Source organism: Crossiella sp. SN42 (assembly GCF_023897065.1).
GTDB lineage: Bacteria > Actinomycetota > Actinomycetes > Mycobacteriales > Pseudonocardiaceae > Crossiella.
Window position 1 is genome coordinate 1 of record NZ_JAMHIV010000038.1, and the last position, 54,718, is coordinate 54,718.

A 54,718-nucleotide genomic window follows, 5' to 3' on the forward strand; every position below is an offset into this window, starting at 1 on the left:
GGCTGCCCCGTTCGTCGGTGGGGTGCGGTTGACTGGCCGCACCACCACCTCGGGGAGATGAGATGACCACCATCGAGCTCGGCGGCGCGGCCGACCGGATGTCCGCGCTGCTCGCCGCGATCACCGACGAGCAGCTGACCGGACCGACACCGTGCGCGGAGTACCGGCTGGGCGACCTGGTCGAGCACATCGGCGGGCTCGCGCTCGCCTTCACCCAAGCCGCGCGCAAGGAGCTCGGCCCGGACACCGGCCCGCCGCCGGCCGGTGACGCCGCCCGGCTGCCCGCCGACTGGCGCACCGCCTATCCCGCCCAGCTGGACGAGCTGGCCGAGGCCTGGCGGGACCCGGCCGCGTTGGCCGGGATGACCAGGGTCGGCGGGGTGGACCTGCCCGGTGAGGTGGCCGGGATGGTGGCGATGAACGAGCTGGTCGTGCACGGCTGGGACGTGGCCCGCTCGATCGGCGCGGACTACTCGGTGCGGGCCGCGGAACTGGCCGCCGCGCTGGAGTTCGTGGAGCAGTTCTCCGGGCCGGAGAGCGAGGCCGACCGGGAGGGCCTGTTCGGGCCGGTCGTGGCGGTGGACGCGGGGCGGTCGCCGCTGGAGCGGCTGATCGGCCTCAGCGGGCGGGACCCGGAGTGGACGCCCAGCTCGGTGTAGCCGGCCGGTGCACCCGCCGTCTTCACCGGCCGCATCCGGGCACGGGAAACTCAGCCGAGGGTCGCGTGCATCTCCCACACCAGGACCTCGGCGTCCTCGGTCGCGGTGATGCGCTGCCCGCCGACGGCGGTGAACCGCACCGCGTCGCCCGGTGGCCAGCTCGCCGGAACCCTCCAGCGTGACCGCCCCGCGCGGCACGAACAGGTGCGGGAACGGCGCGTCCGGCAAGGTCACGGACTGCCCCGCGGTCAGCCGGGCGGCGTGCAGCGCGGCGTACTTGTTCTTGATCCGGATGGCCGGCTCGTCCCGGTGCCGGTCCATTCCCGAGGCGACCGGGACGAGGCCGCCGGCGAGCAGCTGGTCCTCGATCTCCAGCTGCTCGTAGCCCGGCGTGATCCCCGACTCGTCCGGCACCACCCACATCTGGGCCAGGCCGGGATAGATGATCCCGGAATGACCGGTGGAGTCCTGGTGCACGAGGGAACCCCGCAGCACCCAGGTGACGATCTCCATGTCCCGGTGCGGGTGGGTGTCGAACCCGGCGCCGGGGCTGACCACGTCGTCGTTGTTGACCAGTAGCAGGCCGTGGTGGGTGTTGGCCGGATCGTAGTGGCCCCCGAAGGAGAAGGAGTGCTTAGAGTCCAGCCAGTCGATCCTGGTCGCGGACCGTCCATTGTAGACAGTCTGAAAGGGAGGATCAGGCGGCGCGGACCGCGGAGACCTCGAACTCCAGCACGATCTTGTCGCTGACCAGCACGCCGCCGGTCTCCAGCGCGGCGTTCCAGGTGATGCCGAAGTCCTTGCGGGAGATGGTGGTGGTGCCCTCGAAGCCGACCCTGGTGTTGCCGAACGGGTCCTTGGCGGTGCCCTCGAAGGTGAAGTCGATGGTCACCGGCCGGGTGACGTCCTTGATGGTCAGGTCGCCGGTGAGCGCGAAGTCCTCGCCGTCCTGGGCCACCGAGGTGGAGACGAACCGGATCTGCGGGAACTTCTCCAGTTCCAGGAAGTCGCTGCCGCGCAGGTGCTCGTCGCGCTGGGCGTTGCGGGTGTCGATGCTGGCCGCGTCGATGGTGACCGCGACCGAGGAGTTGGCCGGGTTGTCACCGTCGACCTTGATCCGGCCGTCGAACTCGTTGAAGGCGCCGCGGACCTTGGTCACCATCGCGTGCCTGGCCACGAAGCCGACCCGGCTGTGCGTGGCGTCGATCGCGTAGTCGCCGGTCAGTTCGCTGAGGGAGAGGGTGCTGGTCATCGGAAGCTCCTTTGGTTGATGTGTCATCTACATCCTGCACAACCCAAGTTGATGTGTCAACTATTCCGGTAGACTCCTGGGTGTGACCGACACCGAGTGGCTTGAGGAGTCCCAGCAGCGGGCCTGGCGCGCGTTCCTGCGCGTGCACGCCGAGCTGACCGTGCGCATCGGGCGTCAGCTGCAGGTGGACTCGGACCTCTCGCTGGCCGAGTTCGAGGTGCTGGTCCAGCTGAGCGAGCTGCCCGAGCCCCGGATCCGGATCCTGGAGCTGGCCAAGCTGCTGAACTGGGAGAAGAGCCGGGTCTCGCACCAGCTCGGCCGGATGCAGAAGCGCGGGCTGGTGGCCAGGGCGGGCTGTCCTGAGGACAAGCGCGGCGCGTTCATCCAGCTCACCGAGGCGGGCAAGGCGGCCATCGAGGGTGCCGCCCCTGGACATGTGGCGGTGGTCCGGCGGCTGGTGTTCGACGCGCTGGACAACGCCCAGGTGGGCGAGCTCACCGCGCTGTGCGAGCGACTCCTGGCCAACATCGAGTCCTCCGGCTGTCCCACGGAGTAGCGCGGGTTGGCCGAAGCGGGCGGGGGGTTGGGCCGTGGTGCGCGGGTCAGGCCAGGTGGCTGGCGGCCAGCGCGATGGCTTCCTCCGCGGCGGCCGGTGGTGGGGCCGGGGTGTTGAGGGTGGCGGCGGCCTGGTGCAGCGCGGGGGAGCCGGTGAGCTCGGCCAGCACGGTCAGGATGGTGGCCAGCGCCGGCAGGTTGCGGCGGGCGACCGCGATCGCGAAAGCTTCCTTGAGCAGCGGTTTTGCTGATTCGGGGTGACCTGTGGCACATTCGATACGGGCCAGGGTGGTCTGGGTCTGGCAGCGCAGTTCCTCGGTGGCGAACACCCCGAGTGGGCTGGCGGCGAGGGCTTGGGTGCAGAGCGCCCGGGCCTGGTCGAGGTCGCCGGTGCGGCGGGCCAGTTCGGCCTGACCCAGCTGTGCGGTGGCCACCCAGTCGGGCGCTCCGGCCTGGCGGCCCAGCAGCGCGACCTGGGCCAGGTCCGCGCGGGCGGCGGAGAGGTCCCCGTGTGCCAGGTGGCCGGCGGCGCGGCGGTTGAGCAGGTCCGCGGCTTCCTCGGTGGCGCCCAGCTCGCGGGCCAGGGTGATGGCTTCGGCGTAGAGGGCGTGCGCGTGCGCGCGGTCGCCGCGGTGGTCGGCCAGTGGCGCGAGGTCGCCGAGGGCCTGGATCATGGCCCAGCGTTCGCCGAGGGCGCGGAACCGGGCCAGCGCGACGGTCAGCAGCGCCTCGCCCGCCACGGGGTCGCCGCGGTAGATGGCGACCACGCCGTTGCTGAGGCCTTGCAGCGCGGCACTCCACGGGTCGGCGTCGAACATCGCGCCGTACTGGCGGGCGGTCGCCGCCAGGTCGGCAGGCGGGCCCTCGACCATCGCCCACAGCACCCAGAGCAGGGGCTGCCGGGGCGCGCTGGTGCGCGCCTCCAGCAGGCGGCGGACCTCGTCCAGCTGGGGGCGCATCGGGGCCGGGTCCGGGGTGCCGAAGGCGGTGGTGAGCACGCAGACCGAGTACTCCTCGGCCAGCTCCGGCGGGGCGGTGGCGCCCAGCCCGCTGGTCAGCGGCGCGGTCAGGCGGGCGCCCTCGGCGCGGCGGCCGCGCAGCCACCAGTAGGGGGCCAGCGCGGCGGCCAGGCGCAGCGCGGTGGGCGGGTCGGTGGCGGTGGTCCAGCGCAGGGCGGCGACGAGGTTGTCGTAGTCGGCGTCCAGGCGGGCCAGCCAGTCGAGCTGTTCGGCGCGCAGCAGCCTGGGCGAGGCCGCCTGCGCCAGGGTCAGGAAGTGCGCGGCGTGCGTGTGCCGGAGGCGGTCGGTGTCCCCGGCGTCGGCGAGGCGTTCGGCGCAGAAGGCGCGGATGGTCTCCGGCATCCGGTACCGCTGGCCGGTCCTGGTCAGTAGGGACTTGTCCACCAGGCCGGTGAGCGCGTCCAGCAGGTCGGGCGCGGCGCACACCTCGGTCAGCGCGGCCAGGGTGGCGCCACCGGCGAAGACGGTCAGTCGGCCGGCCAGCACCCGCTCCGGGCCGTCGAGGAGGTCCCAGCTCCACTCGACCACGCCGCGCAGGCTGCGGTGCCGGACGGCCGCGGTGCGCTCGCCCTTGGCCAGCAACGCGAACCGGTCGTCCAGCCGGGCGGCGATCTCCGGCACGGGCAGGCCGCGGACCCTGGCCGCGGCCAGCTCGATGGCCAGTGGCAGGCCGTCCAGGGCCTGGCAGATGTGCTCGACCTGCCCGGGATGCGCGGCCGGGTCGTGCGCGGGGTCGGCGGCGCGGGCGCGGTGGGTGAACAGCTCGACCGCGGCCGCGCGGTCCAGGCTGGGCACCGGGTGGCGGGCCTCGCCGGTGATGCCGAGCCCTTCCCGGCTGGTGGCCAGCACGCGCAGCTCGGGGAGCGCGCGCAGCAGGTCGGCGGTGAGCTCGGCGACGGGCTGGATGAGGTGTTCGCAGTTGTCCAGCAGGAGCAGCGGCGGCCGGTCGGCCAGCGCGGCGCGCAACCGGTCGAGCGGGTCCCGCGCGCCCTCGCGCGCGCCGAGGGCGGCGAGCAGGGCGCGGGGCAGGTCGGCCTGGTCGGTGAGCGGGGCGAGCGCGACGAAGCAGGCCGGCGTCCCGGCGGCGGCCTCGATGGCCAGCCGGGTCTTGCCCGCGCCGCCGGGTCCGGTGAGGGTGACCAGGCGGTGCCTGCGCAGCAGCTCGCGGACCTGCCGCAGCTCCTCGGCGCGGCCGACGAAGCTGGTCAGCTGGGCCGGTGGCGGGGTGCGCCGCTGGTGGTCGCCGCGCAGGGCGAGCCGGTGCGCCTCGGCGAGCTCGGCCGAGGGGTCGGCGCCGAGTTCCTCTGCCAAGCGGGTTCTGGCCTGCTCGAAGGCGGCCAGGGCTTCGGCGGGGTGGCCGTCGGCGAGCAGGGCGCGGACCAGCAGCGCCCACAGGCGTTCCCGCAGCGGGTGCGCGCCGAGGTGTTCGCGCAGGGCCGGGGCCAGGCCGGTGCGGCCGAGGGCGAGCGCGGCCTCGGCGTGGTCCTCGATCGCAGTCAGCCGCAGCTCGGGCCAGCGGCTGGGGCCGAGCTCGGTCGGCAGGTCGCCGCGCCACAGGGCCAGGGCCTCGGCCAACTGGGCCTCGGCGGTGGCGGGCTCGCCCCGGCGCAGCGCGGCGCGGCCGTCGGCGGCCAGGGCGGCGAACCGGTGTGCGTCCACCTCGGCCGGGTCGACCGCCAGCCGGTACCCGGTCGGGTGAAACTCGACGACTCCGGAACCCAGTGCCCTGCGCAGCCGGGAGACCTGGGACTGCAAGGCGTTGGCCGCGCCCTCCGGCGGGTCGTCGGCATAGAGGCCGTCGAGCAGCGTCTCGGCGGGCACGATCCGCCCGGCCCCGGCGGCCAGCAGCGCGAGCAGGGTGCGGACCTTGGGGCCGCCGAGCTGCACGGGCGTGCCGTCGGGGTGGGTGGCCTGGACCGGGCCGAGGATGCCGAAGCGCATCTCAGCAGTCGGTGGGCAGGTGGTTCGCGGCCCACCTGGCCAGCTCGTCCAGCGCGGGCAGCAGCGCGGCGCCCCGGTCGCTGAGCCGGTAGGAGACCGCCAGCGGCGGGCCGTCCCTGACCTCGCGGAGCACCAGCCCGGCCGAGGTCAGCTCGGTGAGCCGGTCCGAGAGCATGGAGTCGCTGATCCCGCCGATGGCCCTGCGCAGCTCGGCGAACCCGGCAGGGCCGGCGGCCAGGGTTCCGATGATCACTCCGTTCCACCGTTTCCCGAGCAGCGCGAACACCCTGACCAGCGCGCCGTCGCAGCTCCGGTCCCCGGCAGCGTCCTCCGCCATGGCGGACAGGGTAGTGCCCGAGCGGGCCGCCTATCCGGCTTCGCGATAACAGTGATCATGATCGACTGCTTTCCGGCGGCGGCCCCCGGCGGGAGGATGTCCTGTGCAGATGATCCGCCACGGGAGTGCCCGGCACGCCGAACACCTCGCGCGCGCCGTGTCCGGCGCCCGGCGCCTCCCGCCATCCCGGAGATCGTCCGGCCGACGGCCCCCAGCCGCCGGAGGACGCGCGTTCCGGCGCACCGGCCTGCCACGCTCCGCCCGTCGTGGTAGGCCGGTGCGGTGCGAGAGTTGACGGGACGGACCCGTGCTTGACCCGGTGTGGCTGCGCAGCTTCCTCGCCGTCGCCGAGACCGGCGGCTTCACCGAGGCGGCCAGGCGGCTGTGCCTCGGCCAGTCCACGGTCAGCCAGCACGTGCGCAGGCTGGAGCAGGCCACCGGCAGGCAGCTGTTCGTGCGGGACACCCATTCGGTCAAGCTGACCGGCGACGGCGAGGCGCTGACCGGGTTCGCGCACAACATCCTGGAGCAGGAACGCCTGGCCATGGCCTACTTCGCCCGGCCGGAGCTGCGCGGCAAGGTGCGCCTGGGGGTGTGCGAGGACCTGGTGCTGGGCCACCTCCCGGCGACCCTGCGCCGGTTCCGGGCCACCCACCCGCTGGTCGACCTGGAGCTGACCGTCGAACTGAGCAGCCTGCTGCACGACCGGCTCGCCGCGGGCGGCCTGGACCTGGTGCTGGCCAAGCGCCGCACCGAGGCCGACGGGCACCTGCTGTGGCGGGAGCCGCTGGTCTGGGTCGGCAGGCCGGGGCTGCGGGTGACCAAGGGTGAGCCGGTGCCGCTGGTGGTCTACCCGGAGCCGAGCCTGACCAGGGCGCGGGCGCTGGAGGCGTTGCGGGCCTGCGGGATGCAGTGGCGGATCGGCTGCTGGAGCGACCGGCTCAACGGGTTGCGCGCGGCGGCGCTGGCCGGGCTCGGGGTGGCGGTGTTCGCCCGGTCGGTGGTGCCGGAGGGGCTGGTGCCGGTGGAGGGGGAGCTGCCGCCGCTGGCGGAGGTGGACTTCGCGGTGCTGGGCGGCAGGCGGGCCGGGCACGGGCCTGCGGCGGCCTTGGCGGAGCTGATCATCGCGGCGCGGTGGCCGTAGCCGGGGCACGGCGGCGTGGGCGCGGCGGGGCGCGGTGGGGCGGTGGGCTGGGCTGGGCGCGGCGGCGCAGGGCGGCGGGGCTTGGTGGGCGTGGGCCGGGGCTGGCTCGCGCGCGCCCCGGCCGGGGTGGCTCAGGCGTCCAGCACCTGGTTGGCGCGGCGGACCACCGGTGGCTGCACCGACCACGGGAAGTTGATCCACCGGTCGGTGTGCCGCCACACGTACTCGCACTTGACCAGCGAGTGCGGCTTCTCGTAGATCACCGCGCAGCGCACCTCGGCCACCGTGTCGGCGCAGAAGTCGTGCACCAGCTTCAGGGTCTTGCCGGTGTCCGCGACGTCGTCGGTGACCAGCACCTTCGCCCCGGACAGGTCGATGACGTTGGGCACCGGCGGCAGCATGACGGGCATGTCCAGGGTGGTGCCGACGCCGGTGTAGAACTCCACGTTCATCACGTGCAGGTTCTTCACGTCCAGCGCGTAGCCCAGGCCACCGGCCACGAACAGGCCGCCACGGGCGATGGACAGGATGATGTCCGGGGCGTAGCCGTCATCGGCGATGGCCTGCGCGAGGTCGCGGACCGCCTCCCCGAACAGGCTGTAGGTCAGGTTCTCCCGGTCTTCCGGTGCAGCCGTCATGGGTGCAGTCTCGCTTATCTCAGGCCGGGCGGCCGAGCGCGGGGCGGGCGCAGTGCACCCGGTCCCGGCCGGCGTGCTTGGCCGCCAGCAGCGCGGCGTCCGCGGCCAGCACCAGGTCGGCCAGGCGGGTGCGGGCGCCGGGGCAGTGGGTGGCCAGGCCCACCGACACGGTCAGGTCGGTGACGGTGCGCGGGCCGCACACGGTGCGGGCCGGGACCTGGAGCGCGCCGACCTCCGCGCGCAGTGTGGCGGCCAGCGCGGTGGCGGCGCCCAGGTCGGCTCCCGGCAGGAAGGCCAGGAACTCGTCGCCGCCGTGCCCGCCGTAGCGGCCCAGCACCGCGTGCTCGCACACCTGGCGCAGCACCGAGGCGACCGCGCGCAGCACCCGGTCACCGGCCGGGTGGCCCAGGGTGTCGTTGATCCGCTTGAAGTGGTCGAGGTCCAGCAGCACCAGCGCGGCGGGCTCGTCCCGGCGGCGGGCGGCGGCCAGCGCGCGCCCGGCCTCGGCGTCCCAGCCCCAGCGGTCCAGCAGGCCGGTGAGCTTGTCGGTGGCCCAGGCCCGTGGCTCGTGGCCGCAGGAGCGGCAGCGGGCCGAGGGCGGTGGTTGTCGATGGTTCATCCCGGTGGCACCCATGTTCGGTTCGGTCAGTGTCGCGGCGGACGGCGGGGGACCTCGCGGGTCGGTGGGATTCACGGTCCCCCGCCGCCTGCCGTGGACAGGCGTCGGTCTGGGGGTCCGGCCGCCTATCCGGTCTTCGGGACCGCGGTCAGCGCGCACACGCCGTCCACGGTGTGGCAGAGCAGCTGGCTGAGCTCGTCCAGCAGCTGCGCCCGGCCCGGCCGCCGGTGCTCCAGCCACCAGTGGCACACCGCCTGCACCATCCCGGCCAGCGCGTAGCGCACCGGGTCCGGCGGCGGGGACGGGTTCAGGCCGGGGATCTCGCCGAGCAGGTCGGCCAGCGCGGTGACGATCGGGTCGGCCGCCTGGCCACCCCGAGGACCTGCCGGGTTGCTCAGGCTGAACCGGTAGAGCCATTGGTGCTCCATGATCACCACCAGGTAGGCCTCCACCGCGCCGCGGATCCACTGCCGCCGGGTGCCCGCCTCGCGCAGGCCGGTCAGCGCGGGCCGCAGCCGGGCCAGCATCAGCTCGGCCGCCCGGTCGCCCGCGGCCTTGAGCAGTCCGGCCTTGTCGTAGAAGTAGTGGTACAGCAGGGGTTTGCTCACCCCGGCCGCGGCGGCCAGCTGGTCCATGCTGATCCCGGCGCCGTGCGTGGTGATCACCTTGATCGCGGTCTCCACCAGCTCCGCCCGCCGCGCGGCCGGGGCCATCCGCCTGCGCCGCCCCTCGCACGGGCGGCGGAGCGCGCTCTGCTCCAGGGGAGTGTCCATGTGTCCTCCGCTCGGCTGCCTGTCTGCCTTGACAGAGCAGGCCCGCGGCCCGCTGGATACCGGGTGGCGGCAACTTTCTCGCGCTCCGCGATCAGGTGTATCCGCTGCGCCACCTCGTGGTCTCTGTGTCGGTGAGACGAAGGGGCGTGATGGCGGTGACTCCGAGAACAACGTCCACAGTGGACGTCGCGGTGGTCGGCGGCCGGGTCGCGGGCGCCGCGCTGGCGGCCAGGCTGGCCAGGGCCGGGCTGCGGGTGGCGGTGTACGAGCGGGCGGTGGAGCTCGGGCCGACGCTGTCCACGCACATCTTCCACGGCACCCAGGACCTGCGCGCCGAAGGCGTCTACGCGGACCTGGTGGCCGCCGGGGTGCCGCCGCTGCCGGAGGTCCAGGTGCGCCTGGACGAGCTGCGGCTGACCTTCCGGCACCCCGACGACCCCGGGCTGTGCCCGCCGCGTGAGCTGCTGGACAACCTGCTGCTGGACCGGGCCCGCGCGGCCGGGGCGCAGGTGCATCTGGGCCGCCCGGTGGTCGGGCTGCTGCGCGAGCGCGACCGGGTGACCGGGGTGGAGGTGGCCGACCAGGACGGGCGGGTGCGGCCGGTGCGGGCCCGGCTGGTGGTCGGCGCGGACGGGCGCAGCTCGCCGGTGGCCCGCTGGGTGCGCGCCACCCAGTACCTGACCTTCCGCAGCGGCCGCGGCCAGGTGTGGCGGTACTTCCGCGGCAAGCGGCTGCCCAGGGTGCTGCTGTGGCACCGGGCCGGCGCGCGGCTGGCGCACATCCTGCCCACCGGGGAGGAGGAGTACTACCTGTGCGCGCAGCCGCCGGTGGGCGATCCGGAGGACTTCCGGCGCACCGGGCCGGATGCGCTGCTGCCGTGGGTGGAGCGGGTCAGTCCGGAGATCGCCGAGCTCGCCAGCGGCGGCGAGCCGGTGGGCGGGCTGCGCCGGATGAGCGGCTACCCGTGCTTCTTCCGGCAGCCCTTCGGTCCGGGCTGGGCGCTGGCCGGGGACGCCGGGCACGCCAAGGACGCCACCATCGGCCACGGCATCACCGACGCGCTGCGCAACTCCGCCACCCTGGCCACCGCGCTGCTGTCCACTTGGGACGATCAGTCCGCGCTGCCGGAACGGTTGGGGGAGTGGGCGCGGCGGCGGGACGAGGCCGAGCTGGCCAACTTCTGGTACAGCCAGGAGCTGGGCGACGCGGCTCCGGTCGGCGCGCTGCGCAAGGCCTTCTTCCGCGGGCTCGACGCCACCGGCGTCCGCAGGCTGGACGAGGTCATGGCGGACAAGCGGGACGCCGACACCCTGCTCACCGCGACCCGGCTGGCCCGCACCGCGCTGAACCAGGTCCTCTCCGGTGTGCCCGCGCCGGAGGTGCTCCGCGAGGCCGGTGTGCTGGTGCGGCTGAACCTGCTGCGCCGCAAGGCTTTCCGGGAACGCGCCGGGCAGGCGCCGAGCTTGGCGGTGTCCCGATGACCCTCGCGCACACCTCGCCCTGGGGCGACGCTCTGGCCGCCGAGCCGCTGCTGCCGCCGCTGACCGGCAGGCACCGCGCGGATGTCGTGGTGGTGGGCGGCGGGATCGCCGGGTTGTCGCTGGCGCACCGGCTGCGCGAAGAGCTGCCCTCGGCGCGGATCCTGCTGCTGGAGGCCGTGGTGGTCGGCGGCGGCGCGACCGGGCACAGCACCGGGCTGGCCAGGCCGGGTGTGTGGGGCTCGATGCGGTTGCTACACAAGCGGGTCGGGGCCGCGGCCGCGGAAAGTCTGACCAGGGCCTCCCTGGCGGGAATGGCCGCGTTGCACGACCTGGTCACGTCCGAGGGCATCGACTGCGACCTGGTGCGTGGCCGGATGTACCAGCTGCCGGTCACCGCCGAGCACGTCCGGCGCTACACCGGCGACCTGCCGGAGCTGAACCGCCTGGGTATGGAGGCGGACTGGCTCTCGTCCCGGGAGACCGCGGAAACCCTTGGGCTGCAAGGCGGATTCGGCGCGCTGCGGGTGGCTCCGCTCTACCAGCTGGACCCGCTTCGGCTGTGCCGCGGCCTGCGGGACCTGCTGGTGGCGCGCGGGGTGGAGGTGTTCGAGGGCACGCCGGTGCGCTCGGTCGAACCCGGCGCGCGGGTGCGGGTGCGTACCGATCTCGGCGAGGTGGACGCGGCTGAGGTGGTGCTCGCGATCGACGGCTACACCAGGGTTTCCGGGCTGGTGGAGCTGCCGGTGGTGCCGTTCCGCTCGCAGGCCCTGTGCACCGAACCCCTCTCCACCGACCAGCTCGCCGCGCTCCCGCTGCGGCCGGGTGACCTGGTGCTGGACTCGCGGGCCTACTTCAACTACGCGCGGCTGAGCCCGGACGGCAGGCTCATCCTCGGCGGCGGCCGCGCGGCCAACCCCAGCACCCGGCCCGGCACCCAGCCCAGGGTCTCCGGCGGCACCTGGCGACGTCTGGAACGCGAGTTGCGCCAACTGTTCCCGGCCCTGGACGGGGTGCGCATAGCCCGGTCCTGGGCCGGGGTCAGCGGGGCCACCCCGGACTGGATGCCGATCGTCGGCCAGGTCCAGCCCGGCGTGTGGTTCGCCGGCGGCTGGAACGGCCGGGGCATCGCGCCCGCCCTGCACACGGCGGGCTGGCTCAGCGGCCAGCTCGCCGCCGCCCTGCACGGACAAGCCCTGCCGCCGCCCACCGTGCCCTGGCACCGCGGCGGGGCCAGGCCCGCGCCGGTGCTGGACCGGCTGCGCTACCCGCTGCGCCAGGGCTTCCTCGAACTCAACGACCGCCGTTCCCTGCACACCGGACGTCGCGCGCCGCTCCGCTTCGGCCGCGACGGGAAATGAGTGTCCACAATGGATAAATGCCCGGTCCGTCCCGACCCGGCCGACGCCGCGCTGTTCGACGAGGACTACCAGCGCGACCCCTACCCCTCCTACGCCCGGCTGCGCGCGGTGTCCCCGGTGCGCTATGTGACCCTGCCGACCGGACTGACCGCCTGGCTGGTCACCGGCTACGAGGAGGTCCGGCAGGCGCTGACCGATCCGTTGCTGAGCAAGGAAAGCCGCTACGACGCCGAGTCCGTCCAGGGCCTGTCGCCGAGCATGGGCGCGAGCATGCTCAACCTGGACCCGCCCGACCACGACCGGCTGCGCCGCCTGGTCGGCAGCGCGTTCACCCGCCGCCGGATCGAGGCCCTGCACGACACGCTGCACGACGCCGCCGACCGGCTGATCGACGAGTTCGCCCCGCGCGGGCAGGCCGACCTGATGCGGGAGTTCGCGCTGCGGCTGCCGGTCGGCATGATCGGCGAGCTGCTCGGCGTGCCGGAGCAGGACCGGGACGCCTTCTTCGAGCTGGCCCACGACTACGTCGGCTTCACCCCGGAGACCAGGGAGCAGGCCGCGGCCGCGCTGGCCGGGCTGAACCAGTACATGGCCGGGCTGATCGCGGCCAAGAAGCACGCGCCCGGCGAGGACCTGATCAGCGCGATGATCGCGGCCAGGGACGAGCAGCGGCGGCTCACCGACGAGGAGCTGCTGGCCAACGCGCTGCTGCTGTTCCTGGCCGGGCACGTCACCACCGCCGGCCTGATCGCCAACGCCACCCTGGCCCTGCTGCGCCACCCCGACCAGCTCGCCGCCTTCCGCGCCGACCCGGACCTGGTGACCAACCTGGTGGAGGAGGCGCTGCGGTACGAGGGACCGGCCGAGCTGTCCACCATGCGCTGGGCCAAGCAGGAGACCGTGATCGGCGGGGTGACGATCGGCAAGGGCGAGCGGGTGCTGGTCTCCCTCGGCGCGGCCAACCGGGACCCGCGCCGCTTCGCCGACCCGGACGTCTTCGACCTGGCCCGCGCCGACGCCAACGCGCATCTCGGCCTTGGCCACGGCATCCACTACTGCCTCGGCGCGCAGCTGGCCAGGGCCGAGGTGCGCACCGCGCTGGCCCGCCTGTTCGCCCGGCTGCCCGACCTGCGGCTGAACGCGCGCTTCGAGGACCTGGAGTGGATGCCGGGGATCGGCCGCGCCCCGCTGTCCCTGCCCATCGTGTTCACCCCGGGAGGCTGAGGCGTGGATCCGCGCAACCTGTTCGAGACCCGCACCACCTACCGCCTGCTCCGCCTGGAATACCTGGCCGCGCTGGGCGTGTGCGGCTGGCTCCTCTTGGTGCACTGGGACGAGGTGCGGCTGCTGCCCGCGCTGCTGCTGTTCGCCTACATCGACGTCATCGGCTACCTGCCCGGCCTGATCGCCTTCCGCCGCAGCGAAACCGGCAAGATCCACCGCGGTTTTTACGTGGCCTACAACCTGGCGCACAGCTTCGTCACCGCTGGGCTGGTCGCGCTGCTGTGGTGCTGGCTGGTGCGACCGGAGTGGGCGCTGCTGGCCATCCCGATCCACCTGTGCGGCGACCGGGGGCTGCTCGGCAACTTCCTCAAACCGTTCGCGGTGTCCTTCGAGCCCAAGCCGCACCCGGCCTACCTCCGGCTGGCCGCCGCGGTGGCATCGCGGTGACCGCCGTGGACCTGCTGCGCGCGCACGCCCGCAGCTCCAGCGCGTTCCTGGCCTACAACCAGGACACCGAGCACTTCCAGACCCCGGGGATCGACGGCCTCATCGCCTACCGGCCGGCCGGTAGACGGCACCTGGTGCAGCTGACCGGGCCGTGCGCGGCCGAGGCCGACCAGGCAGCGCTGACAGCGGCCTTCCGCGCCTTCGCCGCCGGACAGGGCCGCCGGATCACCGCCGTGCAACTGGGCAAGGAGGAGGCCGCGGCCTGCGCCGAACTGGGCTACGCGGTCAACCAGCTCGGCGCCTCCTTCAGCATCGACTTGGGCCAGTTCACCTTGCGTGGCGGCAAGCTCGCCGAGACCCGCAACCGGCTCTCCCAGGCCCGCCGCGCCGGGGTCCAGGTCACCGAGGAGTCCACAATGGACAGTGAGCTGGCGCTGACCCTGACCGCGATCGACCAGGAGTGGCTGTGCGCCAAGGGCCGCGCGGTCAAGCAGCTCGGCTTCATGGTCGGTGAGCGCGGCGGCCGGGGCGCGGCGCACCGCAGGCTGTTCGTGGCCAGGGCGGCGGAGCGGATCGTCGCCTACATCTCCTTCTCCCCGGTCTACGGGCCACGGCCGGGCTGGCTCTACGACCTGACCCGCCGCCACCCCGCCGCCCCGACCGGCGCGATCGAGTCGGTCATCGCCCACGCCGCGGAGGTCTTCCGCGGCGAGGGCGCTGAGTGGCTGCACCTGGGCTTCACGCCGTTCGTCCAGCTCCACCCGGAACACCGGATTCCCGGCGCGCACAACAAGATTCTCGACGGGGTCATGCGCCGGATCGCCGGGCGGGAGCGCTGGCTGTACTCCGCGCGCACCCAGGAGCGGTTCAAGACCAAGTGGGCCCCGCACCTGGTCGAGCCCGAGTACCTGGCCTTCGAGCACGGCCTCAGCCTCGGCGCGGGCTACCGGTTGCTACGGTTGATCGGGGCGCTGTGACTCAGACTCCCGCGATACTCCGGATCCAGTCCCGGTAGGCGCCGACGTGGGTGTACTGGCAGCTGGTGTCGTTGCCGGTGGAGAGCACGCCGACCTGGTTGCCGTTGGGCGCGAACATCGGTCCGCCGGAGTCGCCGGTGCCGCACACGCCGTTGATCCGCTCGCCGTTGATCGCCCGGCCGCCCTTGTAGTCCTCGGCGGACACGTTGGTGACCTTCAGCTTCGCGTTCTTCAGCTTCGGTGACTGCTGACCCTGCTCGGTCTGGCCCCAGCCGTGGATGGTGACCGTGTTCCCCACCGCGACATCGGCCAGGGCGCCCAGCTTCACCGCGGGCGCGCGCACCGGCTTGGCCAGCTTCAGCAGCGCCAGGTCGGCGTTGGTGTGCACGGTCAGGCCGCCGGGGGCCACGTCCACGTACTGGCCCTTGGCGTGCTCCACATTCCCGATCCGGAAGCCCCACTGGTGGTTGCCGCCCACGCAGTGCTCGGCGGTGAGGATCCACTGCGCGGCGATGACGGTGGCGGTGCAGTAGCCGTCCTTGCCGTCCTGGTAGAGCCGGGCGCTCCACGGCGCTGACGCGGTGAACTCGCCGTTGACGATGGTCACGCCCGCCTGGGCCGGGGCCGCCAGGCCGAGCAGCACGGCCGAGCCGGCCAGCAGACCGGCGATGAAGTTCCTCGCGCGCACAACGCCTCCAGTGCCACCGGCTCCGCAGGCCGGATGCCCGGACGCTAAGCGCCGGTCAGCGCCGCGGAACACCGACTAAAGCACTGCGCAATTCAGTTCAGTCGGCTCGCGGTATCCAGCCGGGCACCCAGCGCCACTGTGCCAGTGACGAAGCCAGCCGAGAGGGAGACCGATGAGCCCAGGGGTTCCGGTGCCGACCTACCTGTCCTACGTGGCGGGGAAGGAGATCGACTCCGACCGTTACGTCTACACCGTGGGCGCGCGGCCGATCCTCACCGACCTGTTCGGCAGCCTGACCCTGAAACGGCGGCTGGAACAGGGCCAGCTCGACCCGGCCACCGTGGCCGACCGGGTGGTCGGGCGGTGCGCACTGGCCGATGAGGACACCATGGCCGCCGCGGTGGCCGCCGCCGCCGAGGCCGCACCCGCCTGGGGCGCCACCCCACTGGCTGTCCGGGTCGAGCTGGCCCTGGCGCTGCGGCAGCGGATCCTGGCCGGGCACAAGGACCTCGTGGACGTGCTCATCGCCGAGGGCAACCCGCGGCCGTTGGCCGAGTGGCAGGTGGCCGGGATGCTGTCGGTGGCCAGCGAGGAGACCGTGGGCTGGCTGGCCGGGCAGCTGGAACAGGAGTTCCGGCACGGCGACCGGCGACTGCTGCTGCGACGGCGGCCGGACGGGGTGGTCTGCGTCAACCCGCCGCAGAACGCGCCGGCCACCAGCGCCCTGTTCGGCGCCACCGCGCTGATGGCGGGCAACACCGTGGTGGTGCGCGCCCCGCGCAGCGCGCCGTTTGGTGTGATGCACGTGCTGCGCGAGTACGTGGTGCCCGCGCTCGCCGAGATCGGCGCGCCGCCCGGGGTGCTCAACATGTTCTGCGGCAGGCCGGGACCGGCGCTGCGCGGCTGGCTGGCCGACCCGCTGGTGGACGACATCTTCTACACCGGCGGCGTCGAACGCGGACTTGAGCTGGAACGGGACTGCGTGGCCGCCGGGAAGAAACCGATCCTGGAGCTGGCGGGCAACGACTGCGTGGTGATCTGGCGGGACGCCGACCTGGACCTCGCGGTGGAGGCGCTCACCGAGTGCTTCTACGGCTCCGGCCAGATCTGCATGGTGCCCAACCAGGCCGTGGTGCACCCTGCCATCGCCGAGGAGCTGATCGCCAAGCTGCACACCGCGGTCACCGCGCTGCGCCCCGGCTACCCGGACGAGCCGGACGTGCTGCTGTCCCCGGTGCTGCGCGCCGAGCGTTTCGGCACCGTGGTCGAGGACGCCCTGGCCCGCGGCGCCACGCTCATCTGCGGCGGCGGGCGGCTGGAGGTCGACGGCGAACCCTCCGAGACCGGGCCGTTCCTGGCGCCCACCGTACTGCGGGTGGACGGCCTGGACACCTGCCGGGAGCTGACCGCGGTCCGCGAGGAGACCTTCTTCCCGCTGCTGCCCGTGGTCGTGCCCGGCGAAGCCCCCGACGAGGAGCTGCTGGCCGCGATCTTGTCCTTTGTGGACAGCAACCGCTACGGCCTGCGCAACTCGTTGTGGGCCAAGGACAAGCAGGTCATCGAGGAGTTCCTGGCCAAGGTCGGCAACGGCGGCCTGCTCAAGGTCAACGACTCGCACATCGGCTTCCTCCCTTACCTGCCCACGCACGGCGGCACCGGGCTCACCGGCGGCGCCTTCGGCGAGGCCAACTACCTGGTGCTGCGCACCACCCACCTGCAGGGCGTGTCGGTAGCGGAGAACGTGCGGCCCAGCGCCGCGGTCTTCGAGGCCTACACCCGCATCACCGAACCAGGAGCGTGAATGGATCTACAGTTCATGGCCGCCGACCGGGACGTCTGCGAGGAGCTGGCCCCCGGCCTGCGCGCGGAGCTCGCCGGGATGAGCCTGGCCGAACGGGAGGCCGACGACGGCAAGGCCATCCAGCTCTTCCGCGCCTGCGGGGCCTCGAACCTGCTGGTGCCCAAGGCTTACGGCGGCACTGGCGGCACCGCCGTGCAGGCGATGGGCGTCATGCGGGCACTCGGCGCGCTGGCCCCGTCGATGGCGGTGGCCACCATGATGCACCACTTCTCCGTCGGCACCCTGTACTCGATGCTCGACGCCATCGGCACCCAGGTGAACCTGGATCCCGTGCTGCCGAGACGGATCGCCAGTGACCGGCTGCTGCTGGCCTCCGGGTTCGCCGAGGGCAACACCGACCAGGACATCCTGCGCCCCACCCTGCGCGCCGAGCAGGTCGAGGGCGGCTACCTGGTCAACGGGGTGAAGAAGCCGTGCAGCCTGTCCCGCTCGATGGACCTGCTCTCGGCCAGCGTGGCGGTGCCCACCGGCGACGGCGAGGCCGACTTCGGGCTGATCCTGCTGCCCGCCATGACCCCCGGGCTCTCCGTGCACCCGTTCTGGTCCACCTTCGCCCTGGCCGGGGCGGAGAGCCACGAGGTCCGGCTCACCGACGTCTTCCTCACCGAGGACCAGCTGGTGCGCACCACCCCGGAACTGGCCGTGCGCATGCTCGAGCTCCAGATCCTCGGCCTCACCTGGTTCCAGCTCAGCGTCTGCTCTGTCTACAGTGGACTCGCCGGGGCACTGGTCGAGCGGGTGCTGCACCGGGGCCGGGGCAGTGCGGCCGACCGGGCCGCGCTGGTCATCCGGCACCAGAGCGCCGCACTGCTCACCGAGGGCCTGGCCCGCCGGATCGACGCCGGGGACACCGGGGCGGACACCCTGACCGCGGCCCTGGTCACCCGGCACACCGTGCAGGAACTGGTCACCAGCACCGCCTCCGCGGCCGCGGAACTGCTGGGCGGCATGGCCTTCATCGCCGCCGGCGAGATCGGCTACCTGCTGGCCGCCGCGCACGCGGTCGCCTTCCACCCACCCGGCCGGACCGGCACTACGCAGACCGTGCTCGGCCACCTCAGCTCGGCCAGGGACGCGACATGACCGTGGACCTCGCGGCGGCCGAGGCGGAGTTCGAGCGCACCGCCACCGCCTACCGCACCCACCTCAGCCGCGGCCGGGCCGCGCTGGGCGAGCTGTTCGGCCGCGAGCTGGAACAGTCGGCCACCGGGGCCTGGGTGCGCACCAGCCGCGGCCGGGAACTGCTCAACTGCGGTGGCTACGGCGTGCTGCTGATGGGCGCCCGCCACCCCAGGGTGGTCGCCGCAGTGCGCGCCCAGCTGCACACCCTGCCGGTGTCGGCCAAGCTGCTGCTCGAACCGGTCGCGGCCAAGGCCGCCGCCGCGCTCACCGCGATAGCACCGTCCACAATGGACAAAGTGCACTTCGCCTGCTCCGGCGCGGAGGCGGTGGAGACCGCGATCAAGCTCGCCCGCACGCACGGCCGCACCCACCTGATCTCGGCCAAGAACGGCTACCACGGCAAGACCCTCGGCGCGCTCAGCGTCACCGCGCGCAGTGTGTTCCAGGAACCGTTCCGGCCGCTGCTGCCCGGCGTCTGCCACGTGCCCTACGGCGACCCGGACGCGCTGCGCCGGGAGCTGGCCGCGCACGAGGGCAGGGCTGCGCTGATCCTGGAACCCGTGCAGGGCGAGGCCGGCGTGATCTTGCCACCGGCGGGCTACCTGGCCGAGGCGCAGCGGCTGTGCCGGGAGTACGGGGCCTTCTTCATCCTGGACGAGGTGCAGACCGGCCTGGGCCGCCTCGGCCACTGGTGGGGCGCGGACCGCGAGCGGATCACCCCGGACGTGCTGGTGGCAGGCAAGGCGCTCGGCGGCGGGGTGCTGCCGGTGTCCGCGGTGCTGGCCACCGAGTCCGCCTTCCGCGCCTTCGACCGCGACCCCTACCTGCACACCTCCACCTTCTCCGCCAGCCCGCTGGCCATGGCCGCGGTGTGCGGGGCGATCGAGGCGATCCAGGAAGGCGGCCTGGTCGAGGCCGCGGGCAGGCTCGGCGAACACATCCGGAACAAGCTTTCCGCGCTGTGCCAGGACATCCTCGGCTCCCGGGTGCGGGAGGTGCGCGGCGCCGGCCTGCTCATCGGCATCGAGTTCAGCAGGCCGGGTATGGCCGCGGACCTGCTGGCCGAGCTGATGGCCGCCGGGGTCATCGCCAACCACTCGCTCAACTCCGCCCAGGTGCTGCGGCTCACCCCGCCGGCCACCCTGGACGAGGCCGAGCTGGACTTCCTCGTCCAGGCCTTCGCCACCGCGGCCAAGGCGGTGGCCGGATGAGGCGGATCCACCTGCTGGCCGAGGTTCCCGGCGCCAGCCCCGCGCAAGCCTTCACCCTGCTCACCGACTTCACCCGCTTCCCGGCCATCGCCGAGGAGGTGCGCTCCGTCGAGGTCTTCCCCGGCCGGCCACGGCATTCCGCCTGGGAGGTCGCCTTCCGCCGCGGCCGGTTGCGCTGGCGGGAGTGGGAACACCTCGACCCGGCGACCACCAGCGTCGAGTTCGGCCAGGTCGACGGCGACTTCGAGCACTTCCGCGGCGCCTGGCGGATCACCGGGGCCGAAGCCGGCTGCACGGTGGACTTCCAGGTGGACTTCGACTTCGGCATCGACAGCCTCGCCGAGGCCATGGACCCGGTGGCCGAACGGCTGCTGCGCGGGGTCATGGGCTCCGTCCTGAGTGGACTCTTCGGCGCGGACACCCAACTGCACGACCTGCCCCCCATCCCTGTGGAAAGGACCAACCCATGAGCACCCTGCTCGACCAGCTGACCTCGCTGCTGACCACCCGCTTCGGCGTGCCGCCCGAGGAGGTCCGGCCCGAGGCCACCTTCGCCGAGCTCGACCTGGACTCCCTCGCCCTGGTGGAACTGGGCCTGGTGACCGAGAAGGAGTTCGGGGTCAGGGTCAAGGACAACGAAGTGTCCACTTCGGACACCCTGGCCACCATCGCCTCGCTGATCGAGTCCAAGCGCGAGGCCGCCTGATGAACGGCCTCGCGATCACCGGGCTCGGCCTGGTCACCGCCGCGGGCATCGGCGTGGAAGCCAGCTGGGCGGGGATCCTGCGCGGCGAGTCCACCGCCAGTGCCGACCCCGCGCTCTCCGGCATGGTCACCGACTTCAGCTGCCGGGTGCCCGGCTTCGACGCCGACGCCCAGCTCGGCCGCCGCACCGCCTGGCGGCAGGAACGCTGCGCGCACCTGGCCAGGGTCGCCGCCCGCGAGGCCGTCGCGGACAGCGGCCTGGACCCCACCACCTGGAACGGCGCACGGGTCGGCGTGGTGGTGGGCAACTCCCTCGGCGGCACCATGACCTTCGAGCAGCAGTACGAGATCCTGCGCGCCGAGGGCGAGTCCCAGGTGACCCCGCTGCTGATCCCGATGGCAGGCACCGGCTCGCCCACCGCCTGGCTCAGCCTCGACCTCGGCGCCCGCGGCCCCAGCCTGGCCCCGGCCACCGCCTGCGCCTCCGGGGCCACCGCGCTCGGGGTGGCCTGGGACTGGCTGCGCTCCGGGATCTGCGACGTGGTGGTCACCGGCGGCGCGGAGTCCGCGCTGTCCCCGCTGATCATGGCCGGGTTCGGGCAGCTCGGCGCGCTGTCCACCCGCAGCGCGGATCCGGCGACCGCCTCCCGGCCCTTCGACGCCGACCGGGACGGCTTCGTCGCCGCCGAGGGCGCTGGAATCCTTGTCCTGGAAAGGATCGAGGACGCCAAGGCGCGCGGCGCGCGGGTGCACGCCCGGCTGGCCGGGTACGGCGGGGCCTCCGACGCCTTCCACATCACCGCCCCGCACCCACAGGGCGACGGTGTGGAACGGGCCAGCCGGATCGCCTTGGAAGCCGCCGGGCTCCACCCCTCCGACATCGGGCACGTCAACGCGCACGGCACCTCCACCCCGATGAACGACGTGATCGAGGGCAGCCTGATCAAGCGGCTCTACCCCGAGGGCACCCCGGTCACCTCGGTCAAGGGCGCCATCGGGCACGCCCTCGGCGCGGCAGGCGGGATCGAGGCGGTGTGCACGGTGCTGTCCGTGCGCGACGGCATCGTGCCGCCGACGGCCAACCTGGACCGCCTGGACCCACGGATCGACCTGGACATCGTGCACAAGATCCCGCGGCAGCTTGACCTCCAGGCCGCGGTCAGCAACTCCTTCGGCTTCGGCGGGGCCAACGGCGTGGTGGTGCTGACCCGTGACTGAGCCGAAGCTGTTGTCCGGCAAGAAGATCCTCATCACCGGCGTGCTCACCGAGAGCTCCATCGCCTACGGGGTGGCCAGGATGGCCCAGGAGCACGGCGCGGAGATCGTGCTCACCGGCTTCGGCCGCGGCCTGCGCATCACCGAGGCCATCGCGGAAACCCTGCCCCAGCCCTGCGACGTGCTGGAGCTCGACGTCACCAAACCCGAGCACCTGGACGCGGTCTCCGACGCGCTCTACGCCCGCTGGGGTCACCTGGACGGGGTGCTGCACTCGGTGGCTTTCGCCCCGCCCAGCGCGCTCGGCGGCGGCTTCCTCACCGCGGAGTGGGCGGAGGTGGCCACCGCGCTGCACATCTCCACCTACTCCTTCGCCGCCTTCGGCCGGGTCTTCGGCCCGCTGCTGGCCAAGTCCGCGCACGGCTCCCTGGTCGGCCTGGACTTCGACGCCAGCCTGGCCTGGCCCGGCTACGACTGGATGGGCGTGGCCAAGGCGGGCCTGGAAAGCTGCTGCCGCTACCTCGCACAAGCGCTGGGGCCACAGGGCACCAGGGTCAACCTGGTCGCCTGCGGTCCACTTAGGACGCTCGCCGCGCGCGGCATCGGCGGCTTCGACCAGCTGGACCGGGTGTGGGCGGACCGGGCCCCGCTGGGCTGGGACCAGACCGACACCGAACCGGTGGCCAGGGTGGTGTGCGCGCTGCTCTCGCCGTGGCTGCCCTCGGTCACCGGGGAGATCCTGCACGTCGACGGCGGGGCGCACGCGGTCGGCGCGGGCCAGGAGAGGGGATAGCCGGATGCGGATCTTCAGCAGTATCGCCGAGCTGCGCGCCTCGGCAGGCCAGCGGCTGGGCGAGAGCGGCTGGCACACCGTCAGCCAGCGCCGGATCGCCGAGTTCGCCGAGGTCACCGAGGACCGGCAGTGGATCCACCTGCACGCCGAACGGGCCAGGGAGGGCATGTTCGGCGGGCCCATCGCGCACGGCTTCCTCACCGTCTCGCTGATCCCGGCGCAGCTGCGCGAGACCATGCACGTGGACGGGGTCGACCTGGTGATCAACAAGGGCATGGACCGGCTGCGCTTCCACCAGCCGGTGCCGGTCGGCGCCCGGGTGCGCGCGGTGTTCGAGCTGCTCACCGCCACCGAGCGGGCCCTCGGCTTCACCGACCTCCAGCTGGGCGTCACCGGCGAGGTCGAGGGCAAGGCCGAGGCCGCCTACACCGCCCGGATGCGGATGCTGCTGCACGCCCCCGAACTGGCGCCGACGGGCTGACCGGCCAGGACACCGCCGGGGCCGGACGCGGTCCCGGTGGTGCGCGTCATGTCTGGGGTAATTCGGTATTTCGCACATTTGGAGTAACCATTCACCGAGCCTCCGCGACAGGGAGGACATAGTCGCTGGTGAAGTGTGTGGGGTCAGTCAGTGGAGTTTCGGGTACTGGGACCGCTGGAAGCCGTGCTCGACGGGCGGTCGCTGCCGCTGGGCACACCCAGGGCGCGCACCGTGCTCGGCATCCTGCTCGCCAACGCCGGCGCCATCGTCAGCATCGACCGGATCGCCGAGGAGCTGTGGCCGCAGGGCACCGCGGTGGACACCAAGGCCGAGATCTACGCCTACGTCTCCCGGCTGCGCTGTGCGCTGGGCCAGCGCAAAGGCGGACCGGCCTGGCTACTACGCCGCTCACCGGGCTACCTGCTCAGCCTGCGGCCCGGTGAGCTGGACCTGCACCGCTTCGAGGCGCTGGTCGAGCAGGCGAGGATGGCCAGGAGCGCGGGCAGGCTCGAGGCCTGCCTGGCCCGGTACCGGGAGGCCCTGGGCCTGTGGCGGGGCGAGCCCTTCGCCGGGGTGACCGCCACCCCGATGCTGGCCGCGGAGAGCGCCCGGCTGGCCGAGTACCGGCTGCTCACCCAGGAGGAGCTGGCCGACTGCGTGCTCGAGCACGGTGGCGGGCGCGGCGACCTGGTCGCCGAGCTGAGCGCGCTGGCCGCGGCCAACCCGCTGCGCGAACGCCTGCACGCCCTGCTCATGCGCGCGCTCTGCCGGGCGGGCAGGCCGGCCGAGGCGCTGCGGGTGCACCAGGAGCTGCGCACCGCGCTGGCCGAGGAGCTCGGCGTGGACCCCGGGCCGGAGATCGGCGAGCTGCACGAGCGGATCCTGCACGGGGAGTGCGAACCCCCGCCCCAGCGTCCCGCGGCGCGAGTCAGCGCCCGGCGCAACGACCTGCAGGCCGACATCGTCGACTTCACCGGCCGCCAGGAGGAGATGCGCCGCCTGGTGGCCACCCTGCCGGAGACCGACCGGCCCGGCGGCACCGCGCTGGTGATCACCGCCATCGACGGCATGGCCGGGGTCGGCAAGACCACCCTGGCCGTGCACGCCGCGCATCAGCTGGCCACGCACTTCCCGGACGGCTCGCTGTTCATCGACCTGCACGCGCACACCGCGGGCCACGAGCCCACCGACCCGGCCGCCGCGCTGGACACCCTGCTGCGCGCGATCGGCGTGGCGGGGGAGAAGATCCCGGAACGCCTGGACGCCCGCGCCGCGCTGTGGCGGGCCGAGCTCGCCGACAAACGGCTGCTGCTGGTGCTGGACAACGCGGCCAGCGCCGCCCAGGTCCGCCCGCTGCTGCCCGGCACCGCGGGCTGCCTGACCCTGGTCACCAGCAGGCGCAGGCTCACCGACCTGGACACCGCGCAGACCCTGTCCCTGGACGTGCTGCCGCGCGAGGCCGCCGCCGACCTGTTCACCCGCACCGTGGACCACCCGCCCGCCACCGCCGAGGCCGCCGCGGTGGCCGAGGTGGTCGAGCTCTGCGGCCGCCAGCCCCTCGCGCTGCGCATCGCCGCCGCCCGGCTGCGCGCCCGGCCCGCCTGGACCGCCGCGCACCTGGCCACCCGGCTGCGCGACGAACGCAGGCGGCTCACCGAGCTGGCCGCCGGGGACCGCTGTGTCGGCACCGCGTTCAGCCTGTCCTACCGGCAGCTCGCGCACACCAAGGCCCGGTTGTTCCGGTTCCTCGGCCTGGTGCCCGGCCCCGACTTCGACGTCCGGGTGGCCGCCGCGCTGGCCGACCTGCCGGTGCCCGAGACCGAGGACCTCCTCGAGGAGCTCGTCGACGTGCACCTGGTGCAGCAGCCCACCCCCGGCCGTTACCAGTTCCACGACCTGCTCCGGCACTACGCCCGCCGCGCTGCCCAGGAGGAGGAGTCCGAGCCGGCCCGCGCGGCCGCGCTGGAGCGGATGTACGAGCACTACGTGCGCACCAGCGGCGCGGCCGCGATCATGTTGGACCCCAACCTGGTCTGGCTGCCCAGCGCGCCCGAACCGCGCCCGTGGCTGCGCACCCCGGAGCAGGCGCTGAACTGGCAGGACGCCGAGTACCCCAACCTGGCCGCGGCCATCACCCAGGCCCAGGAGGAGGGCAGGCACCAGGTCGGCTGGCAGCTGCCGCACACCCTGGAGACCTACTTCGACACCAGGGGCCGGGCGCCGCTGCGCGCCCTGCACGGCGCGGTGGAGGCCAGCCGCGAGCTCGGCGACCGGCACGCGCAGGCCTGCAGCAGGCTCGGGCTGGCCTCCGCCTGCGCCCGCCTCGGCCGCTACCGGGAAGCCGTGGACAACCTCAAACAAGCCCTGGAACTGTTCCGGGCGGCCGGTTTCCGCCGCGGCGAGGCCACCGCGCTGCGCCGCTTCGGCGGCATCTACGAACCCACCGGCCGCTACCCCGAAGCCGTCGCCAGTCTCACCCAGGCCCTGGACATCTACCGCGAGATCGGCGACCTGATCGGCCAGGGCGAGGCGGAGAACGACCTGGCCAATGTCTTCCTGCACACCAGCCGCTACGCCGACGCCCAGCGGCGGCTGGAGTCCGCGCTGCGCCTGTACCGGCGCGGCGGGTTCCGCGCGGGCGAGGGCATCTCGCTGATCAACCTGGGCTACCTCTACCTGCGCACCAGCCGCTACCCCGAGGCCATCGAGCACTTCTGCTCCGCCCTGGAGGTCAACCGCGCCACCGGGTCCCGGCTGGGCATCGGCGGCGCGCTGAACAACCTCGGCCACACCTACCTGCGGATCGGCCGCTACGCCGAAGCCCTTGAGCACCTGCGCGGCGCGCTGGCCGTGCACCGGGAAAGCGGCTACCGGCGGCACCAGGCCAACGCGCTGAGCAACCTGGGCCAGGCCCTGCTGCGGGTGGGCAGGCCCGGCGAGGCCACCGAGCTGCTGGAGCAGGCGCTGAGCGTGTACCGGGAGATCGGCTGCCCGTCCGGGGAAGGCGCCGCGCTGGGCTACCTCGGCGAAGTGCTGATGTGGACCGGGCAACTACCCGAAGCCGCGCAGAACCTGTTGCAGGGCTTGGAGTTGCAGCGCGAGACCGGGAACCTGTTCAGCGAGTGCATGACCCTCAACCACCTCGGCGACCTGCACCGGCTGCTGGAGGACGCGCCCAACGCGCGGATCTGGTTCGAGCAGGCCCTGCACCGCAGCGACCTCGCGCACAACCGGCACGAGCAGGCGCACGCCCACCACGGCCTCGGCGCGGTGCACGAGGTGCCGGACACCGCGGCCGAGCACCGGCGGCGGGCCGAGCAGGCCTACCGCGAACTGGGCCTGCCCGAGCCCGAGCTCATGACCGCCAGCCGTCGAGGGCGAACTGGAGCTGCCTGAGCAGCCGGGCCCTGGTCGGGCCGATCGAGCCGCGCGGGATGCCCAGCCGCGCGCTGATCTCGTCGTAGCTGACCGACTGCGCGCCGAAGAGCAGCACCAGCAGCCGCCGCTGCGCCTCCGGCAGCCTGGCCACCACCGCCAGCGCCGCGTCCAGCTCCGCCTCCAGCACCACGTGCTCCGCCGGGCAGGCCTGTTCGTCGGGCATGTCGAAGTAGTCCTGGTCGCCGATCGGCAGCTCGCCGGAGGCCCGCCGGTTCAGGTGCCGCAACGCCTCCCGCCTGGCCACGGTGACGATCCAGGCCCGCACCCGCTCCGGCTCGCGGACCGAGCGGATGCCCTCGTAGACCCGGATCCAGGTCTGCTGGGCGACATCTTCCACATCGGCCCGGCGCAGGCCGAGTGAGGCGGCGATCGCGCGCACCAGCCGGCCGTAGCGGTGCACCAGCTCGGTCCAGGCGTCCTCCTCCCGGTTCTGACAGCGGTTGACCAGTGAGCCGGACTCGGCGTGCAGGGTGTGCGACATGTTCCGCCCGATCGGTTCGCTCGGCGTGGGGAGCAGCCCGGTGATCGTGCGCGCCCGGGATTGGCGAAAACTGGATGGAAACCTGACGCCGATTGAAGTTCACCATTCAACTTGCTCTGACTTTTCGGTCAATAGGGACGCGATTTGCCCAGCCCTTTTCTTTCGCGGTTCGGTGGTTTAGGTTCAGCGTCCGTCAAGTCAGCGCGGAACGTGTGCGAGGGCGGACGTTCCCTTATTGATCAGGGGCTGATTCATGAAACGTGTGCTGGTGCTCGTCATGGCTCTCGCCGGTCTCGCCGGTCTGGGCTCCGGACTCGCCGCGGCCTTCAGTGCGCAGGTCAGCACGAGTGTGGACAGTGGCAAGCCGGGCGGTGGCTGCGTCGGCGGCTGCGGCACCGTGCTCGCCGAGTGCGGTCATTGCTGAATTGGCCGACCGTGGGTAAACAACTGGTTCACGTTGTGGAGTGATTACATGAAGCGCGTGCTTCTCGTTTCGCTGGCGTTGTCCGGTGTCCTGGCGGCTGGTGTGCTGACCACCGCCCAGGCCGCGCCGGTCCCGCCGGTGACCGTGCTGGCCGGCACCTGCGGCCACTGCGGTTGGTGACAATGATCCGGACCGCCGGACGGCGCCCTGCGGGCCGTCCGGCGGTTCGCCCGCGGCGGAACTCGGGTGTGCGGATCCGGCCACCCGGCTAGGTTCGGCGCATGTCTGCCAGCCCGGTCCACCATCGACTCCGGCGCGCGCTCGCGCCGCTGACCGCAGCGGCCCTGCTGCTGCCCCTCTTCCCGGCGCTCGCCACGGCCGCCCCCTCCTCCACCGCGGCCGAGTGCGCGCCGCCCACTGCTCCTGTTGTGCCCGGCGCCCGCGTGCTGTCGGTGACCGCCGAGGCCAAGCCCGCCGGGGTGATCGAGGAACCCTGGTTCCCGCCGCTGGCCTACCCGGCGGCCTGCGAGATCAAGGTGACGCTCACCCACCCTGGCGTGAACGACAAGGTCCTGGTGCAGGCCTGGCTGCCGAAGGCGGGCTGGAACGGCCGCTTCCAGGGTGTCGGCGGTGGCGGCTTCGCCATGGGCAACTTCACCTTCGGCCTGGCCTCCGCGCTGGCCCAGGGCTATGCCGCGGCGACCACTGACGGCGGGGTCGGCGATGACGGCCTCAACCCGGCCTCCTGGGCGCTGGGGCCGGACGGCCGGGTGAACAAGGAGCTGCTGACCAACTTCGCCTCCCGCTCGCTGCACGACCTCGCGGTGGCAGGCAAGGCGGTCACCGCCGCGCACTTCGGCCGTCCCGCTGACTTCAGCTACTGGAACGGCTGCTCGACCGGCGGTCGCCAGGGCCTGATGAACGCCCAGCGCTATCCGGCCGACTACGACGGCATCCTGGCCGCCGCGCCCGCGATCAGCATGCCGCGGTTCCTGGTCGCCGACCTGTGGGGCCAGGTGGTGATGAACCAGGAGAAGACCCGGCCCAGCCTCTGCGAGTTCGAGGCGTTCCAGCGGGCCGCGGTGCAGGCCTGCGACACCAAGGACGGCGTGGCCGACGGAGTCCTGGAGCAGCCGCTGCGCTGTGGGTTCGACCCGGCGAAGCTGGTCGGGACGAAGATCCAGTGTGACGGCAAGGAGATCACCATCAGCCGGGCCACCGCCGAGGTGGTGCGCAAGATCTGGACCGGGCACCCCGCCTGGTTCGGCCTGCCCAAGGGCGCGCCGTTCACCGTGGTCGGCGACGCCGAGCCGAACCCGATCGCGGACAACTGGGTGCGTTACTTCGTCGAGCAGGACCCGAAGTTCGACCTGAAGTCGGTGGACTACCGCGAGTTCAACCGGATCGCGGCCAAGTCGCCTGCGCTGATGGACCGGTTCATCGCCACCGACAACCCGGACCTGTCCGGCTTCCGCCGCGCGGGTGGCAAGATGATCACCTGGCACGGCTGGTCGGACGCGATCATCTTCGCCCAGGGCACCACCGACTACCGCGACCGGGTGGAGCGCCGGATGGGCGGCGCGGCGCGCGTGGACGAGTTCTACCGCGTGTTCATGGCCCCCGGCGTGGACCACTGCGGCGGCGGCACGGGCCCGGCTCCGGTGGACCCGCTGGGCGCGCTGGTGAGCTGGGTGGAACAGGGCAAGGCCCCGGACACCCTGCCCGCCGCGATCAACGACACCACCCGGAACCTGTGCCGGTATCCGCTGGTGTCGCAGTACGACGGGAAGGGTGACCCGAAGCAGGCGAGCAGCTACCGCTGCGCCCGTGCCTGATCGACGCCCAACCGCCACAGGGTGACCACCTCGGCGGCCCGCGCCGCGTGCAGCGGCCCGGCCGCCGAGGTGGCCCTGGGGTGCCGGGGCCGGACCGAGCTGGTGCCCAGCACCCGGAGCCCGCTGGCCGTGATCGCGGCGGCCAGCGCGCCGGGTTCGCGCAGGCCCAGTAGCTCGGCCAGGTCGGAGAGCACCAGCCAGCCCTCACCGCCGGGCCGCAGGTGCCGGGGCAGGCGGTCCAGGAACGCGGTCAGCATCCGGCCGCCGGGGTCGAACACGCCGCGGTCCAGGCCGCCACGCACCCGGCCCGGCAGCCAGGGTGGGTTGCACACCACCAGGTCCGCGCGTTCCGGCGGGAACAGATCGGTCTGGCGCACCTCGGCCCGCAGTCCCAGGCGGTGCAGGTTGTCCCTGGCGCAGTCGACGGCTCGGGGATCTAGATCCGTTGCCACCACGTGGAATCCGCGCTGGGCGAGCACCGCGGCGAGGACTCCGGTGCCGGTGCCGATGTCGAAGGCCAGCGTGCCTGCCGGTGGTTCGGCCCGTGCCACCAGGTCGACGTACTCGTGGCGGGTCGGCGGGAAGACGCCGTAGTGCGGGTGGATCCGCGCGCCCAGCCCCGGCACGAACACCCCCTGCCGCCGCCATTCGTACGCGCCGAGCACCCCGAGCAGCTCCCGGGCCGACACCACCGCGGGTCGGTCGATCTCGCCGTAGACCTGCGCGCAGGCCGCCGGTGTCATCGGCGGCACGCCGGGGATGTCCAGTGGCACCAGCACCCGCCCGAGCACCGCCGCCCGCGACGCCCGGTGCTGCCGCCAGCGCCCGAAGTCCCCGCCGCGCCATGGCATTCGGCGGTCCATCGCCCGCAGCAACCGCCGCGCGCCGGTCCAGTCTCCTTGCCAGAGCAGGAAAACCCCGCCCCGGCACAGCCGCAGCGCCTCGGCCGCGGCGATCCGGTCGTCTGTCTCAACAATGTTCTCTGGGCGCGGTGCGTTCCGCGCGGACAGCCAGCTCCGGCCGTCGTCGAAGAAACCCGTGTTCATGGTCCTGTTCCGCTGGTTCGACTGAGGGGCTCCGGAAACGGAGCGGGCTCAGCGAACGACCGCGGCGAACACAGGACAGGTCATGCCGCCAGCCTAACCCCTCGCGCCCGTCCCGATGGACCGGAACGGGCGCGAGGGGTTCAGCCGCGCAACAGGGTGGCCGCCGCCAGCGCCAGCGGGTTCAGCGCCCCGGGGTTGTCGGCGAGCTGGCGGTTGAGGTCCGCGCGCATGCGCGGGTCCCAGAAGGCGCGGACGTGCTCGGCGATGACCGCCGAGGCCCGCTCCACCGGCTGGCCCTCGAACTGGGCCGCGATCTCGTTGATCAGCCGCACCTGCGGTGACTGGGACGTGGTCGACATGCGTTACTCCACCAGTGCTTCGGCCGCTTCGGCCTGGGACGGGGCAACCGGGCTGCGCAGTCCGACCTGGACCGCGGTGACCTTGTACTCGGGGCAGTTGGTGGCCCAGTCGGAGTTCTCCGTGGTGACCACGTTCGCCCCGGTGACCGGGTGGTGGAAGGTGGTGTAGACGACGCCGACCGGCATCCGGTCCGAGAGCACCGCGCGCAGCGTGGTCTCGCCGACCCTGCTGGCCAGTGAGACCTCGTCGCCGTCGTTGATGCCGCGCACCTCCGCGTCGTGCGGGTGGATCTCCAGGAGGTCCTCCGGGTGCCAGGCCACGTTCTTGGTGCGCCGGGTCTGCGCGCCCACGTTGTACTGGCTGAGGATCCGGCCGGTGGTCAGGATCAGCGGGAACTTGCGGGTGCTGCGTTCCTTGGTCGGCACGTAGGTGGTCGGCACGAAGTGGCCCTTGCCGCGGACGAAGCCGTCCACGTGCATGATCGGCGTGCCCTCCGGCGCGTTGGCGTTGCAGGGCCACTGGATGCTGCCCAGCTTGTCCAGCCGCTCGAAGCTGACCCCGGCGAAGGTGGGCGTGGTCGCGGCGATCTCGTCCATGATCTCGCTGGTGTTGTTCCACGACATCGGGTAGCCCATGGCCTGGGCGATCTCGGCCACGATCTGCCACTCGTGCTTGCCGGTCTTGGGCGCCATCACCGGGCGGACCCGGTTGATCCGGCGCTCGGCGTTGGTGAAGGTGCCGTCCTTCTCCAGGAACGAGGTGCCCGGCAGGAAGACGTGCGCGAACTTCGCGGTCTCGTTGAGGAACAGGTCCTGCACCACCACCAGGTCCATCGCCCGCAGCGCGCTGAAGACGTGGTTGGTGTTGGGGTCGGACTGGGCGATGTCCTCACCGTGCACGAACAGCGCCCGGAAGCTGCCGTCGATGGCCGCGTCGAACATGTTGGGGATGCGCAGGCCCGGCTCGGCCATGATCGGCCGCTGCCACAGGGTCTCGAAGACCTCCCGGACCGCCTCGTCGGAGACGTGCCGGTAGCCGGGCAGCTCGTGCGGGAAGGAGCCCATGTCGCAGGAGCCCTGCACGTTGTTCTGCCCGCGCAACGGGTTCACGCCCACGCCGTCGCGGCCGATGTTGCCGGTGGCCATGGCCAGGTTCGCCATGCCCATCACCATGGTGGAGCCCTGGCTGTGCTCGGTGACGCCGAGGCCGTAGTAGATGGCCGCGTTGCCGCCGGTGGCGTAGAGCCGGGCCGCCGCGCGCAGCTCGGCCGCCGGGACCCCGCTGAGCTCCTCGGTGGCCTCCGGGCTGTTCTCCGGCCGGGCGATGAACTCCGCCCACTCCTCGAAGCCCTCGCAGCGTTCGTCCACAAAGGACTGATCGACCAGGCCCTCGGTGACGATCACGTGCGCCAGCGCGTTCACCACGGCCACGTTCGCGCCCGGCTTGAGCTGGAGGTGGTGCTGGGCCTCGATGTGCGGGGAGCGGACCAGGTCGATCCGGCGCGGGTCGATCACCACCAGCTTGGCGCCCTCGCGCAGCCGCTTCTTCATCCTGGAGGCGAACACCGGGTGGCCGTCGGTCGGGTTGGCCCCGATCACCACGATCACATCGGCCCGCGCCACCGACTTGAAGTCCTGGGTGCCCGCGCTGGTGCCGAAGGTCTGCTTGAGCCCGTAACCGGTGGGGGAGTGGCACACCCGCGCGCAGGTGTCCACGTTGTTGTTGCCGAAGGCCGCGCGGACCATCTTCTGCACCGCGTAGACCTCCTCGTTGGTGCACCGGGAGGAGGTGATGCCACCAATCGAGGCCGGACCGTGGCGGGCCTGGATCTCGCGCATCTTGGTGGCCACGGTGGTGATCGCGGTCTCCCAGTCCACCACCCGCCACGGCTCGTCGATGCTGTCCCGCACCATCGGTTCGAGCTGCCGGTCCGGGTGGGTGGCGTAGCCGAAGGCGAAGCGGCCCTTGACGCAGGAGTGGCCCTCGTTCGCGCCACCGTCCTTGTACGGCACCATCCGCACCAGCTCGGTGCCGCGCAGCTCGGCCTTGAACGAGCAGCCGACCCCGCAGTACGCGCAGGTGGTGATCACGCTACGGGTGGGCATGCCCAGCTCGATGACCGACTTCTCCTGCAACGTCGCGGTCGGGCAGGCCTGCACGCAGGCGCCGCAGGAGACGCACTCGGAGTCCATGAACAGCTCGCCCGCGCCCGCGGCGACCTTGGAGTCGAAGCCCCGGCCCTCGATGGTCAGCGCGAAGGTGCCCTGCACCTCGCCGCAGGCCCGCACACAGCGGGAGCAGGCGATGCACTTGGACGGGGTGAAGTCGAAGTAGGGGTTGCTGCTGTCGGTCTCCAGGTCGAGGTGGTTCTCGCCCTCGTAGCCGTAGCGCACCTGCCGCAGCCCGACCACGCCGGACATGTCCTGCAGCTCGCAGTCCCCGTTGGCCGAACAGGTCAGGCAGTCCAGCGGGTGGTCGGAGATGTAGAGCTCCATCACGCCCTGCCGCAGCTTCTCCAGCTTCGGCGACTGCGTGCTGACCCGCATGCCCTCGGCCACCGGCGTGGTACAGGAGGCCGGGGTGCCGCGGCGGCCGTCGATCTCGACCAGGCACAGCCGGCAGGAACCGAAGGCCTCCAACGAGTCGGTGGCGCACAGCTTGGGGATGTCGATGCCGGTCTCGGCCGCGGCGCGCATCACCGAGGTGCCCTCGGGCACCCGCACCGGCATGCCGTCGACCTCGATGCTGACGGTGGCCTCGCCGGGTTTGGCCGGGGTGCCGAGGTCGTGTTCCTTGAACAGAGTCATGATGCCGTCCCCTCGTGCCGGGCGGTGAAGTCATCCGGGAAGTGCCGCAGCGCGGACAGGACCGGGTTCGGCGTCAACCCGCCCATCGCGCACAGCGAACCTTCGGTCATCAGCTCGCACAGATCGCCCAGCAGCGCGAGGTTGGCGTCCGGGTCGACGCCGGCGACGATCCGGTCGATCGTCTCCACCCCGCGCACCGAGCCCACCCGGCACGGGGTGCACTTGCCGCAGGACTCCTCGGCGCAGAACTCCATGGCGAAGCGGGCCATGGCCGCCATGTCCACGGTGTCGTCGAAGACCACGATGCCGCCGTGCCCGAGCATCGCCTGTGCCGCGGCGAACGCCTCGTAGTCCAAAGGAATGTCCATTGTGGACGCGGGAATGTACGCGCCGAGTGGTCCGCCGACCTGCACCGCGCGCAGAGGCCGCCCGGACCGGGTGCCGCCGCCGTAGTCGTTGACCAGCTCGGCCAGCGACATGCCGAAGGCGGTCTCGAACACCCCGCCGTGCTTGATGTTGCCTGCCAGCTGGAAGACCTGGGTGCCCAGCGAGCGGCCCACCCCCAGCGCGGCGTAGGCCGCCGCGCCGTGGGCCAGGATGCTGGGCACCGAGGCCAGGGTGAGCACGTTGTTCACCACGGTCGGCTTGCCGAACAGGCCGGTGATCGCCGGGATGGGCGGTTTCGCCCGCACCATCCCGCGTTTGCCCTCCAGGCTCTCCAGCATCGAGGTCTCTTCCCCGCAGATGTAGGCGCCCGCGCCGACCCGCACGAACAGGTCGAAGCGCTGCCCAGAACCGAGGTAGTCCTGGCCGAGCCAGCCGCGCGCGTAGGCCACCTCGACGGCCTGGCGCAGGGTGGCCACCGCGTCCGGGTACTCCGAGCGCAGGTACACGTACCCCTCGGTGGCCCCGGTGGCATACGCCGCGATGGCCATGCCCTCGATCAGGCAGAACGGGTCGCCCTCGATCAGCATCCGGTCGGCGAAGGTGCCCGAGTCGCCCTCGTCGGCGTTGCAGCAGACGAACTTCAGCTCGCCGTCGGCCTTGAGCACGGTGTTCCACTTGATCCCGGCCGGGAAGCCCGCGCCGCCGCGGCCGCGCAGCCCGGAGTCGGTGACCTCCTTGACCACCTCGGCCGGGTCCATGGCCAGCGCCCGCCGCAGGCCGGCCATGCCGCCGTGGGCCAGGTAGTCCTCGGCGGAGACCGGGTCGGTGACGCCGACCCTGGCGAAGCACAGCCGCTGCTGCGCGACCATCCAGGGCAGTTGCTCGACCAGGCCGAGGCGTTTCTCGTGCGCGCCGCCGGTGAACAGCCCGGCCTTGACCAGCTCGGGCACCTCGCCCGCGGAGACCGGCCCGTAGCCGATCCGGCCCGCGCCGGTGGCCACCTCCACCAGCGGTTCCAGCCACAGCATGCCGCGGGATCCGTTGCGCACCAAGCGCACCTCGATCCCGGCGGCCGCGGCCTCCCGGCTGATCGCGCTCGCCACCGCGTCCGCGCCCACCGAACAGGCGGCGGAGTCGCGGGGCACAAAAACCGTGATCCACTGGGACACTGATTCGTCCCTGCTAGCAGGACTCATGCGCGTTCCGCCTCCGCGTCGAGGATGCCATCGAGTCTCGCCGGGTCCAGTCGTCCGTACAAGCGCCCGTTCACCTGACCCGCGGGCCCCAGCGCGCAGTTGCCCAGGCAGAACACCTGCTCCAGGGTCACCCGGCCGTCCGGGGTGGTCGAGCCGAGCTTGCTGCCCAGCCTGTTTTCGGCGTGCGCGACCAGGTCCTCCGCGCCCACGGACTGGCAGGCCTCGGCGCGGCACAGCTTGACCACGGTCTGACCGGCGGGTTCGGCGCGGAAGTCGTGGTAGAAGGTCACCACGCCGTGCACCTCGGCCCTGGACAGGTTCAGCTCGGCGGCCAGCACCGGGACCATCGCCTGATCGATGTAGCCGAACTCGGCCTGCAGGCTGTGCAGGATCGGCAGCAGCGCGCCCCGATCACCGCGATGCCGGTCGACCACCGAGCGCACCCGGTCCATCAGCGAAGGCTCGCCCGTGTTTGTCGGCATGCCCGTGTCTCCCATCGTGCATACGGTATACACAACGTTAGTCCGATCCCGCGCCGAAAAAAAGAGCGACTTGTGCCGGGGACGTGTCGAGATCGGCGGACCGGCTCCGATCAGGGTGTGTACGGTGCCCAACGGGGGCGTCGTGGACACGAGGAGCACGTCGTGAAGTTCTTGCTGATCATGCAGGTCAACCCGGCCATCCTGGACGCGCTGACCGAAGAGGAGCGGGCCGCGATCGGGGAGGGCCACGGCGAGTTCATCCGCACCATCCAGGCCTCCGGCGAGCTGATCCTGACCCAGGCCCTGGCCGACCCGGCCGCCAGCGCGGTGGTGCGCGGGGCCGAGGGCCAGCCGGTGGTCACCGACGGCCCTTTCCTGGAGGCCAAGGAGTTCATGGGCGGCTTCTACCTGGTGGAATGCGAGAGCAAGGAACGGGCGCTGGAGCTGGCCAAGCTGATCCCCGACACCAAGTTCCCCGGGCTCGCGGTTGAGGTCCGGCCGGTGATGTTCTCGGGCGGTATGGAGTTGGAGATGTGAGCAGGAACGACGTCGAGGACCTGATCCGCGAGCTCGCGCCCCAGGTCCTCGGCGTCCTCGTCCGGCGGCACGGCCAGTTCGACGCCTGCGAGGACGCCGTGCAGGAAGCCCTCCTGGACGCCAGCACCCAGTGGCGGGCCGGGCCGCCGGAGAACCCGCGTGGCTGGCTGCTGACCGTGGCCACCCGGCGGCTCACCGACGCCTGGCGCAGCGACTCGGCCCGCCGCCGCCGGGAACAGGCCTTCGCGCTCGACCCGGAGGCCCCGGCCCCGGACGGACCGCCGGCCGAGGACGACTCGCTCACCCTGCTGTTCCTGTGCTGCCACCCCGAGCTGAGCGTCCCGTCCCAGCTCGCGCTGACCCTGCGCGCGGTCGGTGGCCTGAGCACCGCGCAGATCGCCAGCGCCTTCCTGGTGCCCGAGGCGACCATGGCGCAGCGGATCAGCCGGGCCAAGGCGCGGATCAAGGCCACCGGGTCCGCCTTCGGCCCGCCGCCGGCGCGGGAGCGGGACGAGCGGCTGCGGGTGGTGCTGCACGTGCTGTACCTGATCTTCAACGAGGGCTACACCGCCTCCAGCGGCGAGCAGCTGCAACGCGTGGAGCTGGCCGCGGAGGCGATCCGGCTGGCCCGCCTGGTGCACCGGCTGGCCCCGGCCGACAGCGAGACCGGCGCGCTGCTGGCGCTGATGCTGCTCACCCACGCCCGCCGCGCCGCCCGCACCGGCCCCGGCGGTGCGCTCATCCCGCTCAACGAACAGGACCGCACCCGCTGGGACCAGGCCGCCATCACCGAGGGCCTGACCCTGCTCCGGCACACCCTGTCCACCGGCGCGCTCGGCCCCTACCTGGTGCAGGCCGCGATCGCCGGCACGCACGCCGAGGCCGCCCGCCCCGAGGACACCGACTGGCCGCAGATCCTGGTGCTCTACGGCATTTTGGAGCGGATCGCGCCCAACCCGGTGGTCACCCTCAACCGGGCCATCGCCCTGGCCATGGTCAACGGCGCCAAGGCGGGCCTGGACCTGCTCGACGAGCTCGCCGACGACGACCGCCTGCGCGCCAGCCACCGCCTGGACGCCGTCCGCGCCCACCTCCTGGAGCTCGACGACCAGCCCGGGGCCGCCGCCGAGGCCTACCACCGCGCCGCCCGCCGCACCGCCAGCCAGCCGGAACAGCGCTACCTGCTGGCCAAGGCGGCGAAGCTGGGCTGACCCGGGGTCAGAGGGTGTGCTGGGCGATGAGCTGGCCGATGGCGCGCACGTCGGAGTCGCCGCGGAACTCCAGCCGGACCTTGCCCAGGCCGCTGAACCACAGCTCCAGCTCGGCGTCCAGGTCGAAGGTGCCCGCGGTCTCGATGGAGAACGCCTGCACCTTGTTGTAGGGCAGCGAGGTGAAGTCCTTCTTCTTGCCGAGCATGCCCTGCACGTTCACCGCGATCAGCCGCTTGTTGGTGAACACCACGTAGTCCCGCACGGTCTTGAACGCGGCGATCAGCTGTTCCCCGGGGATGATGATCGGCGCGATGGATCCGGCGATGTCCTCGGGACGGCACGGCGAGAGCTTGAATACGGAAGCCTTCTCGAAGTCGATCACGTTTTCCACTGTACCGACGCGACGACGTCCGTGCCGTCAGCTTCCAGGACCCCGTGCAGGTCAGCCGTGGGTATGACAACCCTGATTTGTCAAGGACGGATTTCCGGGGATACACGGATTCGGATTTGTCAAATGTCGGATTCATTAGCGCGAGCGCAATCCGCGAGGTAGTCTCGATTGCCCATCGAGATTCCGTCCCGGCCACCGCCATGCCCCGAAAGGGAGGTCATGCCGACCTCGCACGTCCAGCTCCAGGCCACGTTCCTGCCAGCCGAGGGCGCGTTCGCCTGGTGGGGCCCGCCCGACCCGGCCGCCGCGCTGGCCGCGGCCGGGCTGCCGGTGGGCCGGGCCGCCGAATGCCGGCTGGCCCGCCCGGTGGACGGCCGGATCACCGTGCTGCCCACCCCGGTGCGCCTGGTGGACCTGGACCTCGCGCTGCCCGCGCTGCTGAGCACCACCACCGAGCTCAGCCCCGCCGCCCGCGCCTGGCGGCAGGCGGCCCAGCACCCGGACGCCGACCCGCCGCTGCCCCCGGCCGCGCACGCGGTGCCCAACGCCGAGGGCACCGCGATCAGCTCGCCCGCCGCGCTGCTGCGCCAGTTCCGGCAGGCCGCCGGCACCAGGGCCGAGCTGCGCGCGGCCGAGGTGCGCGCGGAACTGCGGCCGTACCAGGTCACCGGGGTGGCCTGGCTGCGCTCGGTGCCCGGCGGCGGCATCCTGGCCGACGAGATGGGCCTGGGCAAGACGCTCCAGGCGATCAGCCTGCTGGCCACCCGCCCCGGGCCGCACCTGGTGGTCTGCCCGACCTCGCTGGTCGGCAACTGGCGGCGCGAGCTGGACCGCTTCGCCCCCGCCCTGCCGGTGCGCGCCCACCACGGCCCCCGGCGCTCCCTCGACAACCTGGCCGCCGAGGTCGTGGTGACCAGCTACGGCGCGCTGCGCGCCGACGCCGAGGAGCTGGCCGGGACCAGCTGGGACACGGTGATCTTCGACGAGGCGCAGCAGATCAAGAACCCGGACTCGCTGGCCGCCAAGGCCGCCACCCGGCTCAACGCGCGGCTGCGGATCGCGCTCACCGGCACCCCGGTGGAGAACCGCCTCGACGACCTGTGGGCCATCCTCAACGTCACCCGGCCCGGCCTGCTCGGCACCAGGGGCCGGTTCCGGCAGCGGTTCGCCACGCCCATCCAGCAGCGCCGCTCGGCCACCGCGGCCCAGCGGCTGCACGCGCTGATCGACCCACACCTGTTGCGCCGCACCAAGTCCGAGGTGGCCACCGACCTGCCGCCCAAGCTGTACACCACCGTGGCCTGCACGCTCACCGACGAGCAGATCCGGCTGTACCGGGACGCGGTGGACCGCGCCTTCACCGACGGACTCGGCTCCGGCATCGAGCGCCGCGGCCGGGTGCTGGCCCTGCTGACCGCGCTGAAACAGGTCTGCAACCACCCGGCCCAGCTGCTCGGCCAGGACGGCCCGCTGCCCGGCCGCTCCGGCAAGTTCGACCGGGCCGGCGAGATGCTCGCCGAGATCGTCGAGGACGGCGACCGCGCGCTGGTGTTCACCCAGTACCGGGCCATGGGCGAGCTGCTCTCCCGCCACCTCACCGAAACCCTGGGCGGGCCGGAGATCCCGTTCCTGCACGGCGGGCTGACCGCCGACCGCAGGGACAAGCTGGTGCAGGCCTTCCAGCACGACGAGGACGCGCCGCCGATCCTGTTGCTGAGCCTGCGCGCCGCCGGGTTCGGCCTCAACCTGACCAGGGCCGGTCACGTGCTGCACTACGACCGCTGGTGGAACCCGGCGGTGGAGGAGCAGGCCACCGACCGCGCGCACCGCATCGGCCAGCACCGGGTGCTCACCGTGCACACGCTGGTCACCGGCGGCACCGTGGAGGAGCACATCGCCCGGATGCACGAGACCAAACGCGCGCTGGCCGACCTGGTCTCCGGCGACAGCGAGACCGCGCTGGCCAACCTGCCCGACGAGGACCTGCACCGGGTGCTCGACCTGAACCTGGAGGGGATCGGCCGATGATCGCCGAGCACGGTGTCACCGCCTGGGGGCACGCCTGGCTGCGCACAGTGGAGCCCACCCGGGTCACCCGCCCCAACCCGTCGCTGCCCAGGGCCCGCAACCTGGCCCGCGGCGACGGCATCACCGACCTGACCATGGCCCCCGGCCTGCTCACCGCCGGCTCCGGCCAGTACCGGGTGCGCATCGAGATCCCGCTCTGGCCCGCCGAGCCGGCCGCGCTGGCCGCCAAGCTGCTCGCGGACCTGCCGCCCAGCCTGGTCCTCGGTGACCTGCCCGACTCCCTCGCGGCCGAGTTGCGCGCGCACGACATCGACATCGCCCCGCCCCCGGAGGAGCTCACCCCGCACTGCGACTGCCGCGACCGCCGGCCGCTCTGCGTGCACGTGCTGGCCGCCCTCTACGCCCTGGTCCAGGCCGTGGACGAACGCCCGGCGCTGGCGGTGGAGCTGCGCGGCGTCACCGCCACCACCACCGACCCGGACTGGATCCCGGTGAGCGAGCTCAGCGTGGCCGGGTTCTACGGCTGACTACGCCGATCCACGTAGGCCGGATACGGTGGCGCGGGGACGCCCCGGCAGTCCCCGCGCTGCCACCGTCTCCGCCATGCGCAAAGCGATACTCACCACCCTGACTCTCGCCCTGCTGGGCTTACCGGGCGTCGCCGCCGCCGACCACGGCGAGCTCGCCCCCACCGGCTCGGGCTGGGTGCGCGGCCGGGTCACCGCCGAACACCGTGTGTACCAAGGCATTCCGTACGCCGAAGCGGCCCGCTGGCAACCCCCGCACCCACCCCGGCCCTGGACCGGCGTCCGCGAGGCCACCCAGCCCGGCCCGGCCTGCGCCCAGGCCGGCAAACCCGGCGAGGTGCGCGGCAGCGAGGACTGCCTGTCGCTGAACATCCACCGTCCACAAGGGACAGACCGCTTGCCGGTGCTGGTGTTCGTGCCCGGCGGCGGTTTCACCACCGGCGCGAGCAGCGACTACGACCCCAGCAGGCTGGCCGCCCGCGGCAAGGTCCTGGTGGTCACCCTCAACTACCGTTTGGGCGCACTGGGTTTCCTGGCCCACCCCGAGCTGGGACCGGACGCCGGGAACCTGGGCATCCAGGACCAGCAGGCCGCGCTGCGCTGGGTCAGGGCCAACATCGCCGCGTTTGGCGGTGACCCGGCCAAGGTCACGCTGTGGGGCCAGTCCGCCGGTGGCTACAGCGTCTGCGCGCACCTGGCGAGCCCGGCCTCCCGCGGCCTGTTCCAGCGGGCCATCGTGCACAGCGCCCCGTGCGCCAACCCGATGGTCGAGCGCGCCGAGGCCGAGCGCCGCGCCCGCGCCACCGCCGCCACCCTCGGCTGCCCGGACACGGCCTGCCTGCGCGGTCTCCCGCTGACCTCCCTGGTCGGCCTGCACCAGGACCAGGTTTCCGTGCTGCGCCGCGACTTCAACGGCCGCCCCTGGCTGCCGGTGGCCGGAACCCCAACCCTGCCAATCCAACCGCTGAGCACGCAGGTCCCGCTGCTGCTGGGCGGCACCGCCGACGAGATGCGCCCGTTCGTCGCCCCGCACCGCGCCCTCACCGCCGAGGACTACCCCAACCTGGTCACCAGCCTGTTCGGCACCGACGCCCCGGCGGTCCTCGCCCAGTACCCCGCCACCGCCGAGCCCACGCCCGCGCTCACCCTGGCCCGCCTGCTCACCGACCACGGCGGCGCGCTCGGCGCCTGCACCCAGCTCCCGGTCGTCGCGGCGAGCCGGAAACCCGTGCACACCTTCGAGTTCGCCGAACCCACCGGCCACGTGCTGGGCGAGTTCCCCTACGGCGCGGCGCACGGCGCGGAGCTTCGCTACCTGCTCGACCTCAGCTGGCCGCAGCCGCCGCTGACCCCGGCCCAGCAGGCCCTGGCCGACCGCATGATCGAGCACTGGGCGGCCTACGCGCACACCGGCGACCCGGGCTGGTCCCGGCACGGCACCCGCCGGTTCACCGCCGAGCGCACCACCCGGATCGACCTGGCCGCCGAGCACAACTGCGGGTTCTGGTCCCAGCTCAGGTGACAACCCGGGATGGCACCTGCTAACTTTCGTTTGCAGGTGACTGACTGGGGAGAACTTGATGACACTGACCGATCGGATCGCGGCCTGGGCCACCCGGCACCGCCGGGCCGCGATCCTGGGCTGGCTGGGCCTGGTCCTGCTCGCGTTCCTGGCCAGCGTGCTGGTCACCGGACCCAACGCGCGCAACCTGGACCCCGGCGACACCGGCCGCGCGCAGTCCACATTGGACAAACAGGACGGCTACCTGCCGGTGGAGGAGAAGGTCCTCATCCAGGCGCGCACGCCGGGCGGGCACTTCGGCAACAGCCCGGAGCTGCGCAGGGCCACGGAGGACCTGGTCGCCGAGCTGGCCCGACGGCCCGACGCGGTCACCGACGTCCGCTCACCGCTGGAAAGCCGTTGGCAGGACCACGTTTCCGCTGACGGTCGCTCGGGCCTGGTCACCTTCAAGCTGGCCTGGCCGGTGGCGAAGCTGAGCGAGCACTTCAGCTTCGCCACCGGCGCGGTCCAGGCGGTCGCCGCCCGCCATCCCGCGGTTCTGTTCGCGCAGGCGGGGGACCGCAGCCTGTCCAGCGCGGTCGACGAGGCCATCAAAGCCGACCTGGCGCGCTCGCACCTGCTGTCCCTGCCGCTGGTGCTGATCATCCTGCTCATCGTGTTCGGCTCGCTGGTCGCCGCGGGCATCCCGGTGCTGCTCACCGTCAGCGGACTGGCGGCCACCTTCGCCCTGCTGTCGGTGATCGGCAAGGTGGTCGCCGTCAACAGCGCGGTCTCGGCGCTGATCCTGCTGGTCGGCGTGGCCGTGGGCATCGACTACTCGCTGTTCTACCTGCGCCGCTACCGCGAGGAACGACAGTCCGGAGTGGACGATCAGACCGCGTTGCGCACCACCGCCCGCACCTCCGGGCACGTGGTGCTGGTCTCCGGCCTCACCGTGATCCTGTGCCTGAGCGGCCTGGCGCTGACCGGGCTCGGCGTGCTCACCGGCGGCGCGATCGGCATGGCCGTGGTGGTCGGACTGGCCATGGTCGCCTCGGTGACCGTGCTGCCCGCCATCCTGGCCGCGCTGCGGCACCGGGTGGACGGCGGCCGCATTCCCTGGCTGGGCAAGGGCCGGACCGCGGCGCGGGAGTCCCGGATCTGGTCCGGCGTGGCCACCAGGGTGGCCCGGCGGCCGGTGCTGTGGGGCGGGGCCGCGGTGCTCGCGCTGCTGGCCATGACCGTGCCCGCGCTGGACATGAAGCTCCAGGACGCCGCCCCGGTGAACAGCCTGCCGCGCAGCGTGCCCCAGGTGGACGCGGCCCTGCGCATGCAGGAAGCCTTCCCCGGCGCGCCGACCCCGGCCAGGGTGGTGATCTGGCAGCGCGATGAGTCCACAGTGGACGGAATGCTGGCCACGGCGTTGGCGGACCGGCTGCGCGCGCAGGTCAAGGACAGCGGTGGCCTGCTGGCCGGTCCGCTGACCGTGGACCGGGTGGACAAGGCGCTGGTGGTCCGGATGCCGCTGGCCGGCTCCGGCACCGACGACACCTCGGTCCGCGCGCTGGAACACCTGCGGCACAAGGTGATCCCCGAAACCCTCGGCGCGTTCGGGCAGCTGGACGTCGCCGTGTCCGGGCGGACCGCGCAGACCACCGACTTCACCGCCCAGCTGCGCGAGCGCACCCCGCTGGTGTTCGGGTTCGTGCTGCTGCTGTCGTTCCTGCTGCTGGTGCTGGTCTTCCGCTCGCTCACCGTGCCGCTGGTCTCCATCGCGCTGAACCTGCTCTCCATCGGCGCGGCCTACGGCGTGATCACCTGGATCTTCCAGTACGGCAACCTCAGCGACCTGCTCGGCTTCACCCCCTACGGCGGGGTGATGGGCTGGCTGCCGCTGTTCATGTTCGTCGTCCTTTTTGGACTGAGCATGGACTACCACATCTTCATCCTCAGCCGGATCCGCGAACGCTGGCGCGCGGGCCTGTCCGCCAAGGAGGCGGTGGTCAGCGGACTCGGCGCCAGCGCGGGCGTGGTCACCAGCGCCGCGGTGATCATGACCGTGGTGTTCGCCGTGTTCGTCACGCTCACCTCGATCGAGAACAAGATGCTCGGCGTCGGCCTCGCGGTCGCCGTGCTGCTGGACGCCACCCTGGTCCGCGGCGTGCTGGTGCCGGCCGCGCTGGCCCTGCTCGGCGAGCGAGCCTGGCGCTTCCCAGGACGGCGGGCGCACTAACCTTGCTGCTCATGTGCTGGGTGCCGCGATGACCGGGAAGCCGCCGACGGGGGACGACCTCCTGCGGGTGCTGGCCACCCTGGCCAACCCGCACCGGCTCCGGGTGGTCGCGGCCCTGGCCGCCGAGCGCCAGTACGTCAGCGCGCTGGCCCGCGAGCTGGGCATCAGCCGGGCGCTGCTCCAGGTGCACCTGCGCAAGCTGGAGGCGGCCGGGCTGGTGAGCGCTCAGCTGGAGCTGTCCGCGGACGGCAAGGCGATGAAGTTCTACGAGGTGACCCCGTTCGCGATCGAGCTGACCCCGGCCAGCGTCGCGACCGCCGCCCGCACCCTCAGCACACCGGAAGAACAGGAAGACTGACCCATGAGCGCCCGTGCCTGGCAGGAACTCGTCGGCGTGTTCGGCGTCTTCACGCTGATCACCGTGGTACTGACCGTGATCATCTGGCAGAGCTTCATCTCGGTGCGCGCCAAGGCCAGCGCCGCCCGCGAACAGGCCTACCAGGAGCTGGCCGCCCGCGCGGTGGCCGCCCAGGAGCAGACCGCCCGGGAGCTGACCGAGGCCAGGGCACAGCTCACCGAGGTGCAGACCCGGCTGGCCTCGGTGGAACGGATCCTGCGCGAGGTCGAGTGAGCACCGCACGCTGAGCCCGGCCGGTCCGGACCGATTGCCGGGGCCGACCCGCGGGTGTAGTGCTATGCACATGCATCCATGGGTCGGCCGGGCGCGTGGGGCCCTCGCCGGGCTCGCGCTGGGCGACGCCCTGGGCATGCCGACCCAGTCGATGCCGCCCGCCGCCATCGCCAGGTGCTACGGCCGGATCACCGGACTGGTGGATGCCGTTGCCGCCCAACCGATCGCGCCGTCCAGGCCGGCCGGTTCGGTCACCGACGACACCGAACAGGCGCTGCTGCTCGCCCGGCTGCTGATTCAGGGCCAGGGGCGGGTCGAACCGAGGGAGTTCGGCGAGGCGCTGCTGGCCTGGGAAGAGGTGATGATCCGCCGCGGCTCGGCGGATCTGCTTGGCCCATCGACAAAACTGGCCCTGGCGCGGCTCGCCCGGGGTGAGCCGCCCACGGAGACCGGGCGGAACGGCACGACCAACGGCGCGGCCATGCGGGTCACCCCGGTCGGCATCGCGGTCCCGCCCGACGACCTCGATCGGCTGGCCGACGCGGTCGCGGTGGCCGCCACGGTGTCCGCCGGATCCAGCCGGTCCGAAGCCCTTGACCTGGGCGAACAGGGCGCGGAACGCGGTGCCCGGCGCGGGCGCTGGGTCGCCGGTGGGGAGATCGCGGCCTGGATCCGCTGGGCGCGGGGCTGGGTGCGCGGGATCGCGCGGGCGGACCTGGCCGCCGCCATCGGCACGGTGATCGGCACCTCGGTGGCCGCGCAGGAGTCCGTGGTGGCCGCCTTCGCGCTGGCCGAGGCCCTGCCCGCCGACCTGCTCGCGCTCCGGGGCCGGGCGTGAGCGGGCAGCTCGTGTTCACCGGCCAGGTGGTGGTCGACCTGGTGCTCACCGTCTCCGGCCTGCCACCGTTGGGCGGTGACGTGCTGGCCTCGGCGGTGAAACTGACCCCCGGCGGCGGCTTCAACGTGATGTCCGCGGCCACCCGCTCCGGCGCGGAGGTGCTCTACGCGGGCAGCCACGGCAGCGGCAGCTTCGGCGACCTGGCCAGGGCCGCGATGCTGGCCGAGGGCATCACCGTGGTCAACCCGCCCACCCCCGGCGCGGACACCGGCATCGTGGTGGTGCTGGTGGACGAGGAGACCGGCGAGCGCACCTTCGTCACCGGCGTGGGCGCGGAGGGCGTGCTGGACCCCGGCCGGCTGGACCTGGTGCACCCCAGCGCGGCGGACATGGTCTACGTCAGCGGCTACAGCCTGCTGCACGCGGCCAACCGGGACGCGCTGCTGGACTGGCTGGGCAGGCTGCCCAGTCCGACCGTGCTGTTCGACCCCGGCCCGCTGGTGGAGCAGGTCGTCTGGTCCGACCTGACCGCGGTGCTGTCCAGAGTGGACATACTGAGCTGCAACGCCCGTGAGGCCAAACAGCTTTCCCGCACCAACACCACCCGCGCCGCCGCGGCCGCGCTGGCCACCCTGGTGCCCAGCTTCGCCACCGTGATCGTCCGGGACGGCCCGGCGGGCTGCCTGCTGCAGCGGGACGGGCGGATCACCACGGTCGCCGGGTTCAACGTGGACGCGGTGGACACCAACGGAGCCGGGGACGCGCACTGCGGGGCGCTGCTGGCGGAGTTGTTGCGCGGCAACGGGATGTTCGAGGCGACCAGGTACGCCAACGCCGCGGCCGCGATCGCGGTCACCCGGCAGGGACCGGCCACCGCGCCGGTGCGGGCGGAGATCGAGCGGCTGATCGGAACGGGGTTCTGGGCATGAGCGAACCGCTGAAGGTGGAGACCCACGGCATCAACGTGATCGGCGACGCCGACCGGCACGGCAGGCCCCGGCAGCTGTTCTGGCCCTGGTTCGGTGCGAACGTCTCCGTGCTCGGCCTCAGCTACGGCTCCTTCGTGCTCGGCTTCGGCCTGTCCTTCTGGCAGGCCGTCTCCGTCGCCGTGCTGGGCATCGTGTTCTCCTTCCTGCTCTGCGGATTCGTCGCGGTGGCAGGAAAACGCGGTTCCGCGCCCACCATGTTGCTCAGCCGCGCGGCCTTCGGTGTGCGCGGCAACCGCCTGCCCTCGGCCATCTCCTGGCTGCTCACCGTCGGCTGGGAAACTGTGCTGGCCACCCTGGCGACCCTGGCCACCGCGACGGTGTTCGAGCGCCTCGGCTGGGGCGGCGGCGTGACCACCAAAGTGTTGGCGCTGCTGGTGGTCACCGTGCTGGTGGTCGGGGCGGGGGTGCTCGGCTTCGCCACCATCATGCGGCTGCAAACGGTGATCACCGTGGTCACCGGCGCGCTCACCCTGGTCTACCTCGGCCTGGTCGCCGACCACATCGACTGGGCCGCGGTCACCGCGCTGCCGGCCGGGAGTGCGAGCCAGTTCCTCGGCGCGCTGGTGTTCCTGATGACCGGCTTCGGCCTCGGCTGGGTCAACGCCGCCGCCGACTACTCCCGTTACCTGCCAAGGCAAACCGCCGGTCGCGCGGTGGTCGGCTGGACCACCTTCGGCGCCAGCCTGGCCCCCGTGGTGCTGCTGCTGTCGGGCCTGCTGCTCGCCGGATCCGCGCCCCAGCTCAACGCCGCCATCGCCACCGACCCCATCGGCGCGCTGACCACCCTGCTCCCGGTGTGGTTCCTGGTGCCCTTCGCCCTGGTCGCGGTGCTGGGTCTGGTCGGCGGCGCGGTGCTGGACATCTACTCCTCCGGCCTGGCCCTGCTCGCCGCCGGCGCCAAGATCTCCCGGCCGACGGCCGCGTTCCTCGACGGCGTGCTGATGGTGCTGGGCACGGTCTACCTGGTCTTCCTCGGCGGCGCGTTCCTCGGCCAGTTCCAGGGTTTCCTCACCACTCTCGGCGTCCCGGTGGCCGCCTGGTGCGGCATCATGCTCGCCGACCTGGCCCGCCGCCGCCGTGACTACACCGAACCCGACCTGCACGACCCGGCGGGCCGCTACGGCGACGTGCGCTGGGGCCCGGTCCTGCTGATCGTGGCCGCCACCGCCCTGGGCTGGGGCCTGGTCACCAACACCGCCGCGGGCTGGCTCGGCTGGCAGGGCTACCTGCTCGCCCCACTGGGCCTGGCCCAGGACTTCGCCGGAGCCAACCTCGGCGTCCTACTCGCCCTGGCCCTGGGCTTCCTGGTCACCCTGCTGACCAACCGCCGCGCGGTCGCCGCTCAGGAGGCGGCGTGACCGTTCACTCGGAGAAGACGACCGTCCGCCGGTGATAGGGCTGGGAGACCGCGGCCAGCCGCTCCGGTGGCCAGATGTCGGTGCGCTCGCTCAGGCTCAGCTCGCCGTCCCGGCGCAGGAGCCAGACCTGGTCGAGGTCCCGGTGCAGCACGGCGTCCCCGCCGACCCGCGCCAGCAGCCCGGAGACCAGGCGCACCATCTCGTGCTGCGCGGCCGCGATGTCCCGTTCCTTGTCCGGCTGGAAGATCACCGACACGGTCGGGTTGATGCCAAGGTCGGTGACGAGCACGTGCCAGGACGGCTTGCTGGTGCCGAAGACCCGCAGCCAGCTGCCGGAGACGCTCACCGCTCCCTCGGCCAGCCGCTCCGGGCTGACCGACTCGTCGAACAGGCCCTCGGCGCGGCCGAGGGCGTGCAGCTCGCGCGCCACCTCGGCCGGCGACGACGGGGTCACGAGCTCCAGCAGGTAGGAAATGGCCATTCGCCTCGTCCTCGCTCGGTCAGGGGTAGAAGGGGATCACGGTGCCGTCGCGGTCGATGACGATGATCTCCTCCAGCTTGTCGATCGGATAGTTCTGGAACTGTCCGCGCAGCTCGTCCAGGTTGACCGTGCTGTCGGCCAGGTTGATCACGTGCCGGTAGGCCTGCTCGTCCTCGATCTTGTCCGAGATCACGCTGGCCACGCCGCGGGGCGTCTTGGTCGGCCCCGGCGCGTAGGCGTCCCAGTACTCGCCCTGGATGAAGTAGTCGGGATTCTTGCCGTTGGGCTTGGCCGGCGGGTTCTGCATGATGTCGTAGCCCGCCTTGGCCAGCGTCCGCGCCCCCTCGTTCTCCCGCAGGTGCCCGCGCTTGGTCTCCTCGTCGTCCCCGGGCCTGCTTACCGTCGGATTGCCGGAGGGCTCGCGGTCGGGGCTGGGCTCGTGCTCCGGCTCGGTGTGCGGGCTGAGCGCGTCCCGGATCTCGTCGCCGATCTCGGCCGCGAGCTCGCCGATCGCAGCGCCGATGTCGTTGCCGTTGTCGACCACGTCTTCCAGCAGTTCCTCGAACCAGTTGCCCTCCTCCTCCGGCCCCTGGCTCAGCCGCTGCTCGGCCGCGAGCATCCCGGCGGAGAGGTCCCTGGCCAGCGAGGCGGCGATGAACTCCTGGTACGGCTCGGCCCACCGCGGCGGCAGCAGGAAGGTGGCCGCGTAGGGCACCGAGTGCGAGGCCACCCCATCGTGGATCATGTTCTTGACCCCGGTCACCTCCTCAGCGAACTGTGCGGAGCGCGCGGCCAGTCCGCTCATCCGCCGCGCCACCCCCTCGGCCCGGCCGTCCAGCTCGCCGGTGCGCACGGTGAAAGCGGTGCCGCCCTGGTCGGCCCAGCCGCGGGGCAGGTCGCTGAGATCAGTGCCGCGCAAGCGGTTCAGGTTCGCCGCGGCCTGCCGCCAGCCCTCGGCCAGTCGCCCGGCCCTGGTCTCGTCGCTGTCCGGCCAGCCGCCGATCGCCGGGCTGACCCTGGCCCACAGGCCGAGCGGGTCGGCGGGTTCGGCGATGGTCATGCCGGGTCGAACCTGGCCGCGCTACGGGCGTCGGCGGCCTCGTAGTCGGCGGCGCAGGCGTGCCCGGTGCGGCTCATGCCCTCGTACAGGCCGGGCATCCGGCCGGCCATGGTGCGCGCCGGGGCGGCCCGGTGCGCGTAGCCGGCAGCGAAGGCCCGGCCCAGCCGGTCGCCGCCGATGCCGGACTCGCCGTCGGTGATCTCGCCGCGGTCGCGCGCCCACGCGCCGTCGAACTCCGCCGCGGCCGCGGACATCCGGTGCAGCGCGGCCCGCGCCGGTGCGAACCGCATGTTCAGGTCATCGCCCATGGTGCCTCCCTCGCTCCGCACGCAGTGTCGGGCCGTGGCGGTCGCGCGGGGCCGCACTGGCCCCTTCCTGCCAGCATCGCGCAGTGACGCAGGCCACGAACTGACCAAATGACGAATCTGGTCAGTTGGGTCTAACCTGGGATCATGGAAACCACGGACAACAGCGGCCGCCGCGCACTGGTGGTCGGACTGGGCGTCAGCGGAATCGCCACCGCGCTGCGGCTCCGGCGCGCGGGCTGGCAGCCGGTGTTGATCGAGAAGGCCCCCTCGCGGCGCTCCGGCGGCTACTTCGTCGGCCTGTTCGGCGCGGGCCGCGCGGCGGCCGGACGGCTGGGCATCCTGGACGGGATGGCCGACCGGGCCGCCCAGGACGGGGTCAACTTCGACATCGACCGCGAGGGCAACCGGCGGCGTGGCCTCGGTTTCAAGGACCTGCCCGGACTGCCCCGGCTGATGGTGCGCGGCGACGTGGAACAGGCCGCCTTCGCCGCGCTGCCGGCCGAGGTGGAGATCCGCTACTCGACCGTGCCCACCGCCATCACCCAGGACGCCGGCGGCGTGGACGTGACCCTGCGCAACACCGCCGACGGCACCGTGGTCACCGAGCGGTTCGACCTGGTGGTCGGCGCGGACGGGCTGCGCTCCACGGTGCGCTCGCTGGCCTTCGGCCCGCACGAGCGCTACCTCAGGCGGCTCAACTTCATGGTCGCGGCCTTCTCGCTGCCCGGCTCGCTCACCGACCTGGCCTCAGAGGACGGCGTGACCCTGCTCGAACCGGGCCGGTCCATGTGGATCTTCCCGTTCCGCGACCACGCGCCGACCGTGCTGATCTCCTACCGCACCGAGGACGTGGACGCCGAGTTCAGCCAGCCGCCCGCGCAGCGGGTGCGCGCCGCCTTCGGCCCCGGCCCCACCGGCCGCGCGCTCGGTGAGGTGCTGCGGGCCATGGAGAACGCCGAGGAGCTGCTGTTCGACTCGGTCGAACAGGTCAAGATGGACCGCTGGCACCAGGGCCGGGTGGTGCTCCTCGGCGACTCGGCCTGGTGCGTGACGCTGTACGCGGGCATGGGCGTCTCCGCCGGACTGGCCGGGGCCGACCTGCTCGGCACCATGCTGGAGCGGCACCCGCGCGACCTGCCGCGCGCGCTGGCCGCCTGGGAGGCCAAGCTGCGGCCCAGCATCGAGTACTACCAGCAGATCGGGCTGGAGCAGCAGGCGTTCTTCACCCCGACCAGCCGGTTCCAGATCGGGCTGCGCAAGATGCTGGCGCGCTGGCAGAAGTGGCCGCTGGTCGGGCGCTGGCTGCGCGCGATGTGGGAGGGCGGCAAAGCCAGCCGCATGAAGGACATGGACATCGCGCGGGCATGATGGAGACGTGCCGCCGGCACCCGGCGCGCGGAACGGGAGATCGGCGATGGCCCAGCTGCTGGAGCAGGACTCGGGGAAGGCCGCGCGCATCCTCGCCGCCGCCAGGGAGCTGTTGCTGCGCCGCGGCGTCAAGGGCGTGACCATCGCCGAGATCGCCGAGCGGGCGCACGTCGGCAAGGGCACCGTCTACCTGTACTGGGGCACCAAGGAAGACCTGTTCGTCGGGCTGTTCGCCAGGGAGTTCCTGGCCGCGGTGGACGAGATGATCGAGCTGTTCAGCACCGACCCGGACGCCGCGCGCCCGCACCGGTTCTGCCCGGTGCTGGTGCGCACCGCGCTGGAGCGCCCGTTCATGCGCGCGCTGCAGACCGGCGACGCGGACAGCCTCGGCATCCTGCTGGAACACCCGCGCAGCAAGGAGCTCATGGGCTCACTGGGCCCCAGCGAGCTGATGCACGCGGTGCTGCCGGTGTGGCGCGCGCACCAGCTGGCCCGCACCGACTGGCCGGTCGACGAACAGGCCTATGCGTTGCGCGCCTTGCTCGCCGGCTTCTTCCAGCTGGCCAGCAGCTCGCACGCGCTCAACGAGGTCACCGTGGCCGAACCGGATCGAGTCATCTCCGCCGCGGTCACCGCGCTGCTGGGGGAGCCGACCGCAGGCGCGGCCGAGATCAGGGCCACCGCCGAGGAAGGGCTGCGCCTGCTGCACGCGCGGCGCGCGGACGTGCTGGCCACCATCACCACCACCAAGGAATGAGGCGAACAGCGTTGCCACAGCACCGCGAGGTCTCCGTCAACGGCATCACCATGCACATCGCCGAACAGGGCGAGGGCCCACTTGTCCTGCTGCTGCACGGTTTCCCGGAGAGCTGGTACTCCTGGCGGCACCAGTTCCAGCCGCTGGCCGAGGCCGGCTACCACGTGGTCGCGCCGGACCAGCGCGGCTACGGCGGCACCGACCAGCCGTCCGATGTGGACGACTACTCGATCTTCCACCTGGTCGGCGACGTGGTCGGGCTGATCCACGCGCTGGGGGAGCGGCAGGCCGTGGTCATCGGCCACGACTGGGGCGCCCCGGTGGCCTGGAACACCGCGATGATGCGGCCCGACCTGGTCCGCGGCGTGGGCGGGCTCAGCGTGGCGCCCGCCCCGCGTGGCCCGGTCCCGCCGCTGGTGGCCGCCCGGCAGCGCTTCGGCGACGGCTTCTACCAGATCTACTTCCAGGAACCCGGTGTCGCCGACGCCGAGCTCAACCGGGACATCCGCAGCACCTTCCGCAAGACCCTGGCCGCCACCTCCGGTGAGAGCGACAGCTCGGCGGCCACCCCGACCGCCCCGGCCGGCGGCGGCTTCCTCTCCGCGATGCCCGAGCCGGAGAAGCTGCCCAGCTGGCTCACCGAGGCCGACATCGACGCCTACACCGAGCAGTACCAGCGCAACGGCTTCACCGGCGGCCTGAACTGGTACCGCAACATCGACCGCAACTGGGCGCTGACCGCCCCGTGGCAGGGCGCGCCGATCACCGCGCCCGCGCTGCACATCACCGGTGAACGGGACCTGGTCCGCGGCTTCTACCCGCCGGACTACCTGGAGCGGCTGCCCGAGCAGCTGCCCGGCCTGCGCACCGTGCTGGACCTGCCCGGCTGCGGGCACTGGACCCAGCAGGAACGCCCGGACGAGGTCAACAAGGCGCTGCTGGAGTTCCTGGCCGGCCTGTAGCTCAAGGTCTGATTCCCGCCAGCCACGCGCTGGCCCCGGCGGGTTGACTCCCTCCCGGACACCCGGTGTCAGCCGGCGGTCCGGGAGGGAACGTCGTGCCGGGAACCCGCGTCAGCACCCCGATCCAGTTCAGCCTGCTCGCGCTCACCTGGGGCGCCAGCTTCCTGTTCGTCAAGATCGCGCTCACCGGCCTGACCCCGCCGCAGATCGTCTGGGGCCGCCTGGTCCTGGGCGCGCTCACCCTCGCGGCGATCATGCTGCTCACCCGGCGCTCGCTGCCCCGCGAACCGGCGCTGTGGGGCCACCTGACCGTGGTCTCGGTGCTGCTCTGCGTGCTCCCGTTCCTGCTGTTCGCCTGGGCGCAGAGCCACATCTCGGCCAGCCTGGCCAGCATCTACAACGCCACCACCCCGCTGTTCGCCACCGCCTTCGCCGCCGCCCTGCTCCGCACCGAAGGCCTCACCCCGCACCGCCGCACCGGCCTGCTGCTCGGCTTCGCCGGCGTCCTGGTCATCATCAACCCGTTCGCCGCCACCCTCACCGGCAGCCTGCCCGCCCAACTGGCCTGCCTGGGCGCCACCACCAGCTACGGCCTGGCCTTCGCCTACCTGCGCCGCTTCCTCAGCCACCGGGACATTCCCGCCATCACCCTGGCCTTCATCCAGGTGGCGACGGGCGCGACCCTCATGCTGCTCAGCACGCCATTCCTAGGCGCGCCAACGGATCTGTCCCCGTCCGTGCTGCTGAGCATGCTCGCCCTGGGCGCGCTGAGCACCGGCCTAGCCTACGTCTGGAACACCGTGGTGGTCCGCGACTGGGGCGCGGCCAACGCCGCCGCGGTCACCTACGTGACCCCCGTGGTCGGCGTCCTGCTCGGCGTGCTCGTCCTCGGCGAACCCCTTGCCTGGCACCAGCCCCTCGGCGCGGCCCTGGTGCTGCTGGGCATCCTGGCCGCGCACGGCAGGCTGCGCCGGATCAGTAGGCGACGTGCGCCAGCCAGTCAGCCAGCAACGCCCGGTCCCCGGTGACGCTGACCCGGTCATCACCCGGATCCACCCGCCGGGTCAACACCAGCAACACATCCCGCGTCCGCCCCGCCAGCACCACCTCCGCCCCCGCCGACTGCGCCCCCACAGCTCCCGCAGCCCCCACGGCCTCCCGCTCCCACCGCGCCCCGCCCGGCTCCCGCGTGATCAACCACCCCGCCTGCCCGTCCGTCGGCCGCACCGCCAGCCGCTGCCCGTTTCCGCGCAACCCGGCCAGCCCCGGCACCCAGGCCACCGCCTCCGGCGTGGTGATCAGCTCCAGCCCCTCGCAGATGGTGTCCGCGGCCAGCTCCGGCGCCACCAGGTAGTCCCGCCCGGCCACGTTGGCCGCGTCGAAGTGGTGCACCACCAGGTCATGCAGCAGCCGCCGCAGCCAGAACCGCGGCGAAGCGGGACCGAGGAAGGTCCACACCGGCTCCTCGCCCCGCAACTCCACCGCCTCGATCAGCTCGCGCACCCCGTCCACCAGCCAGCCGCGCCAGCCCGAGGGCGGCCCGGGATCGGCCTGCTTCGGATCCGGCACCGGCACCGCGCTCCCGCCCTGCACCAGCTCGCCGGCCCAGCGAAACCCCTGCCCGATGTGCCCCACCAGGTCCCTGACCAGCCATTCCGGACAGGTCGGCACCCGCGCGGCCGGGTCAAGCCCATCCACCACGGAGACGAAGGCCGCGATCTGGCCACGCGCCCACGCACTGAGTTGATCGGTCGTCATGTCGGTACCGTAGGAACTCCACTGGGGTGGAGGTTCGAGCAAAGGTGACCGAGGACACAGTCGGTATCGGCGAGCTGGCGCGGCTGACCGGAGTGCCGGTGCGCACCATCCGGTTCTACTGCGACGAGGGCGTGCTGGAGCCCGTGCGCACCACCGGCGGCCACCGCCGCTTCAGCCCTGCCACCGCCGACCGCCTCACCCTGGTCCGCAACCTCCGCACCCTCGGCCTGGGCCTGCCCGCCATCACCACCGTCCTCAATGGACAGACTTCCCTGGCCGAAGCCATCACCGCCGAACGCGCCACCCTGGACGCCGAACTGGCCACCCTCTCCTGGCGCCAAGCCAGCCTCGCGGCCCTGGAACAAGCGGACCCCACCGCCCGCGCCGCCCGCCTGGCCCTGCTCGCCGCCGCCCAGGACGGCTGCACCGCCCACGCCGCCCTGACCACCTTCTGGCGCCGGATCTTCGTCGCCCCAGCCCGCCCCGAAACCATCGAGATGTTCCTGCACGCCAGCGCCCCCGCCCCACCCCGCAACCCCACCCCGGCCCAGGTCACCGCCTACGCCGAAATGCTCACCCTGCTCGCCGGCCCCGCCCTGCGCCACGGCCTGCTCCGCCAAGCCCACCGCAACCACGCCGACATCCCCGACGAGGACGCCCTGCACTGGTCCATCGGCCCCGCCTGCGACCAAGCCCGCGACCTCATCCTCACCCACCACCACCCCGGCCCCAGCCCCGCCCTGGACGCCTTCGTCACCGCCCACGCCCAAGCTCGCCACACCACCGACACCCCCACCTTCCGCCGCACCCTCGCCGCCACCACC

At 72.7% G+C, this 54,718-nt stretch carries 55 protein-coding genes and 1 pseudogene (1 of these 56 cut by a window edge); 37 read left to right on the plus strand and 19 right to left on the minus strand.

What is annotated here, in order from left to right:
- Positions 1-62 precede the first annotated feature (62 nt).
- On the plus strand, positions 63-659 hold the full coding sequence (locus tag M8C13_RS35890; RefSeq protein WP_252485244.1) for a TIGR03086 family metal-binding protein: 597 nt from the start codon (positions 63-65) through the stop codon (positions 657-659).
- Between the two features lie 480 nt (positions 660-1,139).
- Here M8C13_RS35890 and M8C13_RS35895 read toward each other — a convergent pair.
- Both M8C13_RS35895 and M8C13_RS35900 read right to left on the minus strand, forming a co-directional pair.
- Positions 1,140-1,313: pseudogene (locus tag M8C13_RS35895) on the minus strand (pirin family protein); the annotation flags it as partial.
- Between the two features lie 43 nt (positions 1,314-1,356).
- The gene (locus tag M8C13_RS35900) at positions 1,357-1,911 is read right to left on the minus strand and encodes a YceI family protein (protein ID WP_252485245.1); all 555 of its coding nucleotides are present in this window, start codon (positions 1,909-1,911) and stop codon (positions 1,357-1,359) included.
- 82 nt (positions 1,912-1,993) lie between these two features.
- On the opposite strand from M8C13_RS35900, the gene M8C13_RS35905 reads away from it, so the two are divergent.
- Positions 1,994-2,467, plus strand: a complete 474-nt coding sequence (locus M8C13_RS35905; protein ID WP_252485246.1) for a MarR family winged helix-turn-helix transcriptional regulator — start codon at positions 1,994-1,996, stop codon at positions 2,465-2,467.
- 46 nt (positions 2,468-2,513) lie between these two features.
- Here M8C13_RS35905 and M8C13_RS35910 read toward each other — a convergent pair whose 3' ends face one another.
- Both M8C13_RS35910 and M8C13_RS35915 read right to left on the minus strand, forming a co-directional pair.
- Positions 2,514-5,426: a BTAD domain-containing putative transcriptional regulator gene (locus M8C13_RS35910; RefSeq protein ID WP_252485247.1), complete on the minus strand. Its 2,913-nt coding sequence runs from the start codon at positions 5,424-5,426 to the stop codon at positions 2,514-2,516.
- Position 5,427: 1 nt separating this feature from the next.
- On the minus strand, positions 5,428-5,763 hold the full coding sequence (locus M8C13_RS35915) for a helix-turn-helix domain-containing protein (RefSeq protein WP_252485248.1): 336 nt from the start codon (positions 5,761-5,763) through the stop codon (positions 5,428-5,430).
- Positions 5,764-6,070: 307 nt separating this feature from the next.
- On the opposite strand from M8C13_RS35915, the gene M8C13_RS35920 reads away from it, so the two are divergent.
- Positions 6,071-6,907 carry a LysR family transcriptional regulator gene (locus M8C13_RS35920; RefSeq protein WP_252485249.1) on the plus strand — a complete coding sequence of 279 codons (837 nt, stop codon included), beginning with the start codon at positions 6,071-6,073 and terminating at the stop codon, positions 6,905-6,907.
- 131 nt (positions 6,908-7,038) lie between these two features.
- On the opposite strand, the gene M8C13_RS35925 is transcribed toward M8C13_RS35920, so the two are convergent.
- The 3 genes from M8C13_RS35925 to M8C13_RS35935 form a co-directional block, all read right to left on the minus strand.
- The gene (locus tag M8C13_RS35925; RefSeq protein WP_252485250.1) at positions 7,039-7,545 is read right to left on the minus strand and encodes a phosphoribosyltransferase; all 507 of its coding nucleotides are present in this window, start codon (positions 7,543-7,545) and stop codon (positions 7,039-7,041) included.
- A gap of 19 nt (positions 7,546-7,564) precedes the next feature.
- A complete protein-coding gene (locus tag M8C13_RS35930; protein ID WP_252485251.1) occupies positions 7,565-8,164 on the minus strand; it encodes a GGDEF domain-containing protein in 600 nt (199 codons plus the stop codon).
- A 125-nt stretch (positions 8,165-8,289) separates the two neighbouring features.
- Complete coding sequence (locus M8C13_RS35935) at positions 8,290-8,937, minus strand: TetR/AcrR family transcriptional regulator (RefSeq protein WP_252485252.1); 648 nt, start codon at positions 8,935-8,937, stop codon at positions 8,290-8,292.
- Positions 8,938-9,086: 149 nt separating this feature from the next.
- On the opposite strand from M8C13_RS35935, the gene M8C13_RS35940 reads away from it, so the two are divergent.
- Genes M8C13_RS35940 through M8C13_RS35960 form a run of 5 tightly spaced genes read left to right on the plus strand, consistent with a single transcriptional unit; the run spans position 9,087 to position 14,424 of the window.
- Entirely contained in the window at positions 9,087-10,418 is a 1,332-nt protein-coding gene (locus M8C13_RS35940; protein WP_252485253.1) for an NAD(P)/FAD-dependent oxidoreductase, read from the plus strand.
- Entirely contained in the window at positions 10,415-11,776 is a 1,362-nt protein-coding gene (locus tag M8C13_RS35945; RefSeq protein WP_252485254.1) for an FAD-binding oxidoreductase, read from the plus strand. Before M8C13_RS35940 ends, M8C13_RS35945 begins: the two co-directional genes overlap by 4 nt.
- A 9-nt stretch (positions 11,777-11,785) precedes the next feature.
- Positions 11,786-13,000, plus strand: a complete 1,215-nt coding sequence (locus M8C13_RS35950; protein ID WP_252485255.1) for a cytochrome P450 — start codon at positions 11,786-11,788, stop codon at positions 12,998-13,000.
- A 3-nt stretch (positions 13,001-13,003) separates the two neighbouring features.
- The gene (locus M8C13_RS35955) at positions 13,004-13,447 is read left to right on the plus strand and encodes a hypothetical protein (protein ID WP_252485256.1); all 444 of its coding nucleotides are present in this window, start codon (positions 13,004-13,006) and stop codon (positions 13,445-13,447) included.
- Positions 13,444-14,424, plus strand: coding sequence for a DUF2156 domain-containing protein (locus M8C13_RS35960; protein WP_252485257.1), 981 nt, complete (start codon positions 13,444-13,446; stop codon positions 14,422-14,424). Before M8C13_RS35955 ends, M8C13_RS35960 begins: the two co-directional genes overlap by 4 nt.
- Position 14,425: 1 nt before the next feature.
- Here M8C13_RS35960 and M8C13_RS35965 read toward each other — a convergent pair whose 3' ends face one another.
- Positions 14,426-15,112: a trypsin-like serine protease gene (locus M8C13_RS35965; RefSeq protein ID WP_252485258.1), complete on the minus strand. Its 687-nt coding sequence runs from the start codon at positions 15,110-15,112 to the stop codon at positions 14,426-14,428.
- Between the two features lie 172 nt (positions 15,113-15,284).
- Here M8C13_RS35965 and M8C13_RS35970 point away from each other — a divergent pair, with 172 nt between their 5' ends.
- From M8C13_RS35970 to M8C13_RS36010, 9 genes are all read left to right on the plus strand, one after another.
- The gene (locus tag M8C13_RS35970; RefSeq protein WP_252485259.1) at positions 15,285-16,913 is read left to right on the plus strand and encodes an aldehyde dehydrogenase; all 1,629 of its coding nucleotides are present in this window, start codon (positions 15,285-15,287) and stop codon (positions 16,911-16,913) included.
- Complete coding sequence (locus tag M8C13_RS35975) at positions 16,914-18,056, plus strand: acyl-CoA dehydrogenase family protein (protein WP_252485260.1); 1,143 nt, start codon at positions 16,914-16,916, stop codon at positions 18,054-18,056.
- Positions 18,053-19,306 carry an aspartate aminotransferase family protein gene (locus tag M8C13_RS35980; RefSeq protein WP_252485261.1) on the plus strand — a complete coding sequence of 418 codons (1,254 nt, stop codon included), beginning with the start codon at positions 18,053-18,055 and terminating at the stop codon, positions 19,304-19,306. Before M8C13_RS35975 ends, M8C13_RS35980 begins: the two co-directional genes overlap by 4 nt.
- Positions 19,303-19,776, plus strand: coding sequence for a type II toxin-antitoxin system RatA family toxin (locus tag M8C13_RS35985; protein WP_252485262.1), 474 nt, complete (start codon positions 19,303-19,305; stop codon positions 19,774-19,776). The genes M8C13_RS35980 and M8C13_RS35985 overlap by 4 nt, the downstream gene beginning before the upstream one ends.
- Positions 19,773-20,012, plus strand: a complete 240-nt coding sequence (locus M8C13_RS35990) for an acyl carrier protein (RefSeq protein WP_252485263.1) — start codon at positions 19,773-19,775, stop codon at positions 20,010-20,012. Before M8C13_RS35985 ends, M8C13_RS35990 begins: the two co-directional genes overlap by 4 nt.
- Positions 20,012-21,229 carry a beta-ketoacyl synthase gene (locus M8C13_RS35995; protein WP_252485264.1) on the plus strand — a complete coding sequence of 406 codons (1,218 nt, stop codon included), beginning with the start codon at positions 20,012-20,014 and terminating at the stop codon, positions 21,227-21,229. Before M8C13_RS35990 ends, M8C13_RS35995 begins: the two co-directional genes overlap by 1 nt.
- Complete coding sequence (fabI, locus tag M8C13_RS36000) at positions 21,222-22,019, plus strand: enoyl-ACP reductase FabI (protein WP_252485265.1); 798 nt, start codon at positions 21,222-21,224, stop codon at positions 22,017-22,019. Before M8C13_RS35995 ends, fabI begins: the two co-directional genes overlap by 8 nt.
- 4 nt (positions 22,020-22,023) lie before the next feature.
- On the plus strand, positions 22,024-22,500 hold the full coding sequence (locus M8C13_RS36005; RefSeq protein WP_252485266.1) for a MaoC family dehydratase: 477 nt from the start codon (positions 22,024-22,026) through the stop codon (positions 22,498-22,500).
- 150 nt (positions 22,501-22,650) lie between these two features.
- Positions 22,651-25,896 (plus strand): tetratricopeptide repeat protein, encoded by a 3,246-nt coding sequence (locus tag M8C13_RS36010; protein ID WP_252485267.1) that lies wholly within the window; start codon positions 22,651-22,653, stop codon positions 25,894-25,896.
- On the opposite strand, the gene M8C13_RS36015 is transcribed toward M8C13_RS36010, so the two are convergent.
- Positions 25,856-26,419, minus strand: coding sequence for an RNA polymerase sigma factor (locus M8C13_RS36015; protein ID WP_252485268.1), 564 nt, complete (start codon positions 26,417-26,419; stop codon positions 25,856-25,858). The two genes, M8C13_RS36010 and M8C13_RS36015, sit on opposite strands and share 41 nt — an antisense overlap.
- On the opposite strand from M8C13_RS36015, the gene M8C13_RS36020 reads away from it, so the two are divergent.
- The 4 genes from M8C13_RS36020 to M8C13_RS36030 all read left to right on the plus strand — a co-directional run bounded on the left by M8C13_RS36020 (position 26,418) and on the right by M8C13_RS36030 (position 28,678).
- The gene (locus tag M8C13_RS36020; RefSeq protein WP_252485269.1) at positions 26,418-26,600 is read left to right on the plus strand and encodes a hypothetical protein; all 183 of its coding nucleotides are present in this window, start codon (positions 26,418-26,420) and stop codon (positions 26,598-26,600) included. The genes M8C13_RS36015 and M8C13_RS36020 overlap by 2 nt on opposite strands.
- A 72-nt stretch (positions 26,601-26,672) precedes the next feature.
- Positions 26,673-26,843 (plus strand): hypothetical protein, encoded by a 171-nt coding sequence (locus tag M8C13_RS36025; RefSeq protein WP_252485270.1) that lies wholly within the window; start codon positions 26,673-26,675, stop codon positions 26,841-26,843.
- Between the two features lie 48 nt (positions 26,844-26,891).
- The gene (locus M8C13_RS44840) at positions 26,892-27,023 is read left to right on the plus strand and encodes a hypothetical protein (RefSeq protein WP_256510285.1); all 132 of its coding nucleotides are present in this window, start codon (positions 26,892-26,894) and stop codon (positions 27,021-27,023) included.
- A 101-nt stretch (positions 27,024-27,124) separates the two neighbouring features.
- The gene (locus M8C13_RS36030) at positions 27,125-28,678 is read left to right on the plus strand and encodes a tannase/feruloyl esterase family alpha/beta hydrolase (RefSeq protein WP_252485271.1); all 1,554 of its coding nucleotides are present in this window, start codon (positions 27,125-27,127) and stop codon (positions 28,676-28,678) included.
- Here the strand turns inward: M8C13_RS36030 and M8C13_RS36035 are convergent.
- From M8C13_RS36035 to M8C13_RS36055, 5 genes are all read right to left on the minus strand, one after another.
- Positions 28,657-29,724 carry a class I SAM-dependent methyltransferase gene (locus M8C13_RS36035; RefSeq protein ID WP_252485272.1) on the minus strand — a complete coding sequence of 356 codons (1,068 nt, stop codon included), beginning with the start codon at positions 29,722-29,724 and terminating at the stop codon, positions 28,657-28,659. The two genes, M8C13_RS36030 and M8C13_RS36035, sit on opposite strands and share 22 nt — an antisense overlap.
- A gap of 140 nt (positions 29,725-29,864) precedes the next feature.
- Positions 29,865-30,083, minus strand: a complete 219-nt coding sequence (locus M8C13_RS36040; RefSeq protein WP_252485273.1) for a formate dehydrogenase subunit delta — start codon at positions 30,081-30,083, stop codon at positions 29,865-29,867.
- A gap of 3 nt (positions 30,084-30,086) precedes the next feature.
- Entirely contained in the window at positions 30,087-32,891 is a 2,805-nt protein-coding gene (gene fdhF, locus M8C13_RS36045; protein WP_252485274.1) for a formate dehydrogenase subunit alpha, read from the minus strand.
- Positions 32,888-34,447, minus strand: a complete 1,560-nt coding sequence (locus tag M8C13_RS36050) for an NADH-quinone oxidoreductase subunit NuoF (RefSeq protein WP_252485275.1) — start codon at positions 34,445-34,447, stop codon at positions 32,888-32,890. The genes fdhF and M8C13_RS36050 overlap by 4 nt, the downstream gene beginning before the upstream one ends.
- A gap of 23 nt (positions 34,448-34,470) precedes the next feature.
- On the minus strand, positions 34,471-34,956 hold the full coding sequence (locus M8C13_RS36055; protein WP_252485276.1) for a formate dehydrogenase subunit gamma: 486 nt from the start codon (positions 34,954-34,956) through the stop codon (positions 34,471-34,473).
- Positions 34,957-35,118: 162 nt separating this feature from the next.
- Here M8C13_RS36055 and M8C13_RS36060 point away from each other — a divergent pair, with 162 nt between their 5' ends.
- Together M8C13_RS36060 and M8C13_RS36065 are read left to right on the plus strand one after the other, a co-directional pair.
- Entirely contained in the window at positions 35,119-35,493 is a 375-nt protein-coding gene (locus tag M8C13_RS36060; protein WP_252485277.1) for a YciI family protein, read from the plus strand.
- Entirely contained in the window at positions 35,490-36,704 is a 1,215-nt protein-coding gene (locus M8C13_RS36065) for an RNA polymerase sigma factor (RefSeq protein ID WP_252485278.1), read from the plus strand. Before M8C13_RS36060 ends, M8C13_RS36065 begins: the two co-directional genes overlap by 4 nt.
- A 7-nt stretch (positions 36,705-36,711) precedes the next feature.
- On the opposite strand, the gene M8C13_RS36070 is transcribed toward M8C13_RS36065, so the two are convergent.
- A complete protein-coding gene (locus M8C13_RS36070; RefSeq protein WP_252485279.1) occupies positions 36,712-37,086 on the minus strand; it encodes a PH domain-containing protein in 375 nt (124 codons plus the stop codon).
- A 228-nt stretch (positions 37,087-37,314) separates the two neighbouring features.
- Here M8C13_RS36070 and M8C13_RS36075 point away from each other — a divergent pair, with 228 nt between their 5' ends.
- From M8C13_RS36075 to M8C13_RS36115, 9 genes are all read left to right on the plus strand, one after another.
- Positions 37,315-39,123 carry a DEAD/DEAH box helicase gene (locus tag M8C13_RS36075; RefSeq protein ID WP_252485280.1) on the plus strand — a complete coding sequence of 603 codons (1,809 nt, stop codon included), beginning with the start codon at positions 37,315-37,317 and terminating at the stop codon, positions 39,121-39,123.
- Positions 39,120-39,650: an SWIM zinc finger family protein gene (locus M8C13_RS36080; protein ID WP_252485281.1), complete on the plus strand. Its 531-nt coding sequence runs from the start codon at positions 39,120-39,122 to the stop codon at positions 39,648-39,650. The genes M8C13_RS36075 and M8C13_RS36080 overlap by 4 nt, the downstream gene beginning before the upstream one ends.
- A 76-nt stretch (positions 39,651-39,726) precedes the next feature.
- On the plus strand, positions 39,727-41,172 hold the full coding sequence (locus M8C13_RS36085) for a carboxylesterase/lipase family protein (RefSeq protein ID WP_252485282.1): 1,446 nt from the start codon (positions 39,727-39,729) through the stop codon (positions 41,170-41,172).
- Between the two features lie 58 nt (positions 41,173-41,230).
- Entirely contained in the window at positions 41,231-43,384 is a 2,154-nt protein-coding gene (locus M8C13_RS36090; RefSeq protein ID WP_252485283.1) for an MMPL family transporter, read from the plus strand.
- Between the two features lie 28 nt (positions 43,385-43,412).
- Positions 43,413-43,742: a helix-turn-helix domain-containing protein gene (locus M8C13_RS36095; protein WP_252485284.1), complete on the plus strand. Its 330-nt coding sequence runs from the start codon at positions 43,413-43,415 to the stop codon at positions 43,740-43,742.
- Positions 43,743-43,745: 3 nt separating this feature from the next.
- The gene (locus tag M8C13_RS36100) at positions 43,746-44,015 is read left to right on the plus strand and encodes a hypothetical protein (protein WP_252485285.1); all 270 of its coding nucleotides are present in this window, start codon (positions 43,746-43,748) and stop codon (positions 44,013-44,015) included.
- 64 nt (positions 44,016-44,079) lie between these two features.
- Entirely contained in the window at positions 44,080-44,853 is a 774-nt protein-coding gene (locus tag M8C13_RS36105; RefSeq protein WP_252485286.1) for an ADP-ribosylglycohydrolase family protein, read from the plus strand.
- Positions 44,850-45,782 carry a PfkB family carbohydrate kinase gene (locus M8C13_RS36110; RefSeq protein ID WP_252485287.1) on the plus strand — a complete coding sequence of 311 codons (933 nt, stop codon included), beginning with the start codon at positions 44,850-44,852 and terminating at the stop codon, positions 45,780-45,782. Before M8C13_RS36105 ends, M8C13_RS36110 begins: the two co-directional genes overlap by 4 nt.
- Positions 45,779-47,200, plus strand: coding sequence for a cytosine permease (locus M8C13_RS36115; RefSeq protein ID WP_252485288.1), 1,422 nt, complete (start codon positions 45,779-45,781; stop codon positions 47,198-47,200). Before M8C13_RS36110 ends, M8C13_RS36115 begins: the two co-directional genes overlap by 4 nt.
- A 4-nt stretch (positions 47,201-47,204) precedes the next feature.
- On the opposite strand, the gene M8C13_RS36120 is transcribed toward M8C13_RS36115, so the two are convergent.
- Genes M8C13_RS36120 through M8C13_RS36130 form a run of 3 tightly spaced genes read right to left on the minus strand, consistent with a single transcriptional unit; the run spans position 47,205 to position 49,049 of the window.
- Entirely contained in the window at positions 47,205-47,681 is a 477-nt protein-coding gene (locus M8C13_RS36120) for a SitI3 family protein (protein WP_252485289.1), read from the minus strand.
- 19 nt (positions 47,682-47,700) lie between these two features.
- Positions 47,701-48,741 (minus strand): hypothetical protein, encoded by a 1,041-nt coding sequence (locus tag M8C13_RS36125; RefSeq protein WP_252485290.1) that lies wholly within the window; start codon positions 48,739-48,741, stop codon positions 47,701-47,703.
- The gene (locus M8C13_RS36130; RefSeq protein ID WP_252485291.1) at positions 48,738-49,049 is read right to left on the minus strand and encodes a hypothetical protein; all 312 of its coding nucleotides are present in this window, start codon (positions 49,047-49,049) and stop codon (positions 48,738-48,740) included. The genes M8C13_RS36125 and M8C13_RS36130 overlap by 4 nt, the downstream gene beginning before the upstream one ends.
- A 144-nt stretch (positions 49,050-49,193) precedes the next feature.
- Between M8C13_RS36130 and M8C13_RS36135 the strand changes: the two genes are divergently transcribed.
- The 4 genes from M8C13_RS36135 (at position 49,194) to M8C13_RS36150 (ending at position 53,164) form a co-directional block, all read left to right on the plus strand.
- Complete coding sequence (locus tag M8C13_RS36135; protein WP_252485292.1) at positions 49,194-50,417, plus strand: FAD-dependent monooxygenase; 1,224 nt, start codon at positions 49,194-49,196, stop codon at positions 50,415-50,417.
- 46 nt (positions 50,418-50,463) lie between these two features.
- Complete coding sequence (locus M8C13_RS36140; RefSeq protein ID WP_252485293.1) at positions 50,464-51,174, plus strand: TetR/AcrR family transcriptional regulator; 711 nt, start codon at positions 50,464-50,466, stop codon at positions 51,172-51,174.
- On the plus strand, positions 51,171-52,136 hold the full coding sequence (locus M8C13_RS36145) for an alpha/beta fold hydrolase (RefSeq protein ID WP_252485294.1): 966 nt from the start codon (positions 51,171-51,173) through the stop codon (positions 52,134-52,136). Before M8C13_RS36140 ends, M8C13_RS36145 begins: the two co-directional genes overlap by 4 nt.
- Before the next feature lie 95 nt (positions 52,137-52,231).
- Complete coding sequence (locus tag M8C13_RS36150) at positions 52,232-53,164, plus strand: DMT family transporter (RefSeq protein ID WP_252485295.1); 933 nt, start codon at positions 52,232-52,234, stop codon at positions 53,162-53,164.
- Here M8C13_RS36150 and M8C13_RS36155 read toward each other — a convergent pair.
- Positions 53,112-53,894 (minus strand): maleylpyruvate isomerase family mycothiol-dependent enzyme, encoded by a 783-nt coding sequence (locus M8C13_RS36155; RefSeq protein ID WP_252485296.1) that lies wholly within the window; start codon positions 53,892-53,894, stop codon positions 53,112-53,114. The two genes, M8C13_RS36150 and M8C13_RS36155, sit on opposite strands and share 53 nt — an antisense overlap.
- Positions 53,895-53,938: 44 nt before the next feature.
- Here M8C13_RS36155 and M8C13_RS36160 point away from each other — a divergent pair, with 44 nt between their 5' ends.
- Positions 53,939-54,718, plus strand: the 5' portion of a protein-coding gene (locus tag M8C13_RS36160; protein WP_252485297.1) for a MerR family transcriptional regulator. It continues 162 nt past the right edge of the window; only the first 780 of its 942 coding nucleotides appear in the window; it begins with the start codon at positions 53,939-53,941; its stop codon lies beyond the right edge, outside the window.

Excerpts from the sequence above, each read along its gene's own strand:
- M8C13_RS35890 (WP_252485244.1), top strand. The coding sequence starts at position 63 with ATGACCACCATCGAGCTCGGCGGCGCGGCCGACCGGATGTCCGCGCTG.
- M8C13_RS35900 (WP_252485245.1), bottom strand. The coding sequence starts at position 1,911 with ATGACCAGCACCCTCTCCCTCAGCGAACTGACCGGCGACTACGCGATC.
- M8C13_RS35910 (WP_252485247.1), bottom strand. The coding sequence starts at position 5,426 with ATGCGCTTCGGCATCCTCGGCCCGGTCCAGGCCACCCACCCCGACGGC.
- M8C13_RS35915 (WP_252485248.1), bottom strand. The coding sequence starts at position 5,763 with ATGGCGGAGGACGCTGCCGGGGACCGGAGCTGCGACGGCGCGCTGGTC.
- M8C13_RS35925 (WP_252485250.1), bottom strand. The coding sequence starts at position 7,545 with ATGACGGCTGCACCGGAAGACCGGGAGAACCTGACCTACAGCCTGTTC.
- M8C13_RS35930 (WP_252485251.1), bottom strand. The coding sequence starts at position 8,164 with ATGAACCATCGACAACCACCGCCCTCGGCCCGCTGCCGCTCCTGCGGC.
- M8C13_RS35935 (WP_252485252.1), bottom strand. The coding sequence starts at position 8,937 with ATGGACACTCCCCTGGAGCAGAGCGCGCTCCGCCGCCCGTGCGAGGGG.
- M8C13_RS35940 (WP_252485253.1), top strand. The coding sequence starts at position 9,087 with ATGGCGGTGACTCCGAGAACAACGTCCACAGTGGACGTCGCGGTGGTC.
- M8C13_RS35945 (WP_252485254.1), top strand. The coding sequence starts at position 10,415 with ATGACCCTCGCGCACACCTCGCCCTGGGGCGACGCTCTGGCCGCCGAG.
- M8C13_RS35950 (WP_252485255.1), top strand. The coding sequence starts at position 11,786 with ATGGATAAATGCCCGGTCCGTCCCGACCCGGCCGACGCCGCGCTGTTC.
- M8C13_RS35970 (WP_252485259.1), top strand. The coding sequence starts at position 15,285 with ATGAGCCCAGGGGTTCCGGTGCCGACCTACCTGTCCTACGTGGCGGGG.
- M8C13_RS35975 (WP_252485260.1), top strand. The coding sequence starts at position 16,914 with ATGGATCTACAGTTCATGGCCGCCGACCGGGACGTCTGCGAGGAGCTG.
- M8C13_RS35980 (WP_252485261.1), top strand. The coding sequence starts at position 18,053 with ATGACCGTGGACCTCGCGGCGGCCGAGGCGGAGTTCGAGCGCACCGCC.
- M8C13_RS35985 (WP_252485262.1), top strand. The coding sequence starts at position 19,303 with ATGAGGCGGATCCACCTGCTGGCCGAGGTTCCCGGCGCCAGCCCCGCG.
- M8C13_RS35990 (WP_252485263.1), top strand. The coding sequence starts at position 19,773 with ATGAGCACCCTGCTCGACCAGCTGACCTCGCTGCTGACCACCCGCTTC.
- M8C13_RS35995 (WP_252485264.1), top strand. The coding sequence starts at position 20,012 with ATGAACGGCCTCGCGATCACCGGGCTCGGCCTGGTCACCGCCGCGGGC.
- M8C13_RS36005 (WP_252485266.1), top strand. The coding sequence starts at position 22,024 with ATGCGGATCTTCAGCAGTATCGCCGAGCTGCGCGCCTCGGCAGGCCAG.
- M8C13_RS36020 (WP_252485269.1), top strand. The coding sequence starts at position 26,418 with ATGTTCCGCCCGATCGGTTCGCTCGGCGTGGGGAGCAGCCCGGTGATC.
- M8C13_RS36015 (WP_252485268.1), bottom strand. The coding sequence starts at position 26,419 with ATGTCGCACACCCTGCACGCCGAGTCCGGCTCACTGGTCAACCGCTGT.
- M8C13_RS36025 (WP_252485270.1), top strand. The coding sequence starts at position 26,673 with ATGAAACGTGTGCTGGTGCTCGTCATGGCTCTCGCCGGTCTCGCCGGT.
- M8C13_RS44840 (WP_256510285.1), top strand. The coding sequence starts at position 26,892 with ATGAAGCGCGTGCTTCTCGTTTCGCTGGCGTTGTCCGGTGTCCTGGCG.
- M8C13_RS36030 (WP_252485271.1), top strand. The coding sequence starts at position 27,125 with ATGTCTGCCAGCCCGGTCCACCATCGACTCCGGCGCGCGCTCGCGCCG.
- M8C13_RS36035 (WP_252485272.1), bottom strand. The coding sequence starts at position 29,724 with ATGAACACGGGTTTCTTCGACGACGGCCGGAGCTGGCTGTCCGCGCGG.
- M8C13_RS36040 (WP_252485273.1), bottom strand. The coding sequence starts at position 30,083 with ATGTCGACCACGTCCCAGTCACCGCAGGTGCGGCTGATCAACGAGATC.
- fdhF (WP_252485274.1), bottom strand. The coding sequence starts at position 32,891 with ATGACTCTGTTCAAGGAACACGACCTCGGCACCCCGGCCAAACCCGGC.
- M8C13_RS36055 (WP_252485276.1), bottom strand. The coding sequence starts at position 34,956 with ATGCCGACAAACACGGGCGAGCCTTCGCTGATGGACCGGGTGCGCTCG.
- M8C13_RS36075 (WP_252485280.1), top strand. The coding sequence starts at position 37,315 with ATGCCGACCTCGCACGTCCAGCTCCAGGCCACGTTCCTGCCAGCCGAG.
- M8C13_RS36080 (WP_252485281.1), top strand. The coding sequence starts at position 39,120 with ATGATCGCCGAGCACGGTGTCACCGCCTGGGGGCACGCCTGGCTGCGC.
- M8C13_RS36085 (WP_252485282.1), top strand. The coding sequence starts at position 39,727 with ATGCGCAAAGCGATACTCACCACCCTGACTCTCGCCCTGCTGGGCTTA.
- M8C13_RS36090 (WP_252485283.1), top strand. The coding sequence starts at position 41,231 with ATGACACTGACCGATCGGATCGCGGCCTGGGCCACCCGGCACCGCCGG.
- M8C13_RS36095 (WP_252485284.1), top strand. The coding sequence starts at position 43,413 with ATGACCGGGAAGCCGCCGACGGGGGACGACCTCCTGCGGGTGCTGGCC.
- M8C13_RS36100 (WP_252485285.1), top strand. The coding sequence starts at position 43,746 with ATGAGCGCCCGTGCCTGGCAGGAACTCGTCGGCGTGTTCGGCGTCTTC.
- M8C13_RS36105 (WP_252485286.1), top strand. The coding sequence starts at position 44,080 with ATGCACATGCATCCATGGGTCGGCCGGGCGCGTGGGGCCCTCGCCGGG.
- M8C13_RS36115 (WP_252485288.1), top strand. The coding sequence starts at position 45,779 with ATGAGCGAACCGCTGAAGGTGGAGACCCACGGCATCAACGTGATCGGC.
- M8C13_RS36120 (WP_252485289.1), bottom strand. The coding sequence starts at position 47,681 with ATGGCCATTTCCTACCTGCTGGAGCTCGTGACCCCGTCGTCGCCGGCC.
- M8C13_RS36125 (WP_252485290.1), bottom strand. The coding sequence starts at position 48,741 with ATGACCATCGCCGAACCCGCCGACCCGCTCGGCCTGTGGGCCAGGGTC.
- M8C13_RS36130 (WP_252485291.1), bottom strand. The coding sequence starts at position 49,049 with ATGGGCGATGACCTGAACATGCGGTTCGCACCGGCGCGGGCCGCGCTG.
- M8C13_RS36135 (WP_252485292.1), top strand. The coding sequence starts at position 49,194 with ATGGAAACCACGGACAACAGCGGCCGCCGCGCACTGGTGGTCGGACTG.
- M8C13_RS36140 (WP_252485293.1), top strand. The coding sequence starts at position 50,464 with ATGGCCCAGCTGCTGGAGCAGGACTCGGGGAAGGCCGCGCGCATCCTC.
- M8C13_RS36145 (WP_252485294.1), top strand. The coding sequence starts at position 51,171 with ATGAGGCGAACAGCGTTGCCACAGCACCGCGAGGTCTCCGTCAACGGC.
- M8C13_RS36155 (WP_252485296.1), bottom strand. The coding sequence starts at position 53,894 with ATGACGACCGATCAACTCAGTGCGTGGGCGCGTGGCCAGATCGCGGCC.